Here is a 55697-nt window from a genome sequence, read left to right as displayed (position 1 = left end):
GTTGAATTGCGATATTGGGCGCGCGGGCGATCGGCCTCGCGGCCCGCCATTCCGTGCTATCAGCTGACATCAAGACCCCCGACTCAACTGTCCCCATGGCCAAGAACACGCTTTCCTTCGTCTGCCAGAACTGCGGCGCGGCCTATAACCGCTGGCAGGGCAAGTGCGAGTCCTGCGGCGAGTGGAATACGCTCGCCGAGGAGGACACGAGCGGCAGCGTGCCGGTCTCGATCCGCTCCAAGCGCAAGGGCCGGACCTTTGCGCTGGAGAGCCTTGCCGGCAAGAGCCCGGACGCGCCGCGCCTGTCCTCGGGGATGACCGAGCTCGACCGCGTCACCGGCGGCGGCTTCGTCCGCGGCTCGGTGCTCCTCGTCGGCGGCGATCCGGGCATCGGCAAGTCGACGCTGCTGACGCAGGCGACCAGTCTGATGGCGCGCGCCGGGCATCGGATCGTGTACATCTCCGGCGAAGAAGCCATCGCCCAGGTGCGGCTGCGTGCCGCGCGGCTCGGCCTGTCGGACGCTCCGGTGCAGCTTGCGGCCGAGACCTCGGTCGAGGACATCGTCTCGACCCTGTCGGAGGGCGCGGTTCCCCGCCTGATCGTGATCGACTCGATCCAGACCATGTGGACCGACACCGTGGAATCCGCGCCCGGCACCGTCACGCAGGTGCGCGCTTCGGCGCAGGCGTTGATCCGTTTCGCCAAGAAAACCGGCGCCGCCATCATCCTGGTCGGCCACGTCACCAAGGACGGCCAGATCGCAGGCCCCCGCGTGGTCGAGCACATGGTCGATGCCGTGATGTCGTTCGAGGGCGAAGGCTCGCAGCAATTCCGCATCCTGCGCGCCGTCAAGAACCGCTTCGGGCCAACCGACGAGATCGGCGTGTTCGAGATGACCGGCCTTGGTCTGCGCGAGGTCACCAACCCCTCCGAACTGTTCCTGTCGGAGCGCGATCTCGGCACGCCGGGCACCGCCGTGTTTGCGGGCATCGAGGGGACGAGGCCGGTCCTGGTCGAATTGCAGGCACTGGTCGCACCAACCTCGCTCGGCACCCCGCGCCGGGCCGTGGTCGGCTGGGACCCGAGCCGCCTCTCGATGGTGCTGGCGGTGCTGGAAGCCCATTGCGGGGTCAAGCTGTCCGGCCATGACGTCTATCTGAACGTCGCCGGCGGCTTGCGCATCCACGAGCCGGCGGCCGACCTCGCCGCGGCGGCGGCACTGGTGTCGTCCCTGGTTAATGCGCAGTTACCCACGGATGCAGTCTATTTCGGCGAGATTTCGCTCTCAGGCGTGGTCCGTCCGGTGGCGCAGACCCCCGCCCGGCTGAAGGAAGCGGCAAAACTCGGCTTCCAGCGCGCCGTGCTGCCCGAATCGGCCCGGGGCGAAGCCGGCGGCGACGCCGGACTGTCGCTCAACGCGGTGAACAGCCTGACGACTTTGGTGGCTGAGATCGCCGCTCGCGGCTCCCGTCGGGGCGAATCCGCCGGATCGGCAGAGAAAAATGCCACACCGGCAAGATTCCGCCGCGGAGAGGGGTAGCCGGAGGTGACGTCCCCGGCCCCCGCCGCTATACAGCCGTCACAAAAGCAGCATGGGATTGCGTGGTTGCGGCCTTGCCGGGAACGCCGTCTGCCCCTCTTTTAGGACGGCGGCCAAACACCGATTCGCTGAGCACCTTTGAAGTACGAGCGGACCAGACCAGCCGATGCCAGTAACACTCCTCGACCTGATCCTGCTCGGTGTGATGCTGATCTCGGGCCTGCTTGCGATGGTCCGCGGCTTCATGCGCGAAATCCTGTCGATCGCAGCCTGGGGCGCGGCGGCGATCGTGACGCTGTACTCCTTCTCCAAGCTGCTGCCGACCGCAAAGACCTATTTCAACAACGACACGGTCGCGAGTGTGGTCGTGGTCGCCGGCGTGTTCGTCGGTACCCTGGTCGTGGTCTCCGTGATCACCGTCCGGATCTCCGACATGATCCTGGATTCGCGGATCGGCGCGCTGGACCGCACCCTCGGCTTCCTGTTCGGGCTGGCTCGCGGCCTTTTGATCGTCGTGGTCGCCTTCCTGTTCTTCACCTGGCTGGTGCCGGACAAGCAGCGCCCGGACTGGGTTACGGGGGCGAAATCCCGCGTGGTGCTCCAGGGAACCGGCGATTGGCTGATGGCGCTCTTGCCGGACGACCCCGAGAACACCATCTTGAAGAGATTCAAGAAAAACAAACCAGATGATGATCAAGCTGATTCCGAGCAGCAGCCTTCGGGCAGTGGCGACGGATACAGTAAACCTGCTCGTGACAGCCTGAAAAAGCTGATCGAGAAACCTGCGGCGCGTTGATTAGGCCCTAAAGAGAGGCGCGGACGAGATGCGACACCCTGACCAGGACGCCCAACTTGATCTCGATCCAAAAGCCGGTTTGAGCCCGGCCGCGCTAGAGCTTCAGGACGATCTGGAGGGGGATACGCTCCGCGAGGAATGCGGCGTATTCGGCATCTACGGCCACCCCGACGCCGCCGCCATCACCGCCCTCGGCCTCCACGCCCTTCAGCACCGCGGCCAGGAAGCCGCCGGCATCGTCTCCTATGACGGCAGCCGCTTTCACAGCGAACGCCGCCTCGGCCTCGTCGGCGACACTTTCTCCCGCCGCGAGGTGATCGACCGCCTGCCCGGCAACACGGCGGTCGGCCATGTCCGCTACTCCACCACCGGCGCGACCATCCTGCGCAACGTGCAGCCGCTGTTCGCCGAACTCAACGCCGGCGGCCTTGCGGTCGCCCATAACGGCAACCTCACCAACGGCCTGACGCTGCGCCGCGAGCTCGTGAGGAACGGCGCGATGATGCAGTCGACCACCGACACCGAGGTGATCCTGCACCTCGTCGCGCGCTCCCGGCGCAGCCGCTTCATCGAGCGCTATATCGACGCGCTGCGCGAGATCGAGGGCGCCTATGCGCTGGTCTCGCTGACCAACAAGAAGCTGGTCGGCGCGCGCGACCCGCGCGGCATCCGCCCCCTGGTGCTCGGTGAGCTCGATGGCTGCCCGATCCTGACGTCGGAGACCTGCGCGCTCGACATCATCGGCGCGCGCTTCATCCGCGACATCGAGCCGGGCGAAGTCATCGTGTTCGACGAGAACGGCCAGGACATCCACAAGCCGTTCCCGCCGATGGCGCCGCGTCCCTGCATCTTCGAATACATCTATTTCTCCCGTCCGGATTCCATCGTCCACGGCCGCTCGGTCTACGAGGTGCGCAAGGCCTTTGGTGCGCAGCTCGCGCGCGAGAGCCACGTGCCGATCGACGTCGTCGTGCCGGTGCCGGATTCCGGCGTGCCCGCCGCTGTCGGCTACAGCCAGCATTCCGGCGTGCCGTTCGAGCTCGGCATCATCCGCAACCACTATGTCGGCCGCACCTTCATCCAGCCGACGCAGGCAATCCGCGAATCCGGCGTGCGCATGAAGCATTCGGCCAACCGCGCCGCGATCGAAGGCAAGCGCATCATCCTGATCGACGACTCGCTGGTGCGCGGCACCACCTCGAAGAAGATCGTGCGCATGATGCGCGATGCAGGCGCGAAGGAAGTGCATTTCCGCCTCGCCTCGCCGCCGATCCTCTATCCCGATTATTACGGCATCGACCTGCCGGACCGCGGCGGCCTGCTGGCCGCAACGCATTCGCTGGAGGAAATGCGCGAGATCATCGGCGCCGACTCGCTCGCCTTCCTGTCGATCGACGGCATGTACCGCGCCATGGGCGAGCCCGGCCGCGACCCGGCCAATCCGAAGTTCTCGGATCACTGCTTCACCGGGGCGTATCCGACCCACCTCACCGACCAGACCCAGACCGAGCAGCAGCCCCGGCAATTGTCGCTGCTGGCGGAGGCGAGCTGACGGCGAAGCCGTCATCCCGGGGCGGTCCGTAAGGACCGAACCCGGGATCTCGAGATTCCGGGTTCGCGCTACGCGCGCCCCGGAATGACGGGGATGCGGGGGGCTTGTCCCGGCCATCCACGGCTGTAAAACCCCGCCATGACAAATCCCCTCGCCGACCGCATCGCTCTCGTCACCGGCGCCTCGCGCGGCATCGGCTTCGCCACGGCCAAGGCGCTGGCGAAGGCCGGCGCACACATCGTCGCGGTGGCGCGTACGCAGGGCGGGCTGGAAGAGCTCGACGACGAGATCCGGAAAGAGGGCGGCAGCGCCACGCTGGTACCGCTCAACCTCACCGATTCCGACGGCATCGCGCGGCTGGGCGCAGGCCTGCACGAGCGCTACGGCAAGCTCGACATCCTCGTCGGCAATGCCGGCGTGCTCGGCCCCTCCTCGCCAATTGGCCATATCGAGCTGAAGGCCTTCAACGACGTCATGGCCGTCAACGTCTCCGCCAACTTCCAGCTCATCCGCTGCATGGAGCCGCTGCTGAAGCAGTCCGATGCCGGCCGCGCCGTGTTCATCACCTCGGGCGCCGCCAACAAGGCGACCGCCTATGTCAGCCCCTACGCCGCCTCCAAGGCCGCGCTGGAAACGCTGGCGCGCGCCTGGGCGCAGGAGACCGCGAACACGCCTCTTCGTGTCAACCTGTTCAACCCCGGCCCGGTCCGCACCCGCATGCGCGCCACCTTGATGCCGGGCGAGGATCCCGCGACGCTCGACACCGCCGAGCAGGTCGCCGAATTCATCGTGCCGATGTGCGCGCCTGATTGGACCGAGACCGGCAAGTTCTACGACTACAAGACGCGAACCTTGATGAGCTTCCGCCCGCCGGCCTGATTGACCTGATTGGCTTGGCCAATTGACTTGGCCTCCTCCCCGCGATTGACTGCCCGTGCTCAAGCGGCAGCAAGCCGCAGGCCAAAAAAAGGGAGGTTGCGATGGCACCATCGCATGATCGCGGACGCGTTGACCGTGCGCTCGCACGCGTGTCTCACGCCTTCTCCATCCTGATCGCGGCACTCACATTTGCGCTTCCGGGCGTTGCGACCGCCGGCGATGTCCCGACCTTCGCCGTCGATCCCGCCTGGCCAAAGCCGCTGCCGAACAACTGGATCCTCGGCCAGGTCGGCGGCATCACGGTCGACTGGCAGGGCCACATCTGGGTGATCCATCGCCCGCGCTCGCTCACCGATGACGAGAAAGGCGCAAGCCTCAATCCGCCGCGCTCGAAATGCTGCGTCTCGGCGCCGCCCGTGCTCGAATTCGACACCGACGGCAACCTGCTGCGGTCCTGGGGCGGCCTGGGCGAAGGCTACGAATGGGTCGGCCGCGAGCACGGCATCGAGGTCGACGAGCGCGGCTTCGTCTGGGTCGGCGGCAACGCCGACAATGACAACGCCATTTTGAAGTTCACGCTCGACGGCAAGTTCGTCGCCCAGATCGGCAAGATCGCGCCGAGCCTCGGCAGCAACGACACCACGCAACTCGGCAAGCCCGCGGAGACCGCGATCGACAAGGCGGCGAACGAGATCTACGTCGCCGACGGCTATGGCAACCGCCGCGTCATCGTCTTCGACGCGACGACGCTCGCCTACAAGCGGCACTGGGGCGCCTACGGCAACAAGCCCAACGACGACAAGCAAGGTCCCTACGACCCCAAGGCGCCGGTTGCGCAGCAATTCGGAAATCCCGTCCATTGCGTGAAGCTCGCCAATGACGGGCTCGTCTATGTCTGCGACCGCATCAACAACCGCATCCAGGTATTCAGGAAGGACGGCACCTTCGTGAAGGAGTTCTTCTTCGAGAAGAACACGCTCGGCAACGGCGCGGTGTGGGACATCGCGATCTGGCCCGATCCAAAGCAAACCTGGCTGCTCAGCGCCGACGGCGAGAACAACGAGATCAGGGTGATCAGGCGCGACGACGGCAGCGTGGTCGGCAGCTTCGGGCGCAACGGCCGCAATGCCGGTCAATTCCACTGGGTGCACGCCATGGCGATCGACGCCAAGGGTAACGTCTATACCGCCGAGGTCGATACCGGAAAGCGCATCCAGAAATTCAAGCTGACGTCGGACGCGCTCAAATAGCGCCTCAACGCATTTTGCCCAAAAGTTAACCGACGGATGACGTAACGACGCAGCGTCATCCGGCTTTAGGCGCATTGCCGCCGGCCGTGGGACACGGTAGAGCGATCAGCCGGACCAAGGCTCCGCAAGAGAGCCGTCCGCATGTTTGACAATGGAGGGAATCTATTATGACGACATTCGCGCGCCGCTCCGCGGCCCTTCTGGCCTGTGCCGCCTTCGGTTTTTCCACATCCGCCTTCGCGCAAGACAAGACCGTCAAGATCGGCGTCTTGAACGACATGTCGAGCCTCTATGCCGACATCGGCGGCCCGAACTCGGTCGCCGCGGTGAAAATGGCGGTCGAGGATTCCGGCCTGAAGGCCAAGGGCTGGACCATCGATGTCCTCTCGGGTGATCACCAGAACAAGCCCGACATCGGCGTCAACATCGCCCGGCAATGGATCGATGCCGACAAGGTCGACGCCATCGCCGACACGCCGAGCTCCGGCGTTGCACTCGCGGTGAGCAACCTCGTCAAGGATAAGAATTCGGTGCTGCTCAATTCGGGCGCCGCCACGGCCGACCTCACCGGCAAGGCCTGCACGCCCAACACCGTCTCCTTCACCTACGACACCTACATGCTCGCCAACGGCACCGGCAAGGCCCTGACCAAAGCCGGCGGCGACAGCTGGTTCTTCCTGACCGCGGACTACGCCTTCGGCCACGCGCTGGAGCGTGACACCAGCGCCGTCGTCACGGCCACCGGCGGCAAGGTGCTCGGCGGCGTCAAGCATCCGCTCAACTCCTCCGACTTCTCCTCCTTCCTGCTGCAGGCGCAGTCGTCGAAGGCCAAGGTCATTGGCCTTGCCAACGCCGGCGGCGACACCACCAACGCGATCAAGCAGGCGGCCGAGTTCGGCATCGTGGCCGGCGGCCAGAAGCTCGCCGCGCTGCTGCTGTTCATCAACGACGTGCATTCGCTGGGCCTGAAAACGGCACAGGGGCTGACCTTCACCGAGTCCTTCTACTGGGACCTCAACGATCAGACCCGCGAATGGTCGAAGCGCTTCCAGAAAGTGTCGCCCAAGGGCTCGATGCCCTCGATGACGGTGGCGGGCCTCTATGCGGAAATCCTGCACTACCTGAAGGCAATGGACGCGCTCGGCGGCAATCCGCATGACGGCGCCAAGGTCGTCGCCAAGATGAAGGAGCTGCCGACCGACGATCCGCTGTTCGGCAAGGGCCCGCTGCGCGCCGACGGCCGCCGCCTCATCCCGGCCTATCTCTTCGAGGTGAAGAAGCCGGAAGAGTCGAAGGGGCCGTGGGATTACTACAAGCTGGTGGCCACCATCGCGCCGGAAGATGCGGCCAAGCCGCTCGAGGCGAGCGAGTGCCCGCTGGTGAAGAAGTGATCGCGTAGCGGACGCGCACAGGCTCTACGACGACATGCCCGGGCGAGAGCGCGAAGCGCGTCTGCGCGCTCGATGTCCCGGGCATTTGCGTTTGGGGCCTGCTACCGGCGGGCAAGGCGCCGCTCGCGCCATTTCTCCACGTCGCGTCTCTACAACGCGGACGAGCGCTTCCTACCAGGCATAGCGCACCACGCCCTTTCCGGAGTAGCTTGTGGTGACGTTCGAGAACTCACCCTCAAAGGTCCCGGCGAGCGAGAAACCGTTCAGCCATTTCACCTCGGCGGTTGCCGAGGTGAGCGCCGCGTCTCGCGCAGGCGATGCACCGCCGACGACGAAGGATGCGCCCGGCAACGCCTGGAAAGTGGCGGCGATGCCGCGATCGATATTGTGGTCATGTGCCCAGCCGAAGCGGCTGCGCAGGGTGAGGATCGCTCCCGGCAATGCCAACGATCGGTCGGTGCGGAATCCCAATTCGGAGCGCGGCGAGGTAGCGGTCTTGGCCGCATAGGCCAGCGCAAAGGTGTTGGCACCGACTATTGCCCGTTCGGCATAGCCCGGCAGCTCGAAGGTCGCGAATTGCGCGGCGGCATAGGGCGTGAGGCCGATGCCGGCCCATGGGGTGATGAGGCGATAGCCGCCCTCGATACGCCCCGCCCACGCATTGGCGTTGAACTGCGCACGCAACTGGTCACTGCCCGCAATCGTGACCGTCCGGTTCGTCGTGATATCCTGCCAGCCATAGGCCAGGGCGCCGGAGACATACGCGGCGCCGGCCGTATGACGAACGAATGCACCGGCCTGGAACAGGTCGGAGCGTCCCGAACCGAGACCGTTGGCGACGACGAAGTTGGTACCGCCGCCGGCCAAGGCGAACCCGACCTGGGTGAATGGAGAGATCCGATAATCGGCGCCGACGGCCGTTCCAGCGATGCGGCTGGTGGACGTGTTCGATCCCTGTACGGCATTGCCGTCGGTGGTCTGCGAGCCCCCATAGCCCGCGCCCCACACGCTCCAGCGCTGGCCGAAATCGATCGCGCTCGGCGTCTTGGCGATCATGGCGTAGGCGTCACGCTCGGCACCGGGCCGGCGGCGACCGCCGGCATAGCTATCGGCTGCTCCCTCTTTCCCAAATGAAGCGGCCGTCGGTGCGGTCCCGTCGCGGCCCGCGGTAAACGGATCGGCCAGCAAATTGACGAAGAGGTTCATCGCGTCGAATGTTGTCTGCTGCGAACCTGCCGCCAGTTCGCCCGAGGCCTGTGTCAGGTTCGCCGGGACATTGCCGGCGAAGATGCCGCCAAACGCCGAAGGAACGTTGCCGAAGGAATTGAACGCCCTGTCGAGCGCGGTGGCGACGGCCCGCTGGTTGATGTTGAGGCCGGCAATCTCCCCAAGGCCCGAGGCCAGAACAAGCTGCACCGTGCCGCCCGAATAGGTCAGCGAACCGGAAATTCCCGTCGGCGTCGCCACCGAATCAAAGCGCGAACCGTTCAGCGCCCCCGCGGTCAGGATGGTATAGGGCGAATTGAACCGCAGGGTGCCGTTGGCGAGCGCAACCCGAACCGTCCCGGCCAACGTCGCCGCCCCCGTCACATTGGTGAGGTCGGAAGCCGCCGATGACACCTGCACAAGGTAGGTCGAGGCGGCCGTGAATACGAGGCTGCCCTGAACGTTGATGGTGCCGACCGAGTTGCCTGGAGACAGAATGCCGCCGTTGATGACGGTATTGCCGACGATGCCGTTGCCGCCCAACGTGCCGCCGGCATTGACAACGAGATTGCTGGCCGATGCGATGTTGCCGTTCACGATCAGCGCCCCGCCGCCGACATTGACATCACCGGAGAAGGAGCCGGTGCCAGTCAGCGTCCAGACTGAATCGTCGACCTTGTTGAAGGTCGTGAACCCCCGATACTGGGCCGCCGCACCCAACGTGCTGACATCGAAGGTCGCCGCACCGCTGCCCCCGAGTTGGAACGTATCACTGCCCCCACCGAGCACGTTGCCCGATATCACCGATCCCGGCGCGAGCGTGAGAACGTTGCCGCTACCGGCGAACTGGATCGCGGCCGTTCCTCCAGTGATGGTCCCCGCATTGAACACGGCCGATCCGCCCGTGCCCGCATAGATGCCGTTGCCCGCAAGGCCGGAAATGGAGCCGTAGTTGATGACTGAGACGGACCCGAGGCTGGCGCGGACGCCTGTATCGCCGCCACTGATCTGCGCGCCGGCATTGTTGGTCACCACCGCACTCGTCTCGGCGCGAATGGCGTAGCCAAAGCCGCCGGCGCTTATGGTTCCGGAATTGACGACGGTTGCGACGCCATTGCTGGCATAGATTCCGTTGTTGATCAGGCTCGTGATCTGCCCACCAACGCCGTTGGTTACATTGACGTCGGTGAAGGCAAAGATGGCGATATTGTTGAGACCGGAAATGGTCCCGTGATTGGTAACGTGAGCAAAGCCCAAATTGGCAACCATGCCGCCGGTAATGCTTCCAGTGACACCGTTCGTTATTGTCAGATTGGCATTCGCAGAGGCGGCAAAGCCGGTGGGGCTCGAGATGGTGCCGAAATTCGTTACCGAAATCGATCCGCTGTTGGCGCGGATGGCAGCCGTTGCGCCGGTAATCGTCCCGGCGGCGGCGTTGGTGACGTCCATATTGCCGGTCACCTCCAGGCCATAGCTGGTCGTACCGGTAATCGTGCCGGCATTGGTGACATTCAACAATTGGTTGGCCTGGACACCGCTTATCCCGCCGGAAATCAGACCGCCCGCAGCGTTGGAGACGACCCCCGTGCCGTAGGCAATGAAACCGTAAGAGGTGCCGATGATATTGCCGGCATTGGTGACATTCCCGACGGCGGAATAGCCGGAATTGACGCCGAGATCGCCGGCGATGGTGGCGCCCGCATTGTTGGTAACCGTGGCGTTGACGAAGGCGAATACGCCAACGTTTGCGTTGCCCGTGATCGTGCCGGAGTTGACGACAGTCACACTGCCGTTGTTCGAGCCGATGCCGGATAGGACAGTGCCGGTGATGGTGGCGCCGGTGTTGTTGGTGACGGTGACGTCATTTTGAGAGAAGACACCGTTCGTTGCGCCTGTGATGCTTCCCGAATTTCTGACCGTAGCGTTGCCGATATTGATTCCGCTATTCACGCTTCCGGTGACAGAGGCACCGCTATCGACATTGATGACAATGCCGGTCTGGTTGCCCGTCCCGTAACCGTTGGTCCCGTTCTGATCGGTCGTCACGCCCGAGCATGTAATGGTCGTGCCTGGCGGAGGATTGGGGCTATTGTCGGCCGCCGGCGAACAGGCCGCATACGCCCCGCCCATCAGAGCCAGCGTGACGGTAGCCGTGATCGCAATTGCAGCGGCAGCTCGCCAAATCAGCAAGCGCTGCCGAGGGAAACACCATATCCGAATCGGCAGGCGCGTCATTTGAATGGCTTGCTTCCGAGGCGTCGGCGGCCCCGGCCTTCAATTGCAAAAAGAACGAATCAACAGATTTATTGAACAGGCTAAGTATCGCCGCCGAAAGGCTCCGTGTACGCACGTCTGGCGAGAATCCGACGAATCGGAATCTCTGTTGCGAATTGGCGACAGTCGCAACCGTCCTATTCGCGGCCACCAGTCTGCCGGGCGGATGCGACTGTCGCCAGCGTCCGCATCGCGATGGCCACGCATACCACCATCAGCGCGCCCGCGAGGAGGAATGGCGCGCCGGGCAATTGCCAGGGCGCGCTGGTGCCGATGAAGTATGAAAACGTCAGCGTGAACAGGAACGGCCCGACGAGCTGCGACACGCTCTGCACGCTCGCGGTTGCGCCCTGCAGCTGACCCTGTTGATCGGGTGCGACCAGCCGCGTCATCAGCGATTGCATCGCGGCACCCGAGATGCCCCACAGCGACATCACGGGAATGCCGATCCAGAAGAGCGGTCCGGTCGGCGCTGCGCCAAAGATCACGAACCCGATCGCACCACAGCACAGGCCCAGCAACAGTGTGTTCCGCTCGCCGAGCGCGCGCACGATCGGGCCGATGGCGAGCCCCTGCACCACCATGGCGCAGATGCCGACCATCGCGAGCGTCAGCCCGACCGTCTTGGAATCCCACCCGTAGCGATAGGTCGCATAGAGCACGAAGGTCGACGGCAGCACGACATGCGCGACCTGCGCGATGAAGTTGACGACCGACAGCGCAGCCAGGATCGCGTTGGAACGCAGCAGACGCAGCGCCCCGACCGGATTGGCGCTGGTCCAGCGGAACGGCGCGCGCTTGTCGGGCGCCAGCGATTCCGGCAGGACCAGGAGCCCATAAAGCGCATTGGCGAAACTTAGAGCCGCCGACGCCCAGAACGGCAGGCGCGGATCGATGTCGCCGAGCAGGCCGCCGAGCGCCGGGCCCAGGATGAAGCCGGCGCCGAAGGCCGCGCCAATCCTGCCGAAGATCGCCGCGCGCTGCTCCGGCGGCGTAATGTCGGCAATATAGGCAAACGCCGTCGAGATGCTGGCCGAGGTGATGCCGGAGATCACGCGCCCAATGAAAAGCCACACCAGCGACGGCGCCAGCGCCATCAGCACGTAGTCGGCGGCGAGCCCGAAATTCGACAGCAGCACCACCGGCCGCCGTCCGAAACGATCCGACAGCGCGCCCAGCACCGGCGAGAACACGAACTGCATCAGCGCCCAGGCGGTGCCGAACAGGCCGAAGATGCGGGCTGCATGTGCGGTGTCGTTGTCGACGAAGCTCTCGATGAGCTTTGGCAGGATCGGCATGATCACGCCGAGCGCGAGCATGTCGAGCAGGATGGTGACGAAGATGAAGGCGACCGCGCCGCGCCGGACCGGCGCAGCGCCCCGCGCCATCGCCTCGCCGGCATCGCCGCTCACGACGGCCGCTTGCGCTTGTGAGCGAAGGGGTTGGCCTTCTCGCGCAAGGTGATGCGCACGGGCGTGCCAGGCAGATCGAAAGCCTCGCGCATGGAATTGGTCAGGTAGCGCAAGTACGACTGCGGCACCGCGTCGGCACGCGAGCAGAACAGCACGAAGCTCGGCGGCCGCGCCTTGGTCTGCGTGATGTAGTTCAGCTTCAGCCTGCGGCCGGACACGGCGGGCGGCGGATTGGCCTGGACCGCCTGCTCGAACCAGCGATTGAGCGCGGACGTCGACACGCGTCTGTTCCAGACTGCGTAGGCGTCCTGGATCGCCTGCATCAGGCGATCGATGCCCTCGCCCATCAGGCCTGATACCGCCACGATCGGCACGCCCTTGACCTGCGGCAGCCAGTGGTCGGCGTCGCGGCGCAGGCCCGAGATCGCGCCGCCGCCCTTGGTCTCCATCAGGTCCCATTTGTTGGCGGCGAGCACGAGCGCGCGGCCCTCGCGCTCGACCAGATCGGCAATGCGCAGATCCTGCTCCTCGAAGCGGTTCTGCGTATCCATCATCAGCACGACGACTTCGGCAAAGCGCACCGCGCGCAGCGCGTCGGCGACCGAGAGCTTTTCGAGCTTCTCCTCGATGCGCGAGCGACGCCGCAGGCCGGCGGTGTCGAACACGCGAAAATCCCGGCCCTTCCAGTTGATCTCGACCGCGATGGAGTCGCGCGTGGTGCCGGCCTCCGGGCTCGTCAGCAGGCGCTCTTCGCCGAGCAAATGGTTGATCAGCGTCGACTTGCCGGCATTCGGCCGGCCGACGATGGCGACCCGGATCGGGCGCGTCGCGGCCTCTTCCTCGGAGAGCGGTGCGTCGTCCTCGTCCTCATCCTCCTCGACGGGCTCCGGCATCAGCTTGGCGAGGGCGTCATAAAGCTCGCCCATCCCCTCGCCGTGCTCGGCCGAGATCTGGATGGGATCGCCAAGACCAAGCGCAAAGGCTTCCATCGCGCCGGCATCGCCATGCTTGCCTTCGCTCTTGTTGGCGACCAGCAGCACCGGCTTGTTGGCCCTGCGGGCGAAGTCGGCGAAGGCGCGGTCGGTCGGCGTCAGGCCGATGCGGGCATCGACGACGAAGAACAGCGCGTCGGCCTGCGCGATCGCGGCCTCGGTCTGCTCCTGCATCCGCGCGGTCAGCGAGCCCTTGGCGCCCTCGTCGAGGCCGGCGGTGTCGATGATGGTGAATTCGAGGTCGCCGAGCCTGGCCTCACCCTCGCGGCGGTCGCGGGTGACACCCGGCAGGTCATCGACGAGCGCGAGCTTTTGCCCAACCAGGCGGTTGAACAGCGTCGATTTGCCGACATTGGGCCGGCCGATAATGGCAATCGTGAAGGACATCGGTCATTCGTGCGCTGCGAAGGCCGCGCCTGTCAATGCAATGAAATAATTAGCGCGAGAAGCTGCCGCTCGGCAGCGGCGCCGGGAAGCCGCCCTGCGACTGCTGCTGCGTGGTCTGGGTCGGCTGGGCCTGCTGGACGGGCTGATCGGGCGGCGGCGCGGTGGTGCGCTTGCGCACGATCTTCTGCTTGGGCTGCGGAGCGGCCGCGGGCGGCGCGGCCTCCGGCTGGGCCTCGCCATCGACTTCGCCGGCAGGCGCATCGGCGGGCGCGGCCGCGCTGGCAGCCGGCTGTCTGGTCTTTTTCGCCTTCGCACCCTTCGCCGGCTTGGCCGGCTCAGGCGGCGGCTCCGTGGGCAAAGCCGCAACGGCAGGCGCATTCGGATCGGGCTGCTGCTGTGCGCCCTTGTACATGTCCTTCGGCACACCCTGCTCGAGGCCCGGCACGCCCTCCGGGAAGACCGGCTTGCGATCGCCTGGCAGCTTCTTCTTGGTGTCGAGGAAATCGAGCATGTCGCTCGGATCGAAGCTGGAGCAGCCGCCCAGCACGCCCGTGAAGGCGATCAGGACGGCGGCTGCGATCAAGCGTGGCGTGCGGCGCATATCGGTGTCTCGTCTCAGCTCTCGGGACCGTCAGCTTTTGGCGACGGGCGGCAGCAGGGCCTGGAGCGCCTCGGCGCGCGAGCGCAGGCCCGGCGGCGTTTCGCCGTCCTCTGCGATCGCGTCGAGCCATTTGCGGGCTGCGGTCGTGTCGTTGTTGCGCCAGGCCGACAGCGCCAGCAACTCGCGGGCGCTGTGGCGGAAGGTCGATTTGGGTGTGGCGGAAGCCTCCAGCCGCTGCTGCATGTCGGCGTAGCTGGCGCTGTCGACCAGCAGGCCGGCGGCGCGGATCTTCGCCAGATCCTGCCACTCGCCGCCGACGCCGCGGTCGGCGGCAATGTCGTCGTACATCTTGGCGGCGGCCTTGGGATCGCGGCTAGCGGCCTCGGCCGCAGCACGCAGCCGCGCCAGAGTGCGATAGCCCGACGGAGCCTTGGCGGCGAGCTCAGTGAAGGCCGTCTCGGCCTCCGCATGCTTGTCCTGCTCGGACAGCTCGACGGCCTTCTCGAAGGCGGCGCCGGCCTCGGCGGCCTTCTTGGCCTCCAGATACTGGTAGCCGCGCCAGCCGCCCACAGCGGCCACGATGAGCACCATCAGGGCGATGAAGTAGATCGAATATTTTTCCCACAGCTTCTTGAGCTGTTCGCGACGTACTTCCTCGTCGACTTCGTCAAATAATTCAGACACTTATGCTAATCCCATGCCCGTCCGGGTGCGCGCGCCACAGCGTTCGCGTCAGGAATCCCGTCCCCCGCGTGGCGGCGAGGTAGCCTAACGATATGGCGGTGGCAAGGCAAAGCGAGCCCGATCAAGGCGTTAACCACCCGGGAGAGCCCGGAAGAAGCCCCTGCCCGGCTCAGGTTCCCAAGTGCTCGCGCAACTGCCGCTTCAGCACCTTGCCATTGGCGTTGCGCGGCAGCGGCTCGGTGGTGATCGCCATGGTTTCGGGGACCTTGTAGTCGGACAGCCGCTCCGCGCACCAGGCCCGCAAGACGTCGCCGGCGACCGGGGTGCGGGTCACCACGACAGCATGGACGCGCTCACCGAGCACCAGGCAGGCCCTGGCAATGATCGCGCTCTCGATCACCGCGGGGTGGCCCGCCAGCACGGACTCGACCTCCGCGGAATAGATCTTCAACCCGCCGCGATTGATCATGTCCTTCTGGCGGTCGAAGACGCGGACAAAACCGTCCGCATCGACTGACCCCAGATCGCCCGAGTGCCAGAACCCACCGGTGAAGCTCTCGGTCGTGGCCTTCGGGTTGTTCCAGTAACCCTTGATGACGGAGGCGCTCTGAATCCAGAGCTCCCCGATCTCGCCATGGGGCAGCTCGCGCCCATCGGGTCCCATCGCGACGATGCGCGCGCCGGGACACGGCAGGCCCACGCTGTCGATATGGCTCGCCGTCAGTTCGCCCGGCATGATCGTCGAGGGCGATGTCGTCTCGGTCGCGCCGTAGCAGTTCATCAGCTTCAGGCCGGGAATCGTCGCCTTGAGCCTCTCGATGGTCGCGACCGGCATCGGCGCGCCGCCAAAGCCGCCGATGCGCCAGCTCGACAGATCGTAGCTGTCGAAATCGGGCTGGAGCAGGCAGAGATTGTACATTGCCGGAACCATCACCGTGTAGGTGACGCGCTCGCGCGCAGCGAGCTTGAGATAATCAGCGGCCTTGAACTCCGGCATGATGATCAGCGCGCCACTGCTGCGGATCATGGTCGTGATGTTGGCGACGACACCAGTGACGTGACCGAGCGGCACGGCCGCGATCGAACGGTCCGCCTCCGTCAATTGCAGGCAGGACGCAAACACCATCGAGGAATGCAGATGTTGCAATGGGCCAGCATCGCGCCCTTTGGCTTGCCCGTCGTGCCCGAGGTGTAGAGGATCATCGCCGTGTCCTCTTCGCTCACGTCGACGGGCGCGGCGGCCGCGGCGTTGTCTGCGAGCACCGCGAAGCGCGACACACGCGGGTCGTCGTCGACGGCAACGCGGTGGATCACATCGGGCACATCCCGCGCATCCGGCAGCCGCCCGGCGAGCCCTGCCTCGTGGATCAGGATCTTGGCGCCGCAATCGGTGAGCACATAGGCAATCTCCGGCTTCTGCTGACGCGTGCTGAGCAGAACCGTGACCAGCCCCTCATGCGCGGCGGCAAACAGCAGCAGCGGAAATTCGATGCGGTTGCCCAGCAGGATGGCCACGCGATCACCGCGCTTGAGGCCGAGCTTGCGAAAGCCCTCGGCGATCCGGGCGGCCCGGTCGACGACCTGGCGCCAGCTCAGACGGACATGACCGCAGATCAGGGCCTCGCCATCGGCGTTCTGCGCAACCGCTTCCGCAATCATCGCCCAAACGCTGCCCGGCCGCTTCACAAAGGCCGGCACGACGCGGTCGCCGAAGCGCGGCTCAAGCCGCATCGACGGAAGTGCGTGCTGCGACCAGTCCATGCGCGCCCCTCGTCAGCTCTTCTTCATGTCGTAGACATGCTCCGGGCCCGGGAAGGCCCGGCTCTTCACGTCGCGCGCATAGCCCGCGATGGCTTCCTCGATCGCCGGCCCGAGATTGCCATAGCGGCGCACGAATTTCGGCGACCGCGGCGACAAGCCGAGCATATCTTCCAGCACCAAAATCTGGCCGTCGCAGGCTGCGCTCGCGCCAATGCCGATGGTAGGAACTGCGATCGATTGCGTGATCTTGCTCGCCAGCGGCTCGGCGACCGCCTCGATCACGATCGAGAAGGCCCCCGCCTCTGCGATCGCCCTGGCGTCGTTCTCGATCGGAGCCCAGTTCGCCTCCTCGCGGCCCTGCGCGCGGAACGAGCCAAGCGTGTTGATCGACTGTGGCGTCAGCCCGATATGGCCCATCACGGGAATGCCGCGCTCGGAGAGAAACGCCACCGTCTCCGCCATCCGCGCGCCGCCCTCGAGCTTGACCGCGCCGCACAGCGTCTCCTTCATGATCCGCACCGCCGACTGGAAGGCCTGCTCCTTCGAGCCTTCGTAGGAGCCGAACGGCATGTCGACGACGACGAGCGCCTGGCTGGAGCCGCGCATCACCGCGCAGCCCTGCAGGATCATCATCTCAAGCGTCACGGGCACCGTGGTCTCGAAGCCATGCATGACATTGCCAAGGGAATCGCCAACCAGGATCGCATCGCAGTGCCTGTCGACCAGCGCGGCGGTGTGCGCGTGATAGGAGGTCAGCATCACGATCGGCTCGCCATTCTTGCGAATGCGGAGGTCGGGCGCGGTCTTGCGCCTGATGGCGGATTGGACGGACATTTGTCAGACCCCTACGACAGGAACTCCGATCACGACAGGATGGAATGCAAACGCCAGCGCCAGATACGCAACGACGCCGACCGCGACCGCGATCAGGTCGTTGGTGGCGCCGCCCACCGGAATCGGCGGACCGCCACTGTCGGAGCGATGCTTCAACGAAATGCGGTCAAACACCGCCCAGCCCAGGAACGAGCCGAACAGGATGATGGAACCGAGATCGCCATTGGCGAGGAGATGCGCGGCCGCCCACAGCTTGATGCCGGCCAGCATCGGATGTTTCAGCGTCGCGTAGATGCGGCCGCGCAGGTATGACGCGACAACCAGGATGACCGCGGGCAGCATCAGCGCGAGCGTGATGTGCTTCATCGCCTTCGGCGGATACCAGACGTCGATCCAGCCGGTCGCACGGTAATGACCAAAGCCCCAGATGATCAGCGCGAGCCCCGCGAGTGAGACGAGCGCATAAAGGATCTTGTAGGTCCCCTCGCCCAGCCTCGCGATGGCCTGCGCGCGCGCCTCGCGTTTCGTTGTGAAGACATGGGCCGCGAAAAACAGCACCAGCCCCAGGATCATGACTAGCAGACCCACGACATCCTCCCCTCAACCAGCGCCCGCCTCTGGCGTAGCATCGATTGGCGGTCGGTCGCAACCGATGCGCTACTTGCCGAGCTGCCGATTGTCGACGTAGCGGATCGCGATCGGCCGCCCTGCCAGGGCGCCGCCGAGACCGCTGGTGAATTTCAGCGGCAAGCAGGCCTTCAGCGAAGCATCGATGGCGTTCAGATAGGTCGTGCGGGTGTCGGCCGGGACGCCCGCGGTGGCGTATGTGAGGCGTGGCGGACCGATCAGGCCGCCCGCCTTGTTGAAGCTGAAGCGCACCGACATCTGCATGCCGGCCCGCGCGTTGTCCGCTGGCGGCGACCAGCAAGTGCGCAATTCGGCGAAGAGGTCGCCGATCGTATCGAGATCGTGATCCGGCTTCCGGTATTTGGCGCGGTCGGATTCGGACGGCACGCTGACGATCGTGAGCTGGAGATTCTGGCCGTAAGGATAGTCGATCTCGGGAATGCAGGGCCCGGGCTCGAGCGGGCTGCAATAGGACGGCGTGCAGGGCCGGTTGTCGAGCACGCTGCACGGTTCATGCGCAAACGGGATGGGATTGATCTGGCGCCGCTGCGCGTCGGCGGCCACCGTCGATATCGCCAGCAGTATAAGAAGGAGAATGCCGCGCCACATGGTATGCGAGCTCACAATGCCACTGTGGACGAAAGGTGGCATTGGTCGCGAAAGCGTCAAGTGCGCGCGCGTTCACATGCTCGCGTTTAGGCGGCCTTGGCGCGCGTTATCCCTTCTTCTTGACGTCCTTGACGTTGGTGAACTCGATGCCCTCGGCGCGTTCCCTGGTGTAGCCGAGATAGAACTCGTTCCTCGCCAGATAGACGGGATCACCATCGACGTCGTCGGCGATACTCGAGGTGTTGGCGGCGATGAAAGTGTCGAGCTTCTTGCGATCGTCTGAAGAAACCCAGCGCGCAAGCTGGAACTCGCTGACCTCGAACTCGACCGGAAGGGAATATTCCGCCTCGAGCCGTGCCTTCAGCACGTCGAGCTGGAGCGCGCCGACCACGCCGACCAGCGCCGGTGCACCGTCGCGCGGGCGGAATACCTGGACGACGCCCTCTTCCGACATCTGCTGAAGCGCTTCCTTCAGCTTCTTCGCCTTCATCGCGTCGGTGAGACGGACGCGGCGGACGATTTCCGGCGCAAAGCTCGGCACGCCGACGAAGTTGAAATCCTCGCCCTCGGTCAGGGTATCACCGATGCGCAGCGTGCCGTGGTTGGGAATGCCGACGACGTCGCCGGCAAAGGCCTCATCCGCCACCGAACGGTCCTGCGCGAAGAAGAATTGCGGGCTCGACAGCGGCATGCTCTTGCCGGTGCGCACCAGTTTCGCCTTCATGCCGCGGCTGAGCTTGCCCGAGCACAGGCGCGCAAAGGCGATGCGGTCGCGGTGGTTCGGATCCATGTTCGCCTGGATCTTGAACACGAAGGCGCTCATGCGCGGATCGGTCGCCTCGACCTTGCGCTGGTCGCTCTCCTGCGCACGCGGCTCGGGCGCGAACTTGCCGAGGCCCTCCAGGAGGTCGCCGACGCCGAAATTGCGCAGCGCGCTGCCGAAATAGACCGGCGTCAGGTGGCCCTCGCGAAACGCCTCCAGCTCGAACGGCTTTGAAGCCTCGGTGACGAGCTCGAGCTCGTCCTTCACCGCGGAGACGTCGAGATTGGCGTTGAGCTTGGCAAGCTCCTCGATCTCGATCTGCTGCGCCGCGCCGGTCTTGGCGCCCCCGCCTTCGAGCAGGCGCACGCCGCCATTGACGACGTCATAGGTGCCGAGGAAGTCGCGGCCGCGGCCGACCGGCCAGGTCATCGGCGTGGTGTCGAGCGCCAGCGTCTTCTCGATCTCGTCCAGCAGCTCGAAGACGTCGCGGCTCTCGCGGTCCATCTTGTTGATGAAGGTGATGATCGGAATGTCGCGCAGGCGACAGACCTCGAACAGTTTTCGGGTGCGCGCCTCGATGCCCTTGGCGGCGTCGATGACCATGACGGCGGAATCGACGGCCGTCAGCGTGCGATAGGTGTCTTCCGAAAAGTCCTCGTGGCCCGGCGTGTCCAGCAGGTTGAACACGAGGCCCTCGAACTCGAAGGTCATCACGGACGTCACGACCGAGATACCGCGCTCGCGCTCGATCTTCATCCAGTCCGAGCGCGTGTTGCGCCGCTCGCCCTTGGCCTTGACCTGACCGGCGAGGTTGATGGCGCCGCCGAACAGCAGCAGCTTTTCGGTCAGTGTGGTCTTGCCGGCGTCGGGGTGGGAGATGATCGCAAAGGTGCGCCGCCGCGCCACTTCAGCGGCAAGCGGGGAACGGGCCGGCGATTCGGCTGTGGTGGTGGCGATGTCGGACATGGCGGGAGCGTTTGGCAGGGAAAATGGGCCGGATCAAGCCTGATGTGGTAATTGCGGAGCCCTTCGGCCAGCCCCATATCGCCGTTTGGGAGGGACGGCCCTCCTATCCACCAGCATATCAGCCGCGGGGACGACCCTGCCTTGAATGGAGGGTCGTCATGGCCTGGAGCATCCTGTTCGTCGCCGGTCTTCTCGAGATCACCTGGGCGATCGGCCTGAAATACACCGAGGGTTTCACCAGGCTTGTTCCCTCCGTCATCACGCTCGCGGCGATGGCGGGCAGCGTCATCCTGCTCGGGCTCGCGCTCAAATCGCTGCCCGTCGGGACCGCCTATGCGGTGTGGACCGGCATCGGCGCGGTCGGCACCGCGACGCTCGGGATCATCCTGTTCGGCGAGCCGGCGACCGCGCTTCGCCTGGCCAGCATCGGACTGATCGTTGCCGGTATCATCGGGCTGAAGCTCGTTACTTGACGAAAATCCTGACCGCCCACCAGGTCAGCGCGGCGACGATCGCCGAGGCCGGCATCGTGATCACCCAGGCATAGACGATCGAGCTGGCGACGTTCCAGCGTACCGCCGAGAGGCGGCGGGCAGCGCCGACGCCGACGATGGCGCCGGTGATGGTGTGGGTGGTCGAGACGGGAACCCCGAGGAAGGTCGCCATGAACAGGGTCGCGGCGCCGCCAGTTTCGGCGCAAAAGCCCTGCATCGGCGTCAGTTTCGTGATGCGCAGGCCCATGGTGCGGACGATGCGCCAGCCGCCCATCAGCGTGCCCATCGCCATCGCCGCCTGGCAGGACAGCACGACCCAGAACGGCACCGAGAATTCGCTGCCGAGATGGCCCTGTGAATAGAGCAGCACGGCGATGATGCCCATGGTCTTCTGCGCGTCATTGCCGCCATGGCCGAGCGAATAGAGCGAGGCGGAGGCGAATTGCAGGATGCGGAAGGCGCGATCCACGGCGAAGGGCGTCGATCGCACCGAGGCCCAGGAGACGATCGCAACCAGCAGCATCGCCAGCAGGAAGCCGACCAGCGGAGACAGCACGATGGCGATCACCGTCTTGGACAATCCGCTCCAGACCGCCGCCGAAATCCCGGCTTTGGCCACGCCGGCACCGAACAACCCGCCGATCAGCGCATGCGACGACGAAGACGGGATGCCGAGCGCCCAGGTCACGAGGTTCCAGACGATGGCGCCGACCAGCGCCGCGAAGATCACGTGGGCATCGACGATTGAGGGATCGATAATGCCGGTGCCTATGGTCTGGGCGACGTGCAGCCCGAACACCATGAAGGCGACGAAATTGAAGAAAGCGGCCCAGAACACCGCGAATTGCGGCCGCAGCACGCGGGTCGAGACGATGGTCGCGATCGAATTGGCGGCGTCATGCAGGCCGTTCAAGAAGTCGAACAGCAGCGCGACGGCGATCAGTCCGACCAGGACGGGAAGACCCAACGCAGCATCCACGGCGAGGCCCCTGCCTTAAAGTTTTGGCATGATTTGCGCGGACAACCGCTGCACATTTTTCCGGATCATGCGCTACACTTGCTCGATGACGATGCTGTTGATCTCGTTTGCGACGTCGTCGAAGCGATCGGCGACCTTTTCGAGATGGTCGTAGATCTCGACACCGACGATGAAATCCATCGCGTTGCCGTCGCGGTGTTTGAGGAACAGCTCCTTCATCCCGATGTCGTGGAGATCGTCGACCCGGCCCTCGAGCTTGGTCAGCTCTTCCGTGATCGCGGTCAGCATGGCCACGTTCTTGCCGATCTGCTGCATCAGGGGCAGCGCACGGCCGACCAGATTGGCGCATTCGATCAGAAGCCCGCCGATCTCGCGCATCGGCGGCTCGAAGGCGCGGACCTCGAACAGCATCACGGCCTTGGCGGTCTGCTGCATCTGGTCGATGGCGTCGTCCATCGAGGTGATGAGGTTCTTGATGTCGCCGCGGTCGAACGGCGTGATGAAGGTGCGGCGCACCGCCGTCAGCACCTCACGGGTGATGTTGTCGGCATCGTTCTCGAACTGGTTGACGCGCTGGCAATAGACCGGCGTCTCCTCGCCCCCGTTGAGCATGCCCTGGAGCGCGATCGAGCCCTGGATCACGGTCTGGGCATGGCGGTCGAACAGGTCGAAGAACCGTTCTTCCTTGGGCAGGAAAGCGCGAAACCATCGCATCATGGGGATAGACTACCGGTTGGAAATGGCCCGGCCCGGAAGGGCCGTCACGAAACTGTCATAGACCATTTTCGGTCCGCGCGCGTGCCACCTCACGCCCGCGGCGCCGGATCATCCACCACTTTCACGAAGCAGGTAAATTGACCTTAAATCAATTACTTAGAGCGAACGCCGGAAGTAATGCGCGATTTCACCGACGACGCCGCGGCGGAAGGTGAGCACGCAGATCACGAAGATCGAGCCCTGGATCACCGTCACCCACTGGCCGAAGCTCGCCAGATATTGCTGCATGGCGATGATCACGAAGGCGCCGACCACGGGTCCGAAGATGGTCCCGAGACCCCCGACCAGCGTCATCAGCACGACTTCGCCCGACATCGACCAGTGCACGTCGGTGAGCGAGGCATTCTGCGCCACGAACACCTTCAGCGATCCGGCGAAGCCGGCCAGCGTGCCCGACAGGACGAAGGCCATGAACTTGTACTGGTCGGTGCGGTAGCCGAGCGAGATCGCGCGCTGCTCGTTCTCGCGGATCGACTTCAGCACCTCGCCGAACGGCGAGTTGATGATGCGGAAGATCAACAGGAAGCCGGCGAGGAAGCCGACCAGCACGACGTAGTACAGGACCGTCGGCTTGGAGAGATCGAGGACGCCGAACATGTGCCCCTGCGGAATGCCCTGGATGCCGTCTTCGCCATGGGTGAACGGCGCCTGGAGGTAGATGAAGTACAGGAGCTGCGACAGCGCCAGCGTGATCATCGAGAAATAGATGCCCTGGCGGCGGATCGAGATGTAGCCGGTCACGATCGAGAGCACGAAAGCACCGGCGACGCCGACGAGGATGCCGAGCTCCGGCGGCAACGCCCACACCTTCAGCGCATGCGCGCTGCAATAGCCGGCCGTGCCTAAGAACATCGCGTGGCCGAACGACAGCAGGCCGCCATAGCCGATCAGAAGGTTGAAGGCGCAGGCGAGGAGCGCGAAGCACAGCGCCTGCATCACGAAGAACGGATAGACCCCCGTGAACGGCACCGACGCCAGCAGCAGCGCCATCACCGCAAACACGATCATCTCGTCACGCATCGCGCGCGGGGTCGCCCGCAGCGTATCGTCCGTCAAGGCTGTCATATCAGGCCGCCCTTCCCGTCAATCCCGATGGCTTCACCAAGAGCACCAGCACCATCAGCACGAACACGACGGTGTTGGAGGCCTCGGGGTAGAAATACTTGGTCAGGCCCTCGATCACGCCGAGCGCGAAACCTGTGATGATCGAGCCCATGATCGATCCCATGCCGCCGATCACCACCACGGCAAACACCACGATGATGAGGTCGGCGCCCATCAGCGGCCGCACCTGGTTGATCGGCGCCGAGAGCACGCCGGCGAGCGCGGCAAGGCCGACGCCGAGACCGTAGGTCAGCGTGATCATGCGCGGCACGTTGATGCCGAAGGCGCGGACCAGCGTCGGGTTTTCGGTCGCGGCGCGGAGGTAAGCGCCGAGCCGCGTCTTCTCGATCAGGTACCAGGTCGCCAGACACACGATAAGCGAGAACACGACGACCCAGCCGCGATAGACCGGAAGGAACATGAAGCCGAGATTCATGCCGCCCTTGAGCTGGTCAGGAATGGCGTAAGGCAGGCCCGACGATCCAAAATAGTTCTGGAACACGCCCTGCACGATCAGCGCAATGCCGAAGGTCAGCAGCAGGCCGTAGAGATGGTCAAGCCCGGTCAGCCATTGCAGCATGGTCCGTTCCAGGATCATGCCGAAGATGCCGACGACGATCGGAGCGACGATCAATGCCGGCCAGTAGCCGATACTGAGATAATCATTGTTCAGCAGGAAATAGGCGACGAAGGCGCCCATCATGTAGAGCGCGCCGTGGGCGAAATTGATGATGTTGAGCATGCCGAAGATCACGGCAAGCCCGAGACTGAGCAGCGCGTAGAACGAGCCGTTGATCAGTCCCACCAGTAGCTGAGCGTAAAGTGCCTGCATCGATCCCGCACCCGGTCCCTTCGGCGTTCCCCTGAAAGTCGCCCGCAGGCCTCAAAGGCCTGCGGGCCGTTATCCTACTTCTTCAACAGCGCGCACTTGCTCTCGGACAGCGGCGTGAAGGCCTGATCGCCCGGCACCGTGCCGACCAGCTTGTAGAAGTCCCACGGGCCCTTGGACTCCGAGGGCTTCTTGACCTCGAACAGATAGGCGCTGTGGATGGTGCGGCCGTTCGGCTGGATCTCGCCCTTGCCGAACAGATCGTCCTCCGTCGGCATCGACTTCATCTTCTCGACGACCTTGACGCCGTCGTGAGGATTGCCGCCGAGTGCGTCCAGCGCCTTGAGATAGTGGCGCACGCCGGCATAGACGCCGGCCTGCACCATGGTCGGCGGCGCGTTGTTCTTCATTTTCCCGGCAAAGCGCTTCGAGAACGCCCGGGTCTGGTCGTTCATGTCCCAGTAGAACGTCTCGGTGAAGTTGAGGCCCTGCGCGGTCTCCAGACCGATCGCCTTGACGTCGGTGAGGAACAGCAGGAGCGCGGCGAGCTTCTGGCCGCCCTTGACGATGCCGAACTCGGCCGCCTGCTTGATGGCGTTGGTGGTGTCGCCGCCGGCATTGGCAAGGCCGATGATCTTGGCCTTGGAGGCCTGCGCCTGGAGCAGGAAGGACGAGAAGTCCGGCGTGTTCAGCGGATGCTTCACGCCGCCGACCACCTTGCCGCCATTGGCGGTGACAACGGCCGTAGTATCGCGCTCGAGCGCCGCACCGAAGGCGTAGTCCGCGGTCAGGAAGAACCAGCTGTCGCCACCCGCCTTCACCAGCGCCTGGCCCGTGGTGTGGGCCAGCATGTAGGTGTCGTAGGTCCAGTGCACGGTGTTGGGTGAGCACTGCGCGTTGGTGAGGTCGGAGGTCGCCGCACCAGAGTTGATGTAGACGCCGTTCTTTTCCTTGATGACGTTGTTGACGGCGAGCGCCACACCGGAATTCGGCACGTCCACGATGACATCGATCTTGTCGACGTCGAACCACTGCCGCGCGATCGCGGTGCCGATGTCGGGCTTGTTCTGGTGATCGCCGGAGACGATGTCGATCTTCCAGCCCTTGGCGGTAAGGCCGGAATCTTCAACGGCCATCTGCGCTGCGAGCGTCGAGCCGGGGCCGCCGAGATCGGCATAGAGTCCTGACTGATCGGACAGCGCGCCGATCTTGACGGTCTTGTCCTGCGCGGACGCGACGCCGGCTGCGGCGAAGGTGAGCGCGGTGGTCAGCAGCAATGATGCAATCGACCTGGTCTTCATGCAACTTTCCTTTTTGAATTTTCTCGTTGGCAGTTCTTCTGTTTAAGCATGATCTTTTCGGAAAATCGCTTCACACCTTCCGGATCATGCCTAGACGCCGAGATAAGTGTGGAGCTTGTCCATGTTGGCGGCAAGCTCCGCATTGGAAAATCCGTCAATGATCTTGCCGTGCTCGACCACGTAGTAGCGGTCGGCAACGGTGGATGCGAACCGGAAGTTCTGCTCGACCAGGAGGATCGTAAAGCCCTCCTTCTTGAGCCGCGCAATGGTGTGGCCGATCTGCTGGATGATGACTGGCGCCAACCCTTCGGTCGGCTCGTCCAGCATCAGGAAGCTCGCACCGGTGCGCAGGATGCGCGCGATCGCCAGCATCTGCTGCTCGCCGCCGGACAACTTCGTGCCCTGGCTGTTGAGCCGCTCCTTCAGGTTCGGAAACAGGTCGAAGATCTGCTCGAGCGGCAGTCCGCCTTCGCGGACCACTGGCGGCAACAACAAATTCTCCCGCACGTCGAGGCTGGAGAATATCCCCCGCTCTTCCGGGCAGAACGCGATGCCCATGCGCGCGATCTTATCGGAGGTCGTGCGGATGATCTCCTGGGTGTTGAACTTCACCGAGCCGGTACGCTTGCCGATGATGCCCATGATCGACTTCAGCGTGGTCGTCTTGCCGGCGCCGTTTCGTCCGAGCAGGGTGACAACCTCGCCCGCGTTCACGTCGAAATTGATCCCATGCAGGATGTGGGACTCGCCATACCAGGCCTCGAGGTTGCGGACCTGGAGGATGTTTCCGCCGCTCGCAGCCTTTGCCGGAGCCTCGGCGATCGCAGTGTCAGGCATGACCGGCTCCCAGATAGGCTTCCTTGACGCGTTCGTCCTTGGTGAGCTCGCTGTAATGGCCCTGCGCGAGAACCTGCCCGCGCGTCAGCACGGTGATGATGTCGGAGAGATTCGCCACGACACTCAGATTATGCTCGACCATCAGGATGGTGTATTTCGCGGAGATGCGCTTGATCAGCGCCGCGATCTTGTCGATGTCCTCGTGGCCCATGCCGGCCATCGGCTCGTCCAGCAGCATCATCTCGGGGTCGAGCGCGAGCGTGGTTGCAATCTCGAGTGCGCGCTTGCGCCCGTAGGGCATTTCGACCGCAGGCGTATTGGCAAACTCGCTGAGGCCGACATCGTTCAACAGGTCGCGTGCGCGATCGTTGAAACGGTTGAGCACGGACTTGGAGCGCCAGAAATCGAAGGAACTGCCGTGCTGGCGCTGAAGCGCGACGCGAACGTTTTCCAATGCGGTCATATGCGGAAACACCGCCGAGATCTGGAACGATCGCACCAGTCCCATGCGGGCCACGTCGGCCGGCGCCATCGCGGTGATGTCCTGTCCCTTGTACAGGATCTTCCCGGCGGACGGCCTGAGGAACTTGGTCAAAAGATTGAAGCACGTCGTCTTGCCGGCGCCGTTCGGGCCGATCAACGCGTGAATGCTCCCACGGCGGACCTTGAGCGCAACGTCGCGGACAGCGAAGAAGCCCGCGAACTCCTTGGTCAAGCCTTCCGTTTCGAGAATGAACTCATCGGCCAAACAGATTTCCCCCTGCCCGCGCGACCCGCGTGGCTGTCCTTGTTGCTTCGGCTTTCAGGAGGCCTTGGAGCCTTCCCGGAACGCCGCCTCCGGGCGCGGAATATGCCGGAGGTGACGGGGGTTAGGCAAGGCGGAAAGCTGAGCAGATCAGGTCTCCGGCTGGGATACAAATGCTCCCTTAGTCGGAGATGTTTTGATGTCACGCCTGCCCGGCCTTCCGGTTCAAGAAAGCACCGGTCGTCAAGCCGTCGTTAACGGTCTTTCGTCCCGCGCGCCAGCCTTCATAGAAAATTTTCCCGCGGCATGGATGATGCGCGGGTTTCGATCTGCCGGGAATATTGTTTTGGATTTCGCAAGCGCCGCTCCCTCCGCCGTCAAGTCGATCAGGCAGCGTGATCTCCTGAACACGTGGCTGCGGCTCTACGCGCGCCAGCAGATCGCGCCGGCGATCTGGGAGTATCAACCTGCGCGGCTCGAGGAAGAGCTGTCCGATCTCATCTATTATACCGTTGACGCCTCAACTCCGGTGCCGCGCCTCATCATCCAGAGCGAAGGCACGCGGATCTCGCGCGCCTATGGACACACCGGCAAAGGCGTGCCGCTGGATGAATATATCGGGCCGCGGCTCGTGCCCTCCGTGATGCCCATCTATTACGAATGCGTCGCGCGCGGGCTTCCGGTCTACAGCGTTGCCGATGTCGACGACATCTACGGGCGCATCGTCGCCTACGAACGCCTGCTGTTGCCGTTCCTGACCGACGGAAAGGTCTGTCACATCATCGCCTCGCTCAAGACCTTCTGCGAGGACGGCGGCTTCGAGATCAAGAATCTGATGCGCGGAAATGACGCGCCGCCGCGACCGAAGCTGCGCGCCGTGATCGATCGCGACCTCTTTCATCGCGCCCCCGGCCGTATCGCGGCCGCCGACGTCGTCGAGTTCGCGGACCAGTCCGGTCCCGCCGACGCCACCGAGATCATCGAGCTGAACTAGCCTTCAGCGCGATTTGGCGCCGACTTACTTCGCCCTGACTTCCTTGGCGTAGATGTCCGGCTTGAAGCCGACCAGCAGCTTGCCGCCGACTTCCAGCACCGGACGCTTGATCATCGATGGTTGCGCTAGCATCAACGCCAGTGCCTTATTCTCGGTAAGACCCTCCCTGTCGGCCTCGGGCAGCTTCTTGAAGGTCGTGCCGGCACGATTGAGCAGAATCTCCCAGCCGAGCTTGTCGCTCCACTGCTTGAGCTTGTCCTTCTCGACGCCCGCCGTCTTGTAGTCGTGAAACTCATAGGCAACGCCATGGCTGTCGAGCCAGGCGCGCGCCTTCTTCATGGTGTCGCAGTTCTTGATGCCGTAGATGATGTTGGGCAAGACGTTCCTCTCGCATGCGTGATGCTTCGGCTGCGGCGTTGTACGAAACTCCGGTTCGCGCGACAATATTGCGAGCGAAGCTTACGAACTCTGTCAACGGACTCATCATGCACGTCACCCACGATCCCGCCGCGGCCCCGTCGCCGACCATCGACTTCAACAGCTTCCTCGCGGTCGATATTCGCGTCGGCACCATCGTCGATGCCAAGCCGTTCCCGGAGGCGCGCAAGCCGGCCTGGCGGCTGTGGATCGACTTCGGCCCGGCGATCGGCGTGCGCAAGAGCTCGGCGCAGATCACCGAGAACCATCCGCTCGAGACGCTGGTGGGGCAACAGGTCGCGGCCGTCGTCAATTTTCCCCCGCGCCAGATCGGGCCGGTCGTATCGGAAGTGCTGACGCTCGGATTTCCCGATGCCGACGGCAAGGTCGTGCTGGTGCAGCCGGGCAAGCCGGTGCCGAACGGCGGACGGCTGTTCTAGCGGCACACGGTCGCGAGCCGAGCCGTTGCGTCTGTCGGCGGCTCGCCAGCCGTTTACGTCTCCTGTTCCCCGGCTCGGAGCCATCGAGACTTGACCAAAACCCGTCGTCGATCTAAAAATGACTGACTGATCGTTTTTTATTACACCCGCCAATAATCGAACTGCCCTCGATGAATCGCTAAAACGATCGATCAGTCAGTTATTTGCGGAGGCTCCGATGCCGAAGATCAGCGACAAGCAGCGTGAAGGCCGGCGACGGCAGATCCTCGAGGCCGCCCTCGCCTGCTTCGCCGAGAATGGCTTTCACCAGACCGGCATGGCCGACATCGTGAAGCGGTCGGGGCTGAGCCATGGCGCGGTCTATCTCTACTTCCAGAGCAAGGACGACCTGATCGAGGCGCTCGCCGACGACCGGCACCGCCGCGAAGCCGTGCTCAACTCGGTCGCGCAGGGATCGGGTGATCCGATCGAAGGACTTCACGCGCTGGTCCGCGTCTACGCGCAATGGCTCACCGATCCTGCCGGCGAAGCGCGGCGGCGCGTCGGCATCCATGGCTGGGCCGAGGCGCTGCGTAACCGCCGCGTCCGCACCAGCGTCGTCGAAGGCATCGAGATGCCGCGCGCCCTGATCGTGGCGCTGGTCGAGCGCGCCCAGCACGACGGCCTCATCAGGCGCGACCTCGGCGCCGACGCCATCGCGCGCGTGTTGATCGCTATCTTCCAGGGCTTTGTGCTGCAAAAATGCTGGGGCGAGGACTTTGACGTCGATGCCTGCATGGCGGCTGTCGATGGCGTGATCGACGGCTTCCGCACGACGAAGCCGGACGTCAAGCGACGAACCCGGGCTTGAGCGATGTACTGGATTTACGAACTGCTCGCAGGCATCGGCGTCGGCCTCGTCGGCGGCGTGACATCGGGCTTCATGGGCACGAGCCCGGGCGGCGGTCTCGTGATCTTTTCCGTTCTGTTGCTCGGCGCGGAGCAGCACGTCGCCCAGGGCACCTCGCTGATCACGCAGGTCCCGCCGACCGGTTTCGCCGGAGTGCGCCGCTACTGGCAGAGCGGCAATCGCAGTCCGCTGCAATGGATCGTCTGGATCGGCATCGGATTTCTCGTCGGTGGCGCGGGCGGCGGCTATGCCGCGGCCGGCGTGTCCGACGCAGTGCTGCAATGGACCTACGTCGTCTACCTCGCTCTGCTGATCGCAGCCCTGCTGCTGCGCCGCGACCGCAAGGACGGAGCTGGCGAGGCCGGCGATCCCGCCGAACTGCCCTGGCTCCCGCTGTTCCTCATCGGCGCGCTGGCCGGCTTTTCCTCCGGCTTCATGGGGATCGGCGGCGGCCTGGCGATCACCGTCGGCCTTGCCGCGGGCCTGCGCGTGCCGCAGCACCAGGCGCAACTCGTCAGCCTCGTCTTCTCGGTGATCCCGACCAACATTCCAGCGGCGTGGATCTACTGGAGCAAGGGGCTCATGGTCGGCTGGCCGGCCATCATCGGCATCGTCGCCGGCCTCTGGGTCGGCACCGATCTCGGCGCACGCATGGCCAATGGCGTCAGCAAATCGGTGCTGCGCCGGGTCATGATCGCCCTCGTCTCGCTGATGGCGCTCTACATGACCTACAAGGCGCTGAGCTAGTTCACGGCCGTTTCGGAATGTTGAGCCCACGTTGCACCGCCGGACGCGCGAGTCCCCGTTCGAGCCATGCGGCAACCGATTTGAACTGGATGAATTCGACGAGATCACCGGCGCCGTAGAAGCCGATGAGGTTGCGCACCCAGCCAAGCATCGAGATGTCGGCGATGGTGTAGTCGTCATCCATGAACCATTGCCGGCCGGCCAGATGCGTCTCCATCACGCCGAGCAGACGCCTGGACTCGCCCACGTAGCGTTCGAGCGGCCGCTTGTCCTCGAAATCCTTGCCGGCGAATTTGTGGAAGAAACCGACCTGGCCGAACATCGGCCCGATCCCGCCCATCTGGAAATGCACCCACTGGATCGCCTGGTAGCGGCGCGCGGCATCCTGCGGCAACAGCTTGCCGGTCTTCTCCGCTAGATATTGCAGAATCGCCCCGGACTCGAACAGCGGCAGCGGCCGGCCGCCGGGACCGTTGGGATCGAGGATCGCCGGGATCTTGCCGTTCGGATTGAGCGACAGAAACTCGGGCGTCTTCTGGTCGTCCTTGCCGAAATCGACAAGATGGACCTCGTAGGGAAGCCCGATCTCCTCCAGCATGATCGACACCTTGACGCCGTTCGGCGTCGGCAACGAATAGAGCTGAAGCAGCTCCGGATGCCTTGCCGGCCAGTGCTTGGTGATGGGAAAGGCGGAGAGATCAGACATCGGGACCCCGGCATCGTTCGTGAGATTGTCGCCTAATCTAGGCGAGCGGACGAACGGCACAAGGCCGATGCAGAGGTCACACGATCTTTTCGCACCGAAGCCGGATCACAGCGGCCGCAGCAAGTGACTTGTCGCATACACGATATCGCGCTGCGCACGTTGCTCGATGAAGCGCTGCCCGGTGACGAGCAGGGCTCCGGTGAAAACGAGCGCGAGCAGCGCGGTCGCGAATTGACTGGTATCATTCATCGCACGAGCATCTCTGTAATCTCTTCGCACGGGGAACGCGGGCCGACCATCGACAGTTCCTATATCTGTCAAATAAATTGCCGCTTTATCCCGAGCGCGCCTTGGCGGCCGGTCGCCTCAATAGTTGATCTCCATTCGCAATCCGCGCGGATCGATCTCGCCATCACCGACCGACTGCGTGCTGTCGCGCGCTGCGACCGCGCAGGCGCAGGCGTCGATGAGATCATCACGGCCGATGCCGGTGCCGTGACGCTGCGTCAGCCATTTCCGCAAGCGTGTGAAGCCGCGTTGCTCCAGTAGCGCGATGCGTTGTTCGCGGCCCTGCGCCGATGTCTTGCTCTCGAGCCGTAGGCGCCCGGCGAGATTCCAGAAGATCAATTCCGGATGCGCTTCGCCGATCGCGGCTTGCCGTGCCGGCGTCATGATCTCGTCGACATCCCTGATCTTGTCCCTGATGTTCCAGAGCTGCGCCGACACGCCCCTGCCCTTGCCCTCGTGCTTCCAGTAGTGACGATTGGCTGCCGCCATGTCAGGAAATCTCCAGAGGTCGCGGCGCGCGCCGAGAAACACGGCGGGGCCGACCAGTTCGCGCGCACGCAGGTCGCATGTTCGATAGCCGCTCACGTTCAACCCAATCGGCATGTCGATCATCGCGCGCGCGTGTGGCATCGCGAGCAATCGCGTCAGCCCCGGCGAATAGTCGAAGCCGTGATCGCCGTGCTCGTCGATCCAAGCCGCGACCCAGCCGTAACGAAATCCATCGAGGCCGAGATAATTATTCACGCGGACGACCGAGCCTCCGATGCGCGTTCATCCCGTGGTTTCACCTCGATGTCGCTCGAACAGGCGCTGCGCCAACAGCGCATGGCCGAGCGTGCCGCCGGCGCGGACCGCAGCGGCGATCAACGCAGCTTCCGCGACCTCCTCGCGCGTCGCACCGGCTTTCGCCGCCTGTGCCGTATGCACGTCGAGGCAATAGGCGCATTGCGTGGTGAGCGCGACCGCGAGCGAAATCAGCTCGCGATATTTCGGCGGGATCAAGCCGTCCTTGCGCTCGACGGCATGATTGAAGGCGAGGAAGGCGTTGGCCTCGACCGGCGCGAGCGCGACGAAGGCCGGGACGGATCTCAGGTCATCGGAGTTTTGATAATCGGTCATGTCTCATCTCGTCAGATATTCGCGCATCAATGCGCGGGCGCGATGCAGGCGTGCCTTGACGGTCTGCCTGGACGCGCCGAGTGCGACGGCGATTTCGTCGATGGTCATCTCCTTGACGTCGCGCATCAGCGCGACGTCGCGATAGTGCAGCGGCAGCGCCTCGAAGGCCGCGGCCACGTCGAGCCGCAGATCGGCCTCGGGCCGCGACAGCAGTGCGGCCTCCGCGTCACTCGCAGCGATGGCCGGCATAAGGCCGGCCTTGCGCGCGAGCCGCAGGCATTCGCGCCGAACCACGCTGAACAGCCAGGCGGACAGCGCCAGCAGCGAGCGGATGGTGCCGACATGGCGGAACAGGATCCACAGCGCCTCCTGCGTCGCATCCTCGGCATCCGCCGAACTGCGGCAGGTCGCGCGCGCGTAGCGGCGGATATCGGGCTGCGCCGTCGCGAGCAGCGCCGCGATCGCCTCGGGATCGCCAAGCCGCGCCGCCTCGAACAGGTTGGGCGAGATCGCAGCCGCACTCACGACACGCCTCCTCGTCCGATTCCGGCCATCGCGCACATCGGGCAGTAGCCGACGAGGCCGGTCAGCGCGAAGCCTGCGCCGCCGAGCGCGACCAGCCACGCCGCAAGCCCGGACAGATACGCGAACGCGGCAATCCCGACCGCAATTCCGAGCGCCACCCGCACCGCCTGATGCACGCCACCGATGTTCTTCCTGTAAAATCCCATCACATCCTCCGACACGCGCCGAGGCGGAATGCCTCGAGGACAAGGAGGACGCGACGGGCGAAAAGGATTCGCGGAGGCCTGCAATTTTTTCGCGGTCAGCCTCCGACCGCCTGGTAGGCCAGGCGCTTGAACTCGAAGAAGAACGGATTCCAGAAGCCCATGTAGCGCTGGGCCATCAGGACGCCCGCGGTATTCGCCTGCGGGCAGATCCACCAATGCGTGCCGGCAAGGCCGCCCCACTGGAATTCGCCGGTGGAATTCGCCGGATCGAACGGCGTCGGCGCGAAGGTGACGGCGCCGCCGAGACCAAAACCCTTGCCGGGCATCGGCCCGAGATTGGCAAAGCGGATGGTCTGGCCTGCGGGCAGCTGGTTCGTCATCATCTGCCGCAGCGTCTCCGGCTTCAGCAGTGTATCTGACCCGGGCACCAAGGCGCGCACCAGCGCAAGCATGTCCGGCAGGGTCGAGACCAGACCGCCGCCGCCTGAGAGCCGCGGGAACGGACGGCGATAGGCCTGCGGGTAAGGCAGATTGTCGGCCCGCGTCAGGCCGGGCTTCATCGGATCGAGCACGTCGGCGCCGGTGTAGAGCGCGACCAGCCTGCCCTGCTGCGCTTCGGGCACGTAGAAGCCGGTATCGGTCATGGCGAGCGGATCGAAAATGCGCGCCTTGAGGAAGGCATCGAGGGATTTTCCGGAGACGACCTCGACGACGCGGCCGAGCACGTCGGTCGCCACCGAATATTCCCAGCCCGTTCCGGGATGATAGGACAGCGGCAGATCGGCAAGCTTGTCGATCATGTCGGTCAGCGGCGTCAACGGATTGAGCACGCCCGCCTCGTTATAGCCTTTGAACAGCACCGTGCCGGGGTCGAAGATGCCGTAGCTGAGGCCGGAGGTGTGGGTCAGGAGCTCGCGGATCGTGATCGAGCCCTTCGCCGGCTCGACATCGGCAAGGCTCGAAGCGCCCTGCTTCAGCACCTTGCGATTCCCGAGCTGCGGCAGGAATTTTTCGACGACATCGTCAAGCCCGATGCGGCCCTCTTCCACCAGAAGCATGATCGCGCACGTGACGAAGATCTTGGTATTCGAAAACGCGCGGAAAATGTGGTCGGTCCGGAGCGCGGTTTTCGCTTCGCGGTCGGCAAGCCCGACGCATTGCTGGTCAACGACCTCCCGGCCGCGCAGCACCGCCCAGGACACGCCGGGAATGATCTCCTGATCGACGTAGCGCTGCATCGCCGTCCGTACGGCGGAAAAATCGGTTGTCCTGGCGTCCATGTGTTTCCCCCAATTGTGGTTGGGACGGATATAGCGTGAATTCGAAGGAAATGAAGGGCGATCCCCGAGGGAGCCTATCCCTCCTTCATGAACGCAGTGACGTACAGGCGCCGCCGAATTCGCATGCCCTGTCGCTGGTACAGCGCGATCGCGGACGCGTTGCCGGAAAACACGTGCAGGAACGGAATCTCGCCGCGCGCCTCGATCCGGCGCGCGACCGCCGCGAGCAGCGCCTGCGCATAGCCGCGCCCGCGATAGTCCGGATGGACGCAGACGGCTGTCATTTCGACGAACCTTCCCGGCTTCATCCGCTCGCCGGTCATCGCGACCAATTCGCCGCTGACGCGGATGCCGAGGAATGTGCCGAGCTCATGCGTACGCAGTGCGAATGGACCGGGCTTCGTCAGATCCGTCAGCGCCATCATGGCGGGAACGTCGGCGGCGCTTAATTTGACGATCTCGGCGTCGCGCAGCGAACTGTCAGCGGGCGAGCCGATCATCTGCTCGCCGGTCTCGGCCAGCACCACCTTGAAACCGGCGGGCATTTCGACCGGCTCCGGCGTGAACAACGCGGCAACCTGCGAGCCCGACAGGAGATCACGGAGCGCGGCAAAACTTGCCGCGGACATGTCGGCCATGTCGGCAAACGGCGTCATGTCCACGGGATAGCGCAGCGCTCGCGGGCCACCCTCCGCCAGATGCTTCTGGCTCGTTGTCAGCGCGCTCCAGATCGGGCGATCCAGCAGCGCCTCATCGCTGTCGGACACCGCCCTACTCCTTGTCGAAGCTGACGATGACGGCGGCATTGGCGATGAGGATGGGGTCGTTGGCCACTTCCGTGGCCGAGGGAATCTCAAGTCCGCCCTTGACCGCAGTCACGGTCACGGTGCCGTAGGGCAGCTCCTTCGCAACGGCTTCCTTGTCCACCGCCTCGGGGTTGGGCACTCCGATCGTGACATCGACGAACATGTCGTTCGCGGTCTTGCCGATCATCCGGAAGAAACCGAGGCTCGAATGCCGGATGGCATCCGACACCGCCCGCTTCGCCGCCTTGGTGGCGTCCCTGCCGTGAACGTCGACGCCCATGCCCATCTCGGTGATACAGCGAACGCGAGTCATTTCATATTCCTGTGGCTGGTTGGGTGATTGAGAGTGTCGGGGATCAGTGGCTGCGGCACAAGTGAGGCTGTCATGTTAGCAGGAGGTCTTTGCCGAGACCTCCGTCATTGCGAGCGCAGCGAAGCAATCCAGAGTCTCTCCGCGGAGGCAGCCTGGATTGCTTCGCTGCGCTCGCAATGACGATGTCGAAATAGCTTCGCCCCATCAATCACGCCTTCGACTTCTCGTGAGCCCGCAGCTCATCCACGAGCACCCGCACGTTCTCCGAATAATCGATCGGGATCGAGACCAGGTGCACGCCGCCTTCCCTGAACGCGGCATCCAGCGTCGGGCCGAAGCTGTCGATGCTCGCGATGCGATGCCCCTTGGCCCCATAGGCCTTCGCGTAGAGGGCGAAATCGGGATTGCCAAAGGTCATGCCGAAATCGGCGAAATGATCGACGGCCTGCTTCCAGCGGATCATGCCGTAGGCGTTGTCCTCCAGCACCAGCACGACCAGGTTGAGCTTGAGGCGGACGGCGGTTTCCATCTCCTGGCTGTTCATCATGAATCCGCCGTCGCCGGCGACCGCGAGCACGCGGCGATCGGGATAGAGCATCGCCGCCATCATCGCCGACGGCAGGCCTGCGCCCATCGTCGCCAGCGCGTTGTCCAGCAGCAGCGTATTGGCGACGCGGGTGCGGTAGTTGCGCGCGAACCAGATCTTGTACATGCCGTTGTCGAGCGCGACGATGCCGTTCTCCGGGATCACCTGGCGAATGTCGTGCACGATCCGCTGCGGCGTCGGCGGCCAGCGCGCCTCGGTGGCGCGGTCGGCGATATGCCTGAGGATCTCCTCACGGAGCGGCAGCAGCGCCGCGGCCTGCGGCAGCTTGCCTTCGAGCCGGTCGGCGAGCAGCTCCAGACTCGGGCCCACGTCGCCGACAACCTCGGCATCCGGGAAATAGACCTGCTCGACGCTGGCCGACGTGTAGCTGACGTGAATAACCTTCGGGCCCGACGGCCCCATGATGAAGGGCGGCTTCTCGATCGGGTCGTGACCGATCGCCACGATCAGATCGGCGGCGTCGATCGCGTCGTGGACATAGTCGCGCTCCGACAGCGCCGCGGTGCCCATATAGAGATTGGTGCCGCCGGGCACGGTGCCCTTCCCCATCTGCGTGGTGAAAAAGGGAATGCCGGTTCGCCGCACGAAGCTCGCGATGCCGTGGGTCGATCGCGGCCGGCTGGTCGCAGCGCCCATCATCACCAGCGGATGCCTTGCAGCGAGAATCATCTCGGCGGCACGATCGAGCGCGGCGCGGTGGGCGACCGGAATCTCGATCGGATGGATCGGAATCACGGGAGCGGCCGGCACTTCATCGCCCGCGATGTCCTCGGGCAGTTCGAGATGCACCGGCCCCGGCCGCTCCTCCATCGCCACGCGAAAGGCATCGCGCACCACGGTCGGGATGCTGGAGGCGCTGATGATCTGCCGCGACAGCTTTGTCAGCGGCTTCATGGTCGCGACCACGTCCACGATCTGGAAGCGCGCCTGCCTGCTGCTCATGATCGGCTTCTGGCCGGTGATCAGGATCATCGGCATCGCGCCGAGATGCGCATAGGCCGCACCCGTGGACAGATTGAGCGCCCCTGGGCCGAGCGTCGAGAGACAGACGCCGGGCTTCCCGGTGAGCCGGCCATGGGTGGCAGCCATGAAGGCGGCCGCCTGCTCGTGGCGGGTCAGGATCAGCTCGATCTTGGAGGTGCGGAGCGATTCCACGAGATCGAGGTTTTCTTCGCCGGGAACGCCGAAGATGCGATCGACGCCTTCATTCTCCAGCGCCGCGACAAACAGGTCCGATCCCTTCACCTTGCGTTCCTGCCCGCTCATGTCGCCTCCCGGTCACAATGTCGGCCCCTGTGTTCGACGGGAACCTCAAGTGTATCGTAACCGCGTGGCGCTCCGGCACAACTCACAAAGCGGCGCAGTTGGCCAACTATGTAGAGAGTGACTGTTCCGTCATCCTGAGGTGCGAGGCTTGCGGTGCGAATGCATCGCAAGCCGAGCCTCGAAGGATGAACGGCCGGGATGCAGCCGGGCCGTCGCCCTTCGAGGCTCGCCCTGCGATACATCGCAGGACGAGCACCTCAGGGTGACGGTGATAAATTGGTGCTCGCGACCAGTCGGATTTCCCAATCGCAGACACATCTTCGCATCCTCGCGGCTTGCTTCGCCCGAGCTTTGCTTCATCGCGACACCCTCCGATGTCAGAGGGCGCAGGGAAGGCCGGGTGCCGGCCGGGCACCCACGGTCCACTGTGCGAAAGGTGGCTACGAAAAATCTGCACAGCGGCATACAGGTGAAGCCCAACACACGGCCTTCCCTGCGCAGTGGTTTGACGGCTTATGCCGCGTTCTCCCCGGGGAGCGATGCACTATTGCCCCCGTCGCCGTGCGGATCGCTGATGTGCGCGCCCGGTCGGGCCGCCGCATCACCGCAAGACTTGACGCACAGACCCCGGGCGCCAGGACGACACGGTTTTGCCGTACGCAGATCACACCGGTCGTGTGCGCGACGGCCTTCGCTCACGGTTGCCCGCCCTGCGATGCCCATCGCGCCGATGTGACTAGCGTCCACCGCAGCTCACCCCGCATGTCGTGACGATCGCGATACGCCCTCTGACCGGGATGAGGTGGCGTACGAATACGCCAAAGCCGAATTTCGGTAAAGTGGAATATTTTCGCTTGAGCGGATTGACCCGCAGCTTGGGTGTTTTGCCCGTCGGGCAACGCAAGCTCTTGTAGCCCGGATGAGCGAAGCGATATCCGGGATCCGTGCGGGCGGCGGTCCCGGATATCGCTTTGCCCACCCGGGCTACGAGTCACATCAAAGCTTCGCCTCGGCAAAAATGCCCGATATCCAGTCGAGGAAGACGCGCAGGCGCAGCGCGGGCTGGCGGTTTTGCAGGTACAGCGCGGAGAGCGGCGTCGGTGACGGCGGATAGTCGGCGAGCACTTCGACCAGCGCGCCGCTGGCGAGATCATCGGCGAAGCGATAGCGGGGGGCCTGGGCGAGGCCGAAGCCGAGCCGTGCGAGATCGGCCATGGTGTCGGAATTGTTGACGCGAACCCGGCTCGGCAGCACGACGTGATGCAGCGCGCCGGGAACCGAAAATTCCAGCGGCAGCACATCGCCGGTGCGCGAGGAGACGAAGGCGACCATCTGATGGCCGTCGAGCGTATCAGGCGCCATGGGCACGCCGTGGCTGGCGAGATAGGCCGGGCTCGCCACTGTGATCTCCGCGATCGTGCCGAGGCGGCGCAGGATCATCCCGCTGTCCTCCGGCTCGCCCGACCGGATTACGCAATCGATGCCTTCGCGCACGAGATCAACCAGGCGGTCGCCCTGCCCGATCTGCAAGTCAAGCTGCGGATAGCGCGCCAGGAATGCCGGCAGGTGCGGCAGGATGAAGGTGCGGGTCAGCAAGGGATGGGCGTCGATGCGGAGCAGGCCGCGCGGCCGCGCATCGCGCATCGCGGTTTCCGCTTCCTCGACCTCGGCCAGGATCGCGACGCAGCGGCGGTAATAGTCCTCGCCGTCGAGCGTCGGCGTGACATGCCGCGTCGTGCGGTCGAGCAGGCGCGCGCCCAAGCGCGACTCGAGGCCGCGCAAGACCTCGCTCGCCGTCGAGCGGGGAATGCCGAGATCGGCGGCGGCGGCCGTAAAACTCTGCCGCTCGACGAGGCGAACGAACAGACGCATGGCGTCAAATCGGTCCATGGCCGATTGTTCACCACAGCCGACAAGTGATGGCAAGTCCCGGGCGATTATCCGGCCACGGCGATCAGCTAGATCTCCGGCTGAGGACAACGAGGAGACCTGCCATGACCCACCAACATCAGCGCGCCGCCATCGTGACCGGCGGCTCCCGCGGCATCGGCGCGGCGATCGCCCGCCGGCTGGCGCAGGACGGGATCACGGTTGCGATCAACTATGCAACCGGCCGCGCGGCTGCTGATGCGCTCGTCGCCGAGATCGAGGCCACCGGCGGGCGCGCCATCGCCGTGCAGGCCGACCTCGCCGATCCGGCAACCCCTTCGCGGCTGTTCGATGCAGCCGAGCATGCTTTCGGCGGCGTTGACATCCTCGTCAACAATGCCGGCGTCATGGAGCTCGGGCCGCTCGCCGAGGTGACAGATGAAGCGTTCGCGCGGCAGATTTCGATCAATCTCGAAAGCGTGTTCCGGTCCTTGCGCGAAGCGGCGCGGCGGCTTCGCGACGGCGGCCGCATCGTCAGCTTCTCCTCCAGCGTGATCGGTCTCTACCAGCCCGGCTATGGCGTCTATGCCGCGACCAAGGCGGCGGTCGAAGCCATGACGCACATCCTCGCCAAGGAGCTCGGCAGCCGGCGCATCACCGTCAACGCAGTGGCGCCCGGGCCGGTCGAAACCCGGCTCTTCCTCGAAGGCAAGAGCGAACAGCAGGTGCGCGCCATCGCCGCCATGAACCCGTTCGGCCGCCTCGGCCAGCCCGACGACATCGCAGGAATCGTCGCCTTCCTCACCGGTCGCGACAGCGGCTGGGTCAACGGCCAGGTCATCCGCGCCAATGGCGGCGTGGTCTGACGCACGGCACGATCGCATCACACGGAGAGACCCATCATGCCTTTCGCCAACATCAAGATTCCGCAGGCCGCGCTGTCCCGCACCCAGAAGGCGGAGATCGTGCATCGCCTCACCGCGCTGTTCGTCGACTATTTCGGCGAAGCGGCGCGGCCGCACACGATGGTGCTGATCGAGGAAGTCCCCGACGGCGGCTACGGCCGCGCCGACGAGGTGTTCGTCGTTCCCGACGCCTGGCGCGCCCGCGACGCCGTCACGCCAGCTTCAGGCTGAGCTCGGTGCCGCCCTTGGTCGTTTCACCAGCAAAATCAGCAGCCAAGCTTGACATTCCTCTGACATACCGCTGGTATGTCAGTTATGCCAACCGCCTCCCTCGACCGCGACCGCGCCTATGCCTTGCTCCGCGACCTCGTCGTGTCAGGCGAGTTTGCGCCTGACGAACCCCTCTCCGAACGCAGCCTGTCGAGCCGGCTGGCGCTGGGCCGCACCCCGATCCGCGAGGCGCTGAAGGCGCTCGCCAAGGACGGCCTGCTCACCATCCATCCGATGCGCGGCACCTTTCTGCGCCAGATGTCCTTTGACGATCTGCGCGAGATTCATGAATTGCGGCTCGCGCTCGAAGGCATGGCCGCCTATCTCGCCGCGACGCGCGGGCCGACGGAGCCGCTGCGCCAATGCGCCGGGGAGTTGCGCAGCATTCAGTCGCGCGAAAACCTCGATGTCGAGGAGGCGCAGCAGGTCGGCTGGGCCTTCCACGACGAACTGTTCCGCGCGACCGGCAATCGCCGGCTGGCGCAGTCCTACGACAATCTGCGCGCGCAGAGCGGCCTCGCCCTCCAAAAGATGCGGCAATACAGCGTCGAGCGCACGCGCCAGGCCGTCAGCGAGCATCTCGACATCTACGCGGCCATCGAAGCGCACGACCCTGACGGCGCGCAGCAACGCATGTGGCGGCATCTTTCGTCCGCATTCGAGGCCCGCCTCACCGCGCTGGGCGCGATCCGCACGCAATATCCGGGACAAGGAGACCACCACGCATGATCCGGCCGCTGTTCAGATTGCCGCTCGTGTTCCAGATGCTGCTCGGATTGGTGCTGGGCCTCGGCGTCGGCCTGCTCTGGCCGGATTTCGGCGCGAGCCTGCGGCCGATCGGCACCGCCTTCGTCGAGGCGGTGAAGATGATCGTCATTCCCGTGGTGTTCGCGGCCGTCACGCTCGGCCTCTACCGCATGGGGAGCGAGCTGAAGGTCCTGGGGCGCGTCGCCGCGATCAGCCTCGGCTATTTCTACCTCGCCACCGTGATCTCGATCCTGATCGGCCTGCTCCTCAATGCCGCCTTCCATCCCGGCGCCGGCGCGCCGCTGGCCGCGACCGGCAAGGTGCCGCAGAACCTCGCGGTGTCGGTGGACTGGATCAAGTTCTTCATGGACATGATCCCCTCCAACATCGTCGCGGCGATGGCGGAGCAGAAGATTCTGCCGACGCTCGTCTTCGCCATTCTGTTCGGCCTGGCCCTTGCCTCGGTCGGCAAGGTCGGCGAGCCCATGGTCGCCGTGCTCGAGGCGGTGATGGCGGCGATGTTCAAGATCACCAAATGGATCACCTCGCTCGCTCCGATCGCCATCTTCGCGGTGATGGCGTGGCTGTTCGCGACGCAAGGCCTCGCCACCGTGATCGCGCTCGCCAAGCTCGTCGGCGTGATGTATCTGGGCCTTGCGATCATGGTCGCGATCTTCTGGCTGATGCTGCTTGCGATCGGCGAGAAGCCGCTTGCCGTCACCAAGGCGGTGATGGAGCCGATGATCCTGGCCTTCTCCACCCGCTCCTCGGAAGTGACCCTGCCGCTGCACATGGAGAAGCTGCGGGCGATGGGCGCCTCAGAGCGCATCGTCTCGGTGGTGCTGCCGCTCGGCTATGCCTTCAACCGCGACGGCGCCATCATGTATTTTGCCCTCGCCGTCACCTTCCTCGCGGAAGCCTATGGCGTGACGTTGACCTGGTCGACGCTGTTCACCATCGTCATGGTCACGACGATCGCGAGCAAGGGCAGCGCCAACGTCCCCTCCGGCGGGCTCGTCGCCATCGCCATGGTGCTGTCGGCGATCGGGCTGCCGATCGAGGCGCTCGCGGTCATCGCCGGCGTCGACGCCTTCCTCGACATGGGCCGCACCGCGATCAACGTGTTCGGCAACACGGTCGCGGTGAAGTTGGTCGAGAAGTTTGCCGGCGACATGGCCGCCGATGAGACCCAGCCGGCGGCGGCCGGCCTGCAAGTGCAGGACGCCTGATGGCCGCGCAAGAGAGAGCCCGCGACGGCGTCGTCGATCTGCGCAGCGACACCGTCACGCTGCCGACGCCCGCGATGCTGGAGCGCATGCAGCGGGCCCCGCTCGGCGACGACGGCCGCGAGGGCGACCCGACCGTCCGCGCGCTCGAAGCGCGCGGCGCCGCGTTGACCGGCAAGGAAGCTGCCCTGTTCGTGCCGAGCGGCACGATGGGCAATCTCCTGGCGATGCTCGCCCATGCCGAGCGCGGCGGAGAGGTCTTCGCCGACGCTGGTGCGCATCTGCTCAACTCCGAGCTCGGCAGCGTCGTGACGATCGCGGGGCTGGTGCCCAAGCCCATGCCGAGCCGTCGCGGCGCGATGGACGAAGCGGCGCTTGCAGACGCGATCCGCGGTTCGGAACGTCCCGGCTTGATCGCAATGGAGACGACGCATAACGGCGCCGGCGGCGCCGTGCTGCCCCCGCCGCACATGATGCGAATTCACGCGCTCGGACAGAGCCACGGGATCCCCGTGCATCTGGACGGCGCCCGCCTGTTCAATGCCTCGGTCGCGCTCGGCGTGCCGGCGGCACGGATCGCCGAGCATGCCGACAGCGTGATGGTCTGCCTGTCCAAAGGCCTGAGCGCGCCGGTCGGCAGCCTTCTGTGCGGTACCGCGGCGTTCGTCGCACGGGCGCGCACCTTGCGGAAACTCGTCGGCGGCACCATGCGCCAGTCCGGTGTCGTCGCAGCCGCGGGCCTCGTCGCGCTGGAGACTATGATCGAGCGCCTCTCCAAGGATCACGCGGCAGCAAGGCGGCTCGCCGCGGCCTTGAGCTGGCTCGACCCGGCACTCGCTGATCCCGACCAGGTGCAAACCAACATCCTGCGCATCGACGTCTCCGCAAGCGGACGCGAGGCCGCCGCATGGGCCGAGGGCGTGAAGCAGCGCGGCATCCTGGTGCAGGCCAGCGGCCCCTCGCAGCTCCGGCTCGTCACCCATCGCCACATCGACGGAGCGGCGGTGGACCGCACCATTGCCGCCTTCGCGGCGCTCGGCCGCTAGCGCGCGCATTGCAAGCAGCAAGCGCGCGCATTGCAAGCCGCGCGCGGCGTGCTATCGCTCGCGCCATGACTCCGAAAAGCTTCGAAGCGCGCTGCCTGCGCCTGCCCGCCGCCACCAAGGTGGTGCAGTGGGAGGGCACTTCCGTGTTCAAGGTCGGCGGCAAGATGTTCGCGCTCGGCGGCGGCTTTGCCGCGGGCTCCGGCGGCTACATGTTCAAGGTCTCGGACATGGCCTATGCAATCCTGATCGAGCACGGCGTGGCACGTCCGGCGCCGTATCTGGCTCGCGCCAAATGGGTGCAGCTCGTCAGCAACAACGCCCTGCCGGATGCCGAACTCACCGCCTATCTGGCGCAGGCCCATGCGCTGATCGTGGCCAAGCTGACGCGCAAATCACGCAAGATGCTGGGGCTGGACTAGAGCCTCGCTGCGCCGCCCTCGCCATAACGTGATGTTCCTCCCATGGACTTGTGCTGCACCGCAACTAGCTCAAGGCAAAGTCCAATCGAGATGGAGTGTTTTATGAGCTCACCGAACACCACCACAGCCGCCAAATCTCATCGCTATGAACTCGTGCATGGTGACGGAGCCGACTTCGTCGCCTACCAGCGCCGTCGCGAAGACGGGATTTGGCAGACCTTTGCGACATGGATGATTCCGCGCACGGTCTGCAGCTGAAGCGGAGCGCTTTTCCCTCGTGCTTGCGCCGGAGGCGGACGCCGCCTCCGGCTTCCCTGCAGAAGCCCGCTCCGCTCAGCGCTTCTTCTCTGCACCCGTTTGGGTCGCGCGCAGCAGATTGTCGCGCAATGTGCTCACTGTCTTCTGCACCACCGGAAAATCGTCGCCGAGGCCGGTCGCCTCGATCAGGGACTCGCCGAGATCCTGTTCGATCAGCTTGCGCCCGCCCGGCGTCAGGCTCACCCGCACCTGCCGCTCGTCGGCGGGATCACGGTGGCGCCTGATGTAACCCGTCTGCTCGAGCTTCTTCAGGATCGGCGTCAGCGTGTTGGATTCCAGGAACAGCTTCTCGCCGAGCGCGCTGACGGTCTGCTCGTCCTCCTCCGACAACGCCACCAGGGCGATGTACTGGGTGTAGGTCAGCCCGACCTTGTCCAACAGGGGCTTGTAGGCACGGCCGAAGGCGAGATTGGCCGAATAGACCGCAAAGCACAGGAAATTCGACAGCTTTCGGCCTTTGCCGGCGGCTTTGGGGGAACGGGCCACGGGAACCTCCGCAATTCGTGATCTGCCAACCGATATAAATCGTATCCGATTAAATCGGAAGATCTTGACCGGCGGATGCGGCGGGTTTATTTTAAAGCGTATCCGATTAGATCGGACACGATAAATAGCATCCCGAAAGGACACCGCCATGTCATCCGCTGCCAAGCTTCTCTTTACCGGCAAGACCCACGTCACCTCAGGCTCCGACGGTGCCGCGCGCTCCAGCGACGGCTTCCTCGACATCAAGTTGGCGCAGCCGCATCCGGCCGCCGAAAACCTGTTCGCGGCCGCCTGGTCGGCCTGCTACCTCGGCGCGCTCGGGCTCGCCGCCGCCCAGCGCAAGGTCAAGCTGCCGAGCGAACCGTCGGTCGACACCGCGATCGACCTCAACAATGCGAACGGCGCCTTCTTCTTGCGCGCCCGTCTCGACGTCAGCGTCCCCGGCGTCGACCGTGCGGTGGCGCAGGAGCTGATCGAAGCCGCGCACGGCATCTGCCCGTACTCCAAGGCGGTGCACGGCAACATCGAGGTGACCACCACCCTCGTCTGAAGCGCCACGACGCGGGAACCGGCCGGCATCGGCTGGGCCCGCGTGGTGCGATCAATCCTGCGACCACACGGAGCCGACCATGAGCCATCGTCTTTTGCCCGCCGTGCGTATCCTCGCCAGCGCAGCCGTACTGGCCGCAAACCTGTTCACGCTGCCGGTAGCGGCGCAGCCGGCCGGCGTAACGCGCACCGACCTCCAGCGCCACGATCTCAGCGCGCCCGGCCGCGAAGCCGTGCAGGTGCGCGTCGACCTCGCCCCCGGCGTGGCGTTCGGCCGGCACACCCATCCGGGCGAAGAAATCATCTACGTGCTGTCAGGCGCCATCGAATACGCCGTCGAAGGCAAGCCACCGGTGACGCTGAAGGCCGGCGACGTGCTGTTCATCCCGTCCGGCACGGTGCATGCGGCGAAGAACGTGGGCACCGAGACCGCCAGCGAGCTTGCGACCTATATCGTCGCGAAGGACAAGCCGCTGCTGACGCTGGCGAAGTGAGGCCAGCCACTCCAATTGACCAGGAGACAATATCTGACTAAAGTCAGATATCATGCTCGACCCCGTCTCACGCGTTCGCCGCTTCAACCGTGCCGTCACCTCCGCCGTCGGCGCGCTCGACACCTCGTTCCTCGGCCGTGGCCGGCCGCTCGGCGCCGCGCGGGTGCTCAACGCAATCGGGCACGGACGTTCGGACGTGGCCGAGATCCGAGACTATCTCGGGCTCGATTCCGGGCTGATGAGCCGGCTGTTGCGCAGCCTCGAAGACGAAGGGCTGGTCGAGACCACGGCGCATGCGGGCGATGCGCGCCGCCGCGTGGCAAAACTCACACGCACGGGCCGGCGCGAGTTCGCAGCCTACGAGGCGCTGTCGAATACGCAGGCAGAAAGCTTCCTCGCCCACCATTCGCAGCGCGATGCGCTGCTGGCGGCCATGGACATGATCGCCTCCGCGCTGACACGCGAGCGCGTTGCGCTCGACGAGACGGACCCGCGATCCGAGGAGGCGCGCTATTGCCTCGGCGAATATTACGCGGAGCTCAGCCGCCGTTTCAAACAGGGCTTTGACGTTTCGCTGTCGCGCGATCCCGATGCCAAGGACATGCGCCGGCCGCGCGGGAGCTTCATCGTCGCGATGTCGGATGCGCTGCCGGTCGGCTGTGTCGGGCTGAAGGGAACCGATCACGGCTATGCCGAGATCAAGCGGCTGTGGGTCGCCCCCGCCGCGCGCGGATTGCGGCTCGGCCGTCGCCTGATGGACGCGGCCGAAGACGCGGCGCGCGAGCTCGGCATCGCGCTGCTGCGGCTCGACACCAACAGCGCCCTCCCCGAGGCCGGCCAGCTCTACCGCAGCACGGGCTGGCGCGAGATCCCGCGGTTCAATGACGATCCCTATCCGGATCTGTTCTTCGAAAAGCAGCTGTGAGGCAGAAGTCGCGGGTGTCGCTTCGCTCACCCGGGCTACAGCCTCACGCCGCCGCGGTCGCCACCTGCCCTTGCGGCTTCGCGAACGGGCGGAAGGTCATCGCCATCAGGAAGGCGCCGAGGCCCATCGCCCAGGAGGCGATGTAGAGCCAGGCGTAGCTCGAGAACGCGTCGTAGATCAGGCCGCCGGCGAGCGGCCCCGTCGCCATGCCGAGGCTGCCGGCCATCGCGGTGCCGCCGATCACCGTGCCATCATGCGCAGCGGAAAGTTTTCGCGCACCAGCACCGCGTAGAGCGGCATGGTGCCGGCATAGATGAAGCCGAAGATGGCGCCGACCGCGTAGAAAGTCGCGAGCTGATGCGCGAAGACGTAGGCGAGCGCGCCGAACGCCTGCAACAGCAGGCCCGTGACCAGCACGCGCTTGGCGCCGAAGCGATCGCCGAGCAGGCCGAAGGCGATGCGGCCGCCCATGCCGGCAAAACCCTCGATGCTGTAGATCGTCACCGCCGCGATCAGCGGAATGCCGCAGCTCACGGCATAGCTGACGGTGTGGATGATCGGGCCGGAATGGGTGGCGCAGCAGAAGAAATTGGTCGCGAGCAGGATGAGGAATTGCGGCGAGCGCAGCGCCTCCCCCAGCGACATCTCCGCCTGCGCGGCGTCCTCACCCGACGGCACGGGCATCGCCTGCGCAAGCGCGGGCGGACGGCGCACCAGCAGCGATACCGGGATCATGATGGCGCCGACCACCAGTGCCACGATCTGCATCGAGGTGCGCCAGTCATGGCCGGAGACGAGCCAGGCCGCGAGCGGCGACATCGTCATCGGCGCCATGCCCATGCCGGCCGACACCAGCGAGACTGCGAGGCTGCGATGGGTGTCGAACCAGCCGGTGACGGTCGCCATCATCGGCGCGAAGATCGCCGCGCAGGAGGCGCCGACCAAGAGGCCGAACACGAACTGGAACGCAATGAGCGAGGTCGCATGGCTCGCCCCGAACAGGCTCAGCGCCAACACCGTCGAGCCCGTCAGCACCACCGGCCGCGGCCCGAACCTGTCCGTCGCGGTGCCCCAGGCCATGCTGGTGAAGGCCATCGCCAGAAAGCCGATCGTCATGGCGCTGGAGATGCCGGTCACCGACCAGCCGGTGTCCTTGGCGATCGGCTGCAGGAACACCGGCAGCGAAAACATGCCGCCGATCGCGACACAGCCAAGCAGGCCGCCGGCGGCGACGATCACCCAGCGATAGTAGGACGAGTTCATTTTCCTTGTCTCCCGTCAGTCTGTCTGAGTGAAAGACGATTGGGATTGGCGCGCGCCGACAGGCGACGGTACTTTAATTTTCCGGCGATCGCGACCGCGCCGCCGGTGCGCGGTTCCGCAAGCGCCGCCCCTGATGCGGCCTGTTCGCGCCTCATAACTCCAAAGGCTTCAGGAAAGCACCCGCATGCCCAAGATCGACATCGCCGCAGTGCCGGAGCGCAGAGGCTCCGGCTATCCCTCGCCCTTCAGTCTTCCTTGCGCCGAGCGCATCCGGCAGCGGCTCGGCAACGCCGGAGGCCTTTCCGATTTCGGCGTCAATTTGATGCGGCTGCCGCCGGGCAGCTGGTCGAGCCAGCGGCACTGGCATTCGCATGAGGACGAGTTCGTCTATTTGCTCGAAGGCGAACTGACACTGATCGAGGACGACGGTGAAACCGTCTTGCGCGCGGGCGATTGCGCCGCCTTTCCGAAAGGCAGCGGCAACGGCCATCACATGATCAACCGGTCGGACGCGATGGCCTTCTACCTCGAAATCGGCTCGCGCTCGCCCGCCGACCTCATCACCTGCTCCGACATCGACATGATGAGCCCGGCTTCCGACGGCCGGTTCCTGCACAAGGATGGCAAGCCCTATCCGGACAGCTAGTTCGGCCACGAGAACAAAAACCTCGAAAACAACCCCATGCACAGTAGGCGGGCGCTGCGGGATCAATGACTTACGATGTCGGTCATTTGCGATGCCGATCACTTGCGATACCAGGCCGCAATTTGACTCGTCGGGCAAAACACCGGCATCCTGTCATGATCCCGCCAACGCCATCGCATCAGCCCAGCTGAGCCCGCCTTGCGCCACGCCGCCACGCGCTGACGGTGAGCCAGATCGCCGAGACCAGGAAGTAGAGCGCGCCGACCGCAGCATAACCGGCGACATTCGTGATCGACGGAGCCGCGGGCATCGCGGCTTGAGCGATGAAGAAGCCGCCTGCCAGCGCTGATTGGCCACCGCTGAGCGCCATGGCCCACTGCGCGCCAAAACGCCTCCAGCGCCGGATTGCCGTCCCGAGCTGCAGCAATCCGGACAGGATCGCCCATGCACCGAACACGCCGAGCACCCAGTTCATGCTGACCTGCAAGGCAAGGACGACCGCGACTGTGGTCGCCAGACTGACCAGGACGTTCAGAGCCTGGGTGCGGTTCTGGCTGAGCCCACCGCTGCGCAGCGCGTCGAGCCAATTGGCCGCGGCGTCCCACGCCGGATAGGCGACGAGCAAAGCTCCGGCGACCGGCGCGGAGGACTGACCGACGGCAAACGCAGCGGCAACCCAGGCGACGGAAAACCCCGCGCGCGTGAAGTAGTACAGCCTCAGCCATTGCTCCTGACCGGCCGAATCCGGCTGATGATGATCTCTCATGACAGTCTCCTTACCTACTAGTTGGTAGTTTCTCGAGCGAAGCGAAATTGCATCGACGCAGGTGGCTTGCAGCTTGTGTGATTGTCGGGGGGCCCGCCGGGTGGATCTCAGCGCGTTGCGGACAGCCGCTCCAGCAGCGGCCGGGTGATGACACCGAACATCTTGGGATCGCCATAGGCACGCGCCGACAGCATCGCGCCGTGAACCGTGGCCATGAATCCTTCGGCCTCGACCCGCGCCGTGCCGGAAAGCTGTAGCCGCCCCTGCCGCTTGCCGCGCTCCATCACTGAGGTCAGCCAGGATGCCAGGGCGCGGAAATGGGCGCGCACTTCAAGCGCCACCTCCTCGGGCAGGAGCGGAAGCTCACTGGCAAGAAGCGCACACACGCAGAACGGAGCCGTCGCGTCCTTGATGCACGCCTCCCAATAGGCGAGATAGCTTTTGAGCTGTGCGCCGGGGTCCGGGATGTTGCGCTCGATGGCGGAGAGTCCCGCCGCGGCCTCCTCGCGATAGCGCGACACGAGGGTGCGGACCAGGTCGACCTTGCTGGCGAAATGGTGGTGGATGCTCGGCTTGCGGATGCCGACGATGTCGGCGATGTCGGCGTAGCTGAAGCCGTTATAGCCGCCGGCAATGATCAGCGTGCGCGCGCAGGCCAGAATGTCGTCGGCGGTCGAGGAAACGTTGGTCATGGCGCATGAACTACCTTCCAGTTGGTAGGGCGTCAAGAACGAGGTGCTTCAACCATCCGTGAGTGGTAGGAGCGTGCATGACCATCCGCCCCCTCGTCCGCTACCCCGACCGCCGGCTGGCGATTCCTGCCCGCCCCGTCACTGCGTTCGACGACGAGCTCCGCGAGCTCGCCGCGGACCTGCTCGACACCATGCGCGCCGCGCCCGGCATCGGCATCACGGCTCCGCATATCGGCGTGCCCTTGCGCGTCGTGGTGCTCGAGCTCGACGCCAAAGACGGCGCACGGACCTATGTCAATCCTGAGATCACATGGGCTTCGCCCGAGATGATCATGCACCGGGAGGGCAGCGTCTCGATGCCCGGGGTCAACGACGAGGTCCAGCGCCACGCCCGCGTGCGCATCAGCTACTGGGATCTCGACGGCACCATGCAGACCGAGGAGTCGGAAGCCCTGCGCGCCGTCTGTCACCAGCACGAGATCGATCAGCTCGACGGGATGTTCTGGATCCAGCGGCTGTCGCGGCTGAAGCGGGAACGGCTGGTGAAGAAGTTCGAGAAAATGTCGCGGGGGTGACCGTGACGCTAAGGCGGCTTCGCCACCTTGTTCGCGACGCCTTCAAGCCCTCTTCCCGCTCCGTTTGGTGACGGGAGCGTGACGACGCTCCCGCTTGCCGCGCGCGATCTCGGTCGCCAGCGCGTCCAGCTTCGGCTCCCAGAAATTCCTGAACTGACCGATCCACGCATCCACCGCGCGAAGCCCCGCAACGTCGACCGAATAGAGCCGCCTTTGCGCCTCCGCCCGAACCGTCGCGAAGCCGCTCTCGCGCAGCACCTTGAGGTGCTGCGACACGGCGGCCTGCGTGATTCCGAACTCCGCCCCGATCGCCTCGACGACCTCGCCGGACGCCATTTCCCCGGGCGACAGCAGCTCGAGGATGCGACGGCGCACGGGATCGGCGAGGACCTCGAAGACGTGCATCAGCTTCCTGTGCCTGGATGTGCGACATCGGGCGGCATCTCGCCGCGATAGAAGGCGATGGTGCGGTCCGAGCGCTGCTTCGCCGTGTCAGGGTCGACCCCGCTCGCGACATGCGCCTCGCGCCATTGCTCGCCGCTTCGTGTCATGAATTCCTTGCCCGCAGGAGATCCCATCCATGCCTCGGCCGTCTCATGGTCGACCGATGCCCCGGTGGCAACATATCGCTCAAGTCCGGCAATGGCGAGGTCCCAACCGATACCCACGGCGCCTGGGCCGAACTGATTCCAGTGATCCTCGATGATCGCGGTGTGCTCCAGCGTCAACCGCGCCTGATGTCGTTCTGCTGCGAGCTGGACGTCGATCCAGCTCATCGCACCACCGAATTCCCACGTCGCTGCAAAATGGGTCGGCGGCGTACATGCCGTGATGGTGCCGCCCGCATTGCCCTTGAGCTGGTACCTTCCGCCGAGCTGGAGGTCTCCCTCGACCGGCAAGAACCAGCGCGGAATGCGCTCCCTGCTGGTCACCGCGTCCCAAAGATCGTCAACGCTCGTCTCGTAAAGCCGCGTCAGTGTCACCGCGCTGGCCGGCTTGCCGTCTTTCTCGAAATTCCGCACCGAACGCGTCACAAGCCCCAAGACTCTGGCGACGTCGATCTCCATTGCATTCCTCCTTGTCGTTGATCGCAAGGGCAAATATCGATCTGCACTAATATAAGTCAAGTCTTATATTCACGACGTTCGACGCCTGGAATTCGGTGCCCCTCCTTCAGCGGCAGAAAAAGGTCCCCAACCGCCTCGTGCTCCGGCACCTCCGGGAAGAAGCTCCGCCGCTGGCAATAGATCGGGAAGTTGCGTGCTTCCCTACGCATCCCGCACGATACTGTTGAGATATTTTGCCGGAGGTTTGCCGAGCGCTTTCTTGAACATCGTGATGAAGGCCGCGACGGACTCGTAGCCGAGATCGGCCGAGACCTGCTGCACGCTGGCGCCGGCAGTGAGTTCTCGCAGGGCGACGATCAGGTGCAATTGCTGGCGCCAGCGCCCGAAGCTCAGACCCGTTTCCCTGACGACGAGACGCGCGAGGCTGCTCTCGCTGAGCGCGACGCGCTTCGACCATTCGGCGAGGGTCCTGCGGTCGGAAGGATCTTTTGCCAGCGCAGCCGCGATCCGCTTCAACCGCGGCTCGGACGAGAGCGGCAGATGGAGCTGCTGGACGGGCATGCGCGGCAGCTCGCGGAGCAGGACGCTCGCCAGGAGGTCCACCCTCGCCAAGTCATCCCCGACCTGATCGCACAACTCGACGATCAGCTCACGCAGCAGCGGCGAGATCGACAGCGTGCAGCATCGACCCGGCAGGTCCACGATGTCGGGCTCGATGTAGACGAAAAACAGCCGGGCATTCTCTGTGGCGAGGTTGCTGTGCTGCATGCCGCCGGGAATCCACACCGCGCAATGTGGCGGCACCATCCACAGGCCACTGGGAACGCGACATGTGACACCACCTCCCAACGCGAAGACCAGTTGTCCCTTGCGGTGGCTGTGATCGGGGACCTCCCCCTTGGTCCCCGTCACGTCAACGCGCACGGCGATGACCGGGGCGGAGCGATCGTCCACATCGAGGCTGGACCATGGAAAGCGAAGGGGTTGCCGCATGCTGCCGGTTTTTAGTCATTGATTGGCTAAATGTCTAAATTCAACGAGGGCGAAAGTCGATAGGTTGCTGCCAAACCTGCCGGGCGGCGGCCAGGCGCCTACCGATGACGGGATACGACCATGAATGCCTTCACGACCGCGACAGCAGCCGAACTCGGACGTGTGGTCCGCACCCAAGCCGGTTTCGTGCGCGGCGGCGTGCGGGACGCAAGCGGCGTGCTGTCGTTCAAGGGCATCCCCTACGCGGCGCCCCCGGTTGGACGGCTGCGCTGGTGCGCACCGCGGCCGCCAGCGCCTTGGGACGGCGTGCGAGATGCAAGTGTGTTTGGCGCAGGCTGTCTTTCAGCTCTCGAAAACGACCATCGGCCGGGACCGCGCGACGAGGATTGCCTCTATCTCAATGTCTGGACCACAGCGGAGCATCCGGACGAGAGGCGGCCCGTGATGGTGTGGATTCATGGCGGGGGCTTTCAATTCGGCTCCTCGGCCAACCCCGCGACCGACGGAGGCGCGCTGGCGGCCAGCGGGGTCGTCGTCGTCAGCTTCAACTATCGCCTCGGCGTCTTCGGCTTCCTCGCCCATCCTGATCTCGACGCGGAAGCGCCGTCGGGCAATTACGGCCTCAGAGACCAACTGGCGGCGCTGCGCTGGGTCAAGGCCAACATTGCCGGCTTCGGCGGCGATCCTGACAACGTCACCCTGTTCGGCGAGTCCGCCGGCGCCATGGCAGTCGGGATCCTGATGGCCTCGCCGCTCGCGCACGGACTGTTTCACAAGGCCATCGGACAGAGCGGCGCGTTCTGGGATGGCAAGCACGGGCCACTTCAGAGTTTTGAAGAAGCCCGCGCGCGCGGTCTCGCGTTCGCCCGGCAACAAGGCGATGAGTCCATCGCCGCCTTGCGCGCGATGCCGGCCGATCAGTTGAATGCAGCCGCACCATGGAGCTTCAAGGCCAGCCCCGTTGTCTCGGCATTCTCACCGAGCATCGATCATGATGTGGTGCCCGACGTACCCGCCCGCAGATTCCTGCGCGGCGAGCAGATGCACATCCCGTTGCTGGCGGGCTGGAATAGCGCGGAGGAATTCCCCTTCCCTGCGCAATCCCTGCCCGACCACTCGGCGCGCGCCTTTCTCACCGCGGCCGAGGCAATGTTCGGCGGGGAACGCATGGCCGATTTCCTGAAGGTCTACCCTGCCGCGACCGATGCCGAGGCGAAGGCCTCCGCGGCGGCCCTCACCGGCGACACCGTGATCGGCGAGCAGTGCTGGCAGTGGCTGCGGCTGCATCGGCGTCGCCGGCGCGCGCCCGCCTACGGCTATCTGTTCAGCTATACGTCGCGCTACACGCCGATCGCCTCGCATGTCACCGAAATCCCGTTCGTGTTCGGCACGCTGACGCCGCAACAGGTGATCGGCAGCACAGCGCCGCCGGCCGAGGAGGACCGCGCGCTGGCGCGGACGATGATGGGTTACTGGGTGAATTTCGCGACGCAGGGGAATCCGAACGGATCAGGCCTGCCACCCTGGCCCGCCTATGACGAGAACGACGTCGTGCAGATCCTCGATACGACGATCGAAGCCCGTTCCAATCCGCAAGCCGCCCGCTTCCGCTTCCTCGACAGTTTCAGGCAGGACGGCGTATTGCCGATGCGCTGGCGCGAGATGGCATAAGCGGCTTAACCGCCAACTCGATAGCGACCAGTCCGTCTCCTACGACCGAAACGGACAGGCCGCCGTCAGGTGCGCTATTTCAGCGGCAGGAAAAGCTCCGCGACCGCCTCATGCTCCGGCACCTCCGGGAACAAGCTCAGCCGCTGGCAATAAATCGGGAAGTCGCGCGCTTCCTCGCCGCTGGCCGGAAGCCAGTCGCGATAAAGGTAGAGCGCGGCGGGCTCCAGATTGTCGGTGTGGCCGACGACGCGCAGCACCGCGCAACGTCCGCCGGGGATCTCGCCGGCCTTGATCGCTTCGCCATTCGCCTGGATCGGCTGGTCGGTCCCGGCGCAGAGGTCCACGCTGTAATCGGCCGGCGAGGCGGGACGCCGCTCGGAACGCCAGACATTGAAGGTCGGACTTATCCTGGGGTGGAGGTTAGCCGCCCTGCGCCAGGCGATGAACCGCTGGATGGTGGCAGGAAGCGTCGCCGGGTCGCCCCGATGCTCCATGATCGCCACCCGTGTGGGCGGGACATCGCGGATCGTCACGTCGTCAGGGGTAAAGGTCTTCTGCATGAGCTTGCTCCTCGCG

Annotated in this window: 59 protein-coding genes and 2 pseudogenes (1 of these 61 cut by a window edge); 24 read left to right on the top strand and 37 right to left on the bottom strand. The window is 65.0% G+C overall.

Going from position 1 to position 55697, the window contains the following annotated elements; all coding sequences use genetic code 11:
* The first annotated feature begins 95 nt into the window (after positions 1-95).
* The 6 genes from radA (at position 96) to AAFG50_RS19165 (ending at position 7409) form a co-directional block, all read left to right on the top strand.
* Positions 96-1541: a DNA repair protein RadA gene (gene radA, locus AAFG50_RS19190; protein ID WP_028171064.1), complete on the top strand. Its 1446-nt coding sequence runs from the start codon at positions 96-98 to the stop codon at positions 1539-1541.
* A 166-nt stretch (positions 1542-1707) separates the two neighbouring features.
* On the top strand, positions 1708-2337 hold the full coding sequence (locus tag AAFG50_RS19185; RefSeq protein WP_011086837.1) for a CvpA family protein: 630 nt from the start codon (positions 1708-1710) through the stop codon (positions 2335-2337).
* A gap of 28 nt (positions 2338-2365) precedes the next feature.
* Positions 2366-3889, top strand: coding sequence for an amidophosphoribosyltransferase (purF, locus tag AAFG50_RS19180; protein ID WP_028171063.1), 1524 nt, complete (start codon positions 2366-2368; stop codon positions 3887-3889).
* A 138-nt stretch (positions 3890-4027) separates the two neighbouring features.
* Positions 4028-4768 (top strand): SDR family NAD(P)-dependent oxidoreductase, encoded by a 741-nt coding sequence (locus AAFG50_RS19175; protein WP_011086835.1) that lies wholly within the window; start codon positions 4028-4030, stop codon positions 4766-4768.
* Between the two features lie 101 nt (positions 4769-4869).
* Positions 4870-6018 carry a hypothetical protein gene (locus tag AAFG50_RS19170; RefSeq protein WP_011086834.1) on the top strand — a complete coding sequence of 383 codons (1149 nt, stop codon included), beginning with the start codon at positions 4870-4872 and terminating at the stop codon, positions 6016-6018.
* Positions 6019-6182: 164 nt separating this feature from the next.
* Entirely contained in the window at positions 6183-7409 is a 1227-nt protein-coding gene (locus tag AAFG50_RS19165; RefSeq protein ID WP_028171062.1) for an ABC transporter substrate-binding protein, read from the top strand.
* Between the two features lie 171 nt (positions 7410-7580).
* Here the strand turns inward: AAFG50_RS19165 and AAFG50_RS19160 are convergent, their stop codons facing one another.
* From AAFG50_RS19160 to AAFG50_RS19115, 10 genes and pseudogenes are all read right to left on the bottom strand, one after another.
* A complete protein-coding gene (locus AAFG50_RS19160; protein ID WP_231166700.1) occupies positions 7581-10850 on the bottom strand; it encodes an autotransporter domain-containing protein in 3270 nt (1089 codons plus the stop codon).
* A gap of 176 nt (positions 10851-11026) precedes the next feature.
* Positions 11027-12301 (bottom strand): tetracycline resistance MFS efflux pump, encoded by a 1275-nt coding sequence (locus tag AAFG50_RS19155; protein WP_028171060.1) that lies wholly within the window; start codon positions 12299-12301, stop codon positions 11027-11029.
* Positions 12298-13680 carry a ribosome biogenesis GTPase Der gene (der, locus tag AAFG50_RS19150; RefSeq protein WP_028171059.1) on the bottom strand — a complete coding sequence of 461 codons (1383 nt, stop codon included), beginning with the start codon at positions 13678-13680 and terminating at the stop codon, positions 12298-12300. Before der ends, AAFG50_RS19155 begins: the two co-directional genes overlap by 4 nt.
* A 49-nt stretch (positions 13681-13729) precedes the next feature.
* Positions 13730-14281 (bottom strand): hypothetical protein, encoded by a 552-nt coding sequence (locus AAFG50_RS19145; protein ID WP_028171058.1) that lies wholly within the window; start codon positions 14279-14281, stop codon positions 13730-13732.
* 30 nt (positions 14282-14311) lie between these two features.
* On the bottom strand, positions 14312-14965 hold the full coding sequence (locus tag AAFG50_RS19140; RefSeq protein ID WP_011086826.1) for a tetratricopeptide repeat protein: 654 nt from the start codon (positions 14963-14965) through the stop codon (positions 14312-14314).
* 169 nt (positions 14966-15134) lie between these two features.
* A pseudogene (locus tag AAFG50_RS19135) lies at positions 15135-16726 on the bottom strand (class I adenylate-forming enzyme family protein).
* Between the two features lie 12 nt (positions 16727-16738).
* The gene (gene panB, locus AAFG50_RS19130; protein WP_028171056.1) at positions 16739-17560 is read right to left on the bottom strand and encodes a 3-methyl-2-oxobutanoate hydroxymethyltransferase; all 822 of its coding nucleotides are present in this window, start codon (positions 17558-17560) and stop codon (positions 16739-16741) included.
* A gap of 3 nt (positions 17561-17563) precedes the next feature.
* A complete protein-coding gene (locus tag AAFG50_RS19125; protein ID WP_028171055.1) occupies positions 17564-18148 on the bottom strand; it encodes an NnrU family protein in 585 nt (194 codons plus the stop codon).
* Positions 18149-18217: 69 nt separating this feature from the next.
* Positions 18218-18796, bottom strand: a complete 579-nt coding sequence (locus tag AAFG50_RS19120) for a hypothetical protein (protein WP_028171054.1) — start codon at positions 18794-18796, stop codon at positions 18218-18220.
* Positions 18797-18902: 106 nt separating this feature from the next.
* The gene (locus AAFG50_RS19115) at positions 18903-20525 is read right to left on the bottom strand and encodes a peptide chain release factor 3 (RefSeq protein WP_011086821.1); all 1623 of its coding nucleotides are present in this window, start codon (positions 20523-20525) and stop codon (positions 18903-18905) included.
* A 158-nt stretch (positions 20526-20683) separates the two neighbouring features.
* Here AAFG50_RS19115 and sugE point away from each other — a divergent pair, with 158 nt between their 5' ends.
* Positions 20684-20998, top strand: coding sequence for a quaternary ammonium compound efflux SMR transporter SugE (sugE, locus tag AAFG50_RS19110; RefSeq protein ID WP_028171053.1), 315 nt, complete (start codon positions 20684-20686; stop codon positions 20996-20998).
* On the opposite strand, the gene AAFG50_RS19105 is transcribed toward sugE, so the two are convergent.
* From AAFG50_RS19105 to AAFG50_RS19075, 7 genes are all read right to left on the bottom strand, one after another.
* Positions 20991-21998, bottom strand: a complete 1008-nt coding sequence (locus AAFG50_RS19105) for an inorganic phosphate transporter (RefSeq protein WP_011086819.1) — start codon at positions 21996-21998, stop codon at positions 20991-20993. The two genes, sugE and AAFG50_RS19105, sit on opposite strands and share 8 nt — an antisense overlap.
* 72 nt (positions 21999-22070) lie before the next feature.
* Positions 22071-22715, bottom strand: coding sequence for a DUF47 domain-containing protein (locus tag AAFG50_RS19100; RefSeq protein WP_011086818.1), 645 nt, complete (start codon positions 22713-22715; stop codon positions 22071-22073).
* Positions 22716-22871: 156 nt separating this feature from the next.
* Positions 22872-23840, bottom strand: coding sequence for a branched-chain amino acid ABC transporter permease (locus AAFG50_RS19095; RefSeq protein ID WP_028171052.1), 969 nt, complete (start codon positions 23838-23840; stop codon positions 22872-22874).
* Between the two features lies 1 nt (position 23841).
* Positions 23842-24711: a branched-chain amino acid ABC transporter permease gene (locus AAFG50_RS19090; protein WP_011086816.1), complete on the bottom strand. Its 870-nt coding sequence runs from the start codon at positions 24709-24711 to the stop codon at positions 23842-23844.
* 74 nt (positions 24712-24785) lie between these two features.
* Positions 24786-26009, bottom strand: a complete 1224-nt coding sequence (locus AAFG50_RS19085; protein WP_028171051.1) for an ABC transporter substrate-binding protein — start codon at positions 26007-26009, stop codon at positions 24786-24788.
* A gap of 90 nt (positions 26010-26099) precedes the next feature.
* On the bottom strand, positions 26100-26846 hold the full coding sequence (locus AAFG50_RS19080) for an ABC transporter ATP-binding protein (RefSeq protein ID WP_011086814.1): 747 nt from the start codon (positions 26844-26846) through the stop codon (positions 26100-26102).
* Entirely contained in the window at positions 26839-27594 is a 756-nt protein-coding gene (locus AAFG50_RS19075; protein WP_011086813.1) for an ABC transporter ATP-binding protein, read from the bottom strand. The genes AAFG50_RS19080 and AAFG50_RS19075 overlap by 8 nt, the downstream gene beginning before the upstream one ends.
* Positions 27595-27904: 310 nt before the next feature.
* Between AAFG50_RS19075 and AAFG50_RS19070 the strand changes: the two genes are divergently transcribed.
* Positions 27905-28585 (top strand): hypothetical protein, encoded by a 681-nt coding sequence (locus AAFG50_RS19070; protein WP_162185833.1) that lies wholly within the window; start codon positions 27905-27907, stop codon positions 28583-28585.
* Positions 28586-28609: 24 nt separating this feature from the next.
* On the opposite strand, the gene AAFG50_RS19065 is transcribed toward AAFG50_RS19070, so the two are convergent.
* A complete protein-coding gene (locus AAFG50_RS19065; RefSeq protein ID WP_028171049.1) occupies positions 28610-28963 on the bottom strand; it encodes an ArsC family reductase in 354 nt (117 codons plus the stop codon).
* A gap of 107 nt (positions 28964-29070) precedes the next feature.
* Here AAFG50_RS19065 and AAFG50_RS19060 point away from each other — a divergent pair, with 107 nt between their 5' ends.
* From AAFG50_RS19060 to AAFG50_RS19050, 3 genes are all read left to right on the top strand, one after another.
* Complete coding sequence (locus AAFG50_RS19060) at positions 29071-29442, top strand: tRNA-binding protein (protein WP_011086810.1); 372 nt, start codon at positions 29071-29073, stop codon at positions 29440-29442.
* Positions 29443-29659: 217 nt separating this feature from the next.
* Positions 29660-30292 carry a TetR/AcrR family transcriptional regulator gene (locus tag AAFG50_RS19055; protein WP_028171048.1) on the top strand — a complete coding sequence of 211 codons (633 nt, stop codon included), beginning with the start codon at positions 29660-29662 and terminating at the stop codon, positions 30290-30292.
* A gap of 3 nt (positions 30293-30295) precedes the next feature.
* A complete protein-coding gene (locus AAFG50_RS19050) occupies positions 30296-31078 on the top strand; it encodes a sulfite exporter TauE/SafE family protein (protein ID WP_028171047.1) in 783 nt (260 codons plus the stop codon).
* A 1-nt stretch (position 31079) separates the two neighbouring features.
* Here AAFG50_RS19050 and AAFG50_RS19045 read toward each other — a convergent pair whose 3' ends face one another.
* From AAFG50_RS19045 to AAFG50_RS18995, 11 genes are all read right to left on the bottom strand, one after another.
* Positions 31080-31784: a glutathione S-transferase N-terminal domain-containing protein gene (locus AAFG50_RS19045; RefSeq protein ID WP_028171046.1), complete on the bottom strand. Its 705-nt coding sequence runs from the start codon at positions 31782-31784 to the stop codon at positions 31080-31082.
* A 105-nt stretch (positions 31785-31889) separates the two neighbouring features.
* Positions 31890-32033, bottom strand: coding sequence for a hypothetical protein (locus AAFG50_RS19040; RefSeq protein ID WP_165448151.1), 144 nt, complete (start codon positions 32031-32033; stop codon positions 31890-31892).
* 117 nt (positions 32034-32150) lie between these two features.
* Positions 32151-32816 carry a DUF429 domain-containing protein gene (locus AAFG50_RS19035; RefSeq protein WP_028171045.1) on the bottom strand — a complete coding sequence of 222 codons (666 nt, stop codon included), beginning with the start codon at positions 32814-32816 and terminating at the stop codon, positions 32151-32153.
* Between the two features lie 27 nt (positions 32817-32843).
* Positions 32844-33191 carry a carboxymuconolactone decarboxylase family protein gene (locus AAFG50_RS19030; RefSeq protein ID WP_028171044.1) on the bottom strand — a complete coding sequence of 116 codons (348 nt, stop codon included), beginning with the start codon at positions 33189-33191 and terminating at the stop codon, positions 32844-32846.
* A 3-nt stretch (positions 33192-33194) separates the two neighbouring features.
* A complete protein-coding gene (locus AAFG50_RS19025) occupies positions 33195-33716 on the bottom strand; it encodes a sigma-70 family RNA polymerase sigma factor (protein WP_028171043.1) in 522 nt (173 codons plus the stop codon).
* Complete coding sequence (locus AAFG50_RS19020; protein WP_028171042.1) at positions 33713-33922, bottom strand: DUF2892 domain-containing protein; 210 nt, start codon at positions 33920-33922, stop codon at positions 33713-33715. Before AAFG50_RS19020 ends, AAFG50_RS19025 begins: the two co-directional genes overlap by 4 nt.
* Before the next feature lie 95 nt (positions 33923-34017).
* Positions 34018-35202: a serine hydrolase domain-containing protein gene (locus AAFG50_RS19015; protein ID WP_028171041.1), complete on the bottom strand. Its 1185-nt coding sequence runs from the start codon at positions 35200-35202 to the stop codon at positions 34018-34020.
* A gap of 74 nt (positions 35203-35276) precedes the next feature.
* A complete protein-coding gene (locus tag AAFG50_RS19010; RefSeq protein WP_028171040.1) occupies positions 35277-35969 on the bottom strand; it encodes a GNAT family N-acetyltransferase in 693 nt (230 codons plus the stop codon).
* Between the two features lie 4 nt (positions 35970-35973).
* A complete protein-coding gene (locus AAFG50_RS19005; protein ID WP_028171039.1) occupies positions 35974-36321 on the bottom strand; it encodes a Lin0512 family protein in 348 nt (115 codons plus the stop codon).
* A 208-nt stretch (positions 36322-36529) separates the two neighbouring features.
* Positions 36530-38194, bottom strand: a complete 1665-nt coding sequence (locus AAFG50_RS19000) for an acetolactate synthase large subunit (protein WP_028171038.1) — start codon at positions 38192-38194, stop codon at positions 36530-36532.
* Between the two features lie 996 nt (positions 38195-39190).
* On the bottom strand, positions 39191-40084 hold the full coding sequence (locus AAFG50_RS18995; protein ID WP_028171037.1) for a LysR family transcriptional regulator: 894 nt from the start codon (positions 40082-40084) through the stop codon (positions 39191-39193).
* Positions 40085-40188: 104 nt separating this feature from the next.
* On the opposite strand from AAFG50_RS18995, the gene AAFG50_RS18990 reads away from it, so the two are divergent.
* The 7 genes from AAFG50_RS18990 to AAFG50_RS18960 all read left to right on the top strand — a co-directional run bounded on the left by AAFG50_RS18990 (position 40189) and on the right by AAFG50_RS18960 (position 44934).
* Positions 40189-40929, top strand: coding sequence for an SDR family oxidoreductase (locus AAFG50_RS18990; RefSeq protein ID WP_028171036.1), 741 nt, complete (start codon positions 40189-40191; stop codon positions 40927-40929).
* 36 nt (positions 40930-40965) lie between these two features.
* The gene (locus AAFG50_RS18985) at positions 40966-41199 is read left to right on the top strand and encodes a 4-oxalocrotonate tautomerase family protein (protein WP_011086795.1); all 234 of its coding nucleotides are present in this window, start codon (positions 40966-40968) and stop codon (positions 41197-41199) included.
* 84 nt (positions 41200-41283) lie between these two features.
* Positions 41284-41967 (top strand): GntR family transcriptional regulator, encoded by a 684-nt coding sequence (locus tag AAFG50_RS18980; RefSeq protein WP_039184364.1) that lies wholly within the window; start codon positions 41284-41286, stop codon positions 41965-41967.
* Positions 41964-43214 (top strand): dicarboxylate/amino acid:cation symporter, encoded by a 1251-nt coding sequence (locus AAFG50_RS18975; RefSeq protein WP_028171035.1) that lies wholly within the window; start codon positions 41964-41966, stop codon positions 43212-43214. Before AAFG50_RS18980 ends, AAFG50_RS18975 begins: the two co-directional genes overlap by 4 nt.
* Positions 43214-44257: a low specificity L-threonine aldolase gene (locus AAFG50_RS18970; RefSeq protein ID WP_028171034.1), complete on the top strand. Its 1044-nt coding sequence runs from the start codon at positions 43214-43216 to the stop codon at positions 44255-44257. The genes AAFG50_RS18975 and AAFG50_RS18970 overlap by 1 nt, the downstream gene beginning before the upstream one ends.
* A gap of 65 nt (positions 44258-44322) precedes the next feature.
* Positions 44323-44676 (top strand): MmcQ/YjbR family DNA-binding protein, encoded by a 354-nt coding sequence (locus AAFG50_RS18965; RefSeq protein ID WP_028171033.1) that lies wholly within the window; start codon positions 44323-44325, stop codon positions 44674-44676.
* Between the two features lie 102 nt (positions 44677-44778).
* A complete protein-coding gene (locus AAFG50_RS18960; RefSeq protein WP_053815110.1) occupies positions 44779-44934 on the top strand; it encodes a hypothetical protein in 156 nt (51 codons plus the stop codon).
* Positions 44935-45009: 75 nt separating this feature from the next.
* On the opposite strand, the gene AAFG50_RS18955 is transcribed toward AAFG50_RS18960, so the two are convergent.
* Positions 45010-45480, bottom strand: a complete 471-nt coding sequence (locus tag AAFG50_RS18955) for a MarR family transcriptional regulator (protein WP_011086789.1) — start codon at positions 45478-45480, stop codon at positions 45010-45012.
* A 148-nt stretch (positions 45481-45628) separates the two neighbouring features.
* Here AAFG50_RS18955 and AAFG50_RS18950 point away from each other — a divergent pair, with 148 nt between their 5' ends.
* The 3 genes from AAFG50_RS18950 to AAFG50_RS18940 all read left to right on the top strand — a co-directional run bounded on the left by AAFG50_RS18950 (position 45629) and on the right by AAFG50_RS18940 (position 47448).
* Entirely contained in the window at positions 45629-46030 is a 402-nt protein-coding gene (locus AAFG50_RS18950; protein WP_028171032.1) for an Ohr family peroxiredoxin, read from the top strand.
* 79 nt (positions 46031-46109) lie between these two features.
* A complete protein-coding gene (locus AAFG50_RS18945) occupies positions 46110-46523 on the top strand; it encodes a cupin domain-containing protein (RefSeq protein ID WP_028171031.1) in 414 nt (137 codons plus the stop codon).
* A 52-nt stretch (positions 46524-46575) separates the two neighbouring features.
* On the top strand, positions 46576-47448 hold the full coding sequence (locus AAFG50_RS18940; protein WP_028171030.1) for a bifunctional helix-turn-helix transcriptional regulator/GNAT family N-acetyltransferase: 873 nt from the start codon (positions 46576-46578) through the stop codon (positions 47446-47448).
* A 43-nt stretch (positions 47449-47491) separates the two neighbouring features.
* Here AAFG50_RS18940 and AAFG50_RS18935 read toward each other — a convergent pair.
* Positions 47492-48711, bottom strand: a pseudogene (locus AAFG50_RS18935) (MFS transporter).
* 184 nt (positions 48712-48895) lie between these two features.
* Between AAFG50_RS18935 and AAFG50_RS18930 the strand changes: the two are divergent.
* Positions 48896-49357: a cupin domain-containing protein gene (locus tag AAFG50_RS18930; protein ID WP_028171028.1), complete on the top strand. Its 462-nt coding sequence runs from the start codon at positions 48896-48898 to the stop codon at positions 49355-49357.
* Positions 49358-49535: 178 nt separating this feature from the next.
* Here AAFG50_RS18930 and AAFG50_RS18925 read toward each other — a convergent pair whose 3' ends face one another.
* Entirely contained in the window at positions 49536-50123 is a 588-nt protein-coding gene (locus AAFG50_RS18925; RefSeq protein ID WP_028171027.1) for a membrane protein, read from the bottom strand.
* A 107-nt stretch (positions 50124-50230) separates the two neighbouring features.
* Positions 50231-50815, bottom strand: a complete 585-nt coding sequence (locus AAFG50_RS18920) for a TetR/AcrR family transcriptional regulator (RefSeq protein WP_028171026.1) — start codon at positions 50813-50815, stop codon at positions 50231-50233.
* Positions 50816-50892: 77 nt separating this feature from the next.
* Here AAFG50_RS18920 and AAFG50_RS18915 point away from each other — a divergent pair, with 77 nt between their 5' ends.
* Positions 50893-51390 carry a peptide deformylase gene (locus AAFG50_RS18915; protein WP_028171025.1) on the top strand — a complete coding sequence of 166 codons (498 nt, stop codon included), beginning with the start codon at positions 50893-50895 and terminating at the stop codon, positions 51388-51390.
* A 42-nt stretch (positions 51391-51432) separates the two neighbouring features.
* Here the strand turns inward: AAFG50_RS18915 and AAFG50_RS18910 are convergent, their stop codons facing one another.
* The 3 genes from AAFG50_RS18910 to AAFG50_RS18900 form a co-directional block, all read right to left on the bottom strand.
* Positions 51433-51795 carry a metalloregulator ArsR/SmtB family transcription factor gene (locus AAFG50_RS18910; protein WP_028171024.1) on the bottom strand — a complete coding sequence of 121 codons (363 nt, stop codon included), beginning with the start codon at positions 51793-51795 and terminating at the stop codon, positions 51433-51435.
* Positions 51795-52457: an SRPBCC family protein gene (locus AAFG50_RS18905; protein ID WP_011086779.1), complete on the bottom strand. Its 663-nt coding sequence runs from the start codon at positions 52455-52457 to the stop codon at positions 51795-51797. The genes AAFG50_RS18910 and AAFG50_RS18905 overlap by 1 nt, the downstream gene beginning before the upstream one ends.
* Positions 52458-52658: 201 nt before the next feature.
* On the bottom strand, positions 52659-53450 hold the full coding sequence (locus AAFG50_RS18900) for a helix-turn-helix transcriptional regulator (RefSeq protein ID WP_011086778.1): 792 nt from the start codon (positions 53448-53450) through the stop codon (positions 52659-52661).
* Between the two features lie 120 nt (positions 53451-53570).
* On the opposite strand from AAFG50_RS18900, the gene AAFG50_RS18895 reads away from it, so the two are divergent.
* The gene (locus tag AAFG50_RS18895; RefSeq protein WP_028171023.1) at positions 53571-55121 is read left to right on the top strand and encodes a carboxylesterase family protein; all 1551 of its coding nucleotides are present in this window, start codon (positions 53571-53573) and stop codon (positions 55119-55121) included.
* A 74-nt stretch (positions 55122-55195) separates the two neighbouring features.
* On the opposite strand, the gene AAFG50_RS18890 is transcribed toward AAFG50_RS18895, so the two are convergent.
* Positions 55196-55697: the 3' portion of an AraC family transcriptional regulator gene (locus tag AAFG50_RS18890; protein WP_028171022.1), read on the bottom strand. It continues 380 nt past the right edge of the window; 502 of the gene's 882 nt are visible here — the last part of the coding sequence; the start codon falls outside the window, past its right edge; it ends in the stop codon at positions 55196-55198.

This window comes from Bradyrhizobium sp. B039 (assembly GCF_038965675.1).
GTDB classification, from domain to species: domain Bacteria; phylum Pseudomonadota; class Alphaproteobacteria; order Rhizobiales; family Xanthobacteraceae; genus Bradyrhizobium; species Bradyrhizobium diazoefficiens.
The sequence above is the reverse complement of the archived record's forward strand: the minus strand, read 5'-3'. Positions and strand labels throughout refer to the sequence as shown.

Coding starts and splice junctions, on each gene's coding strand:
- radA (WP_028171064.1), top strand. CDS start 96: ATGGCCAAGAACACGCTTTCCTTCGTCTGCCAGAACTGCGGCGCGGCC.
- AAFG50_RS19185 (WP_011086837.1), top strand. CDS start 1,708: ATGCCAGTAACACTCCTCGACCTGATCCTGCTCGGTGTGATGCTGATC.
- purF (WP_028171063.1), top strand. CDS start 2,366: ATGCGACACCCTGACCAGGACGCCCAACTTGATCTCGATCCAAAAGCC.
- AAFG50_RS19175 (WP_011086835.1), top strand. CDS start 4,028: ATGACAAATCCCCTCGCCGACCGCATCGCTCTCGTCACCGGCGCCTCG.
- AAFG50_RS19170 (WP_011086834.1), top strand. CDS start 4,870: ATGGCACCATCGCATGATCGCGGACGCGTTGACCGTGCGCTCGCACGC.
- AAFG50_RS19160 (WP_231166700.1), bottom strand. CDS start 10,850: ATGACGCGCCTGCCGATTCGGATATGGTGTTTCCCTCGGCAGCGCTTG.
- der (WP_028171059.1), bottom strand. CDS start 13,680: ATGTCCTTCACGATTGCCATTATCGGCCGGCCCAATGTCGGCAAATCG.
- AAFG50_RS19145 (WP_028171058.1), bottom strand. CDS start 14,281: ATGCGCCGCACGCCACGCTTGATCGCAGCCGCCGTCCTGATCGCCTTC.
- panB (WP_028171056.1), bottom strand. CDS start 17,560: ATGTCCGTCCAATCCGCCATCAGGCGCAAGACCGCGCCCGACCTCCGC.
- AAFG50_RS19120 (WP_028171054.1), bottom strand. CDS start 18,796: ATGTGGCGCGGCATTCTCCTTCTTATACTGCTGGCGATATCGACGGTG.
- AAFG50_RS19115 (WP_011086821.1), bottom strand. CDS start 20,525: ATGTCCGACATCGCCACCACCACAGCCGAATCGCCGGCCCGTTCCCCG.
- sugE (WP_028171053.1), top strand. CDS start 20,684: ATGGCCTGGAGCATCCTGTTCGTCGCCGGTCTTCTCGAGATCACCTGG.
- AAFG50_RS19100 (WP_011086818.1), bottom strand. CDS start 22,715: ATGATGCGATGGTTTCGCGCTTTCCTGCCCAAGGAAGAACGGTTCTTC.
- AAFG50_RS19095 (WP_028171052.1), bottom strand. CDS start 23,840: ATGACAGCCTTGACGGACGATACGCTGCGGGCGACCCCGCGCGCGATG.
- AAFG50_RS19090 (WP_011086816.1), bottom strand. CDS start 24,711: ATGCAGGCACTTTACGCTCAGCTACTGGTGGGACTGATCAACGGCTCG.
- AAFG50_RS19085 (WP_028171051.1), bottom strand. CDS start 26,009: ATGAAGACCAGGTCGATTGCATCATTGCTGCTGACCACCGCGCTCACC.
- AAFG50_RS19080 (WP_011086814.1), bottom strand. CDS start 26,846: ATGCCTGACACTGCGATCGCCGAGGCTCCGGCAAAGGCTGCGAGCGGC.
- AAFG50_RS19070 (WP_162185833.1), top strand. CDS start 27,905: ATGCGCGGGTTTCGATCTGCCGGGAATATTGTTTTGGATTTCGCAAGC.
- AAFG50_RS19060 (WP_011086810.1), top strand. CDS start 29,071: ATGCACGTCACCCACGATCCCGCCGCGGCCCCGTCGCCGACCATCGAC.
- AAFG50_RS19055 (WP_028171048.1), top strand. CDS start 29,660: ATGCCGAAGATCAGCGACAAGCAGCGTGAAGGCCGGCGACGGCAGATC.
- AAFG50_RS19050 (WP_028171047.1), top strand. CDS start 30,296: ATGTACTGGATTTACGAACTGCTCGCAGGCATCGGCGTCGGCCTCGTC.
- AAFG50_RS19045 (WP_028171046.1), bottom strand. CDS start 31,784: ATGTCTGATCTCTCCGCCTTTCCCATCACCAAGCACTGGCCGGCAAGG.
- AAFG50_RS19040 (WP_165448151.1), bottom strand. CDS start 32,033: ATGAATGATACCAGTCAATTCGCGACCGCGCTGCTCGCGCTCGTTTTC.
- AAFG50_RS19030 (WP_028171044.1), bottom strand. CDS start 33,191: ATGACCGATTATCAAAACTCCGATGACCTGAGATCCGTCCCGGCCTTC.
- AAFG50_RS19020 (WP_028171042.1), bottom strand. CDS start 33,922: ATGGGATTTTACAGGAAGAACATCGGTGGCGTGCATCAGGCGGTGCGG.
- AAFG50_RS19015 (WP_028171041.1), bottom strand. CDS start 35,202: ATGGACGCCAGGACAACCGATTTTTCCGCCGTACGGACGGCGATGCAG.
- AAFG50_RS19005 (WP_028171039.1), bottom strand. CDS start 36,321: ATGACTCGCGTTCGCTGTATCACCGAGATGGGCATGGGCGTCGACGTT.
- AAFG50_RS19000 (WP_028171038.1), bottom strand. CDS start 38,194: ATGAGCGGGCAGGAACGCAAGGTGAAGGGATCGGACCTGTTTGTCGCG.
- AAFG50_RS18995 (WP_028171037.1), bottom strand. CDS start 40,084: ATGGACCGATTTGACGCCATGCGTCTGTTCGTTCGCCTCGTCGAGCGG.
- AAFG50_RS18990 (WP_028171036.1), top strand. CDS start 40,189: ATGACCCACCAACATCAGCGCGCCGCCATCGTGACCGGCGGCTCCCGC.
- AAFG50_RS18985 (WP_011086795.1), top strand. CDS start 40,966: ATGCCTTTCGCCAACATCAAGATTCCGCAGGCCGCGCTGTCCCGCACC.
- AAFG50_RS18980 (WP_039184364.1), top strand. CDS start 41,284: ATGCCAACCGCCTCCCTCGACCGCGACCGCGCCTATGCCTTGCTCCGC.
- AAFG50_RS18975 (WP_028171035.1), top strand. CDS start 41,964: ATGATCCGGCCGCTGTTCAGATTGCCGCTCGTGTTCCAGATGCTGCTC.
- AAFG50_RS18970 (WP_028171034.1), top strand. CDS start 43,214: ATGGCCGCGCAAGAGAGAGCCCGCGACGGCGTCGTCGATCTGCGCAGC.
- AAFG50_RS18965 (WP_028171033.1), top strand. CDS start 44,323: ATGACTCCGAAAAGCTTCGAAGCGCGCTGCCTGCGCCTGCCCGCCGCC.
- AAFG50_RS18960 (WP_053815110.1), top strand. CDS start 44,779: ATGAGCTCACCGAACACCACCACAGCCGCCAAATCTCATCGCTATGAA.
- AAFG50_RS18950 (WP_028171032.1), top strand. CDS start 45,629: ATGTCATCCGCTGCCAAGCTTCTCTTTACCGGCAAGACCCACGTCACC.
- AAFG50_RS18945 (WP_028171031.1), top strand. CDS start 46,110: ATGAGCCATCGTCTTTTGCCCGCCGTGCGTATCCTCGCCAGCGCAGCC.
- AAFG50_RS18940 (WP_028171030.1), top strand. CDS start 46,576: ATGCTCGACCCCGTCTCACGCGTTCGCCGCTTCAACCGTGCCGTCACC.
- AAFG50_RS18930 (WP_028171028.1), top strand. CDS start 48,896: ATGCCCAAGATCGACATCGCCGCAGTGCCGGAGCGCAGAGGCTCCGGC.
- AAFG50_RS18925 (WP_028171027.1), bottom strand. CDS start 50,123: ATGAGAGATCATCATCAGCCGGATTCGGCCGGTCAGGAGCAATGGCTG.
- AAFG50_RS18920 (WP_028171026.1), bottom strand. CDS start 50,815: ATGACCAACGTTTCCTCGACCGCCGACGACATTCTGGCCTGCGCGCGC.
- AAFG50_RS18915 (WP_028171025.1), top strand. CDS start 50,893: ATGACCATCCGCCCCCTCGTCCGCTACCCCGACCGCCGGCTGGCGATT.
- AAFG50_RS18910 (WP_028171024.1), bottom strand. CDS start 51,795: ATGCACGTCTTCGAGGTCCTCGCCGATCCCGTGCGCCGTCGCATCCTC.
- AAFG50_RS18905 (WP_011086779.1), bottom strand. CDS start 52,457: ATGGAGATCGACGTCGCCAGAGTCTTGGGGCTTGTGACGCGTTCGGTG.
- AAFG50_RS18900 (WP_011086778.1), bottom strand. CDS start 53,450: ATGCGGCAACCCCTTCGCTTTCCATGGTCCAGCCTCGATGTGGACGAT.
- AAFG50_RS18895 (WP_028171023.1), top strand. CDS start 53,571: ATGAATGCCTTCACGACCGCGACAGCAGCCGAACTCGGACGTGTGGTC.